The 43,518-nt window shown below is 69.3% G+C and carries 39 protein-coding genes (1 of these 39 running past the window's edge); 20 read left to right on the top strand and 19 right to left on the bottom strand.

Annotated elements, in window-relative coordinates; all coding sequences use genetic code 11:
* Positions 1-31: 31 nt before the first annotated feature.
* The 4 genes from ACWDUD_RS17105 to ACWDUD_RS17090 form a co-directional block, all read right to left on the bottom strand.
* Positions 32-628 carry a TetR/AcrR family transcriptional regulator gene (locus tag ACWDUD_RS17105; RefSeq protein WP_450110067.1) on the bottom strand — a complete coding sequence of 199 codons (597 nt, stop codon included), beginning with the start codon at positions 626-628 and terminating at the stop codon, positions 32-34.
* Positions 625-1,380 (bottom strand): ABC transporter permease, encoded by a 756-nt coding sequence (locus tag ACWDUD_RS17100; RefSeq protein WP_197256087.1) that lies wholly within the window; start codon positions 1,378-1,380, stop codon positions 625-627. The genes ACWDUD_RS17105 and ACWDUD_RS17100 overlap by 4 nt, the downstream gene beginning before the upstream one ends.
* On the bottom strand, positions 1,377-2,108 hold the full coding sequence (locus tag ACWDUD_RS17095) for an ABC transporter ATP-binding protein (RefSeq protein ID WP_450110066.1): 732 nt from the start codon (positions 2,106-2,108) through the stop codon (positions 1,377-1,379). The genes ACWDUD_RS17100 and ACWDUD_RS17095 overlap by 4 nt, the downstream gene beginning before the upstream one ends.
* 87 nt (positions 2,109-2,195) lie before the next feature.
* Complete coding sequence (locus ACWDUD_RS17090; RefSeq protein ID WP_450110065.1) at positions 2,196-3,125, bottom strand: NADP-dependent oxidoreductase; 930 nt, start codon at positions 3,123-3,125, stop codon at positions 2,196-2,198.
* A 125-nt stretch (positions 3,126-3,250) separates the two neighbouring features.
* Between ACWDUD_RS17090 and ACWDUD_RS17085 the strand changes: the two genes are divergently transcribed.
* Both ACWDUD_RS17085 and ACWDUD_RS17080 read left to right on the top strand, forming a co-directional pair.
* Positions 3,251-3,703, top strand: coding sequence for a winged helix-turn-helix transcriptional regulator (locus ACWDUD_RS17085; protein WP_450110064.1), 453 nt, complete (start codon positions 3,251-3,253; stop codon positions 3,701-3,703).
* 10 nt (positions 3,704-3,713) lie between these two features.
* The gene (locus ACWDUD_RS17080) at positions 3,714-4,301 is read left to right on the top strand and encodes an AMIN-like domain-containing (lipo)protein (RefSeq protein WP_450110063.1); all 588 of its coding nucleotides are present in this window, start codon (positions 3,714-3,716) and stop codon (positions 4,299-4,301) included.
* 43 nt (positions 4,302-4,344) lie between these two features.
* Here ACWDUD_RS17080 and ACWDUD_RS17075 read toward each other — a convergent pair whose 3' ends face one another.
* The 4 genes from ACWDUD_RS17075 to ACWDUD_RS17060 are packed head-to-tail and all read right to left on the bottom strand — an operon-like array spanning position 4,345 to position 6,690.
* Positions 4,345-4,632 carry a hypothetical protein gene (locus tag ACWDUD_RS17075; protein WP_450110062.1) on the bottom strand — a complete coding sequence of 96 codons (288 nt, stop codon included), beginning with the start codon at positions 4,630-4,632 and terminating at the stop codon, positions 4,345-4,347.
* Complete coding sequence (locus tag ACWDUD_RS17070) at positions 4,632-4,958, bottom strand: hypothetical protein (RefSeq protein ID WP_450110061.1); 327 nt, start codon at positions 4,956-4,958, stop codon at positions 4,632-4,634. Before ACWDUD_RS17070 ends, ACWDUD_RS17075 begins: the two co-directional genes overlap by 1 nt.
* Positions 4,955-6,274: a hypothetical protein gene (locus ACWDUD_RS17065; protein ID WP_450110060.1), complete on the bottom strand. Its 1,320-nt coding sequence runs from the start codon at positions 6,272-6,274 to the stop codon at positions 4,955-4,957. Before ACWDUD_RS17065 ends, ACWDUD_RS17070 begins: the two co-directional genes overlap by 4 nt.
* Complete coding sequence (locus ACWDUD_RS17060) at positions 6,271-6,690, bottom strand: hypothetical protein (protein WP_450110059.1); 420 nt, start codon at positions 6,688-6,690, stop codon at positions 6,271-6,273. Before ACWDUD_RS17060 ends, ACWDUD_RS17065 begins: the two co-directional genes overlap by 4 nt.
* A gap of 193 nt (positions 6,691-6,883) precedes the next feature.
* On the opposite strand from ACWDUD_RS17060, the gene ACWDUD_RS17055 reads away from it, so the two are divergent.
* From ACWDUD_RS17055 to ACWDUD_RS17045, 3 genes are read left to right on the top strand one after another with little or no spacing between them, the layout of a single operon-like run.
* Positions 6,884-8,785: an ABC transporter ATP-binding protein gene (locus tag ACWDUD_RS17055; RefSeq protein WP_450110058.1), complete on the top strand. Its 1,902-nt coding sequence runs from the start codon at positions 6,884-6,886 to the stop codon at positions 8,783-8,785.
* Positions 8,782-9,300 (top strand): mycothiol transferase, encoded by a 519-nt coding sequence (locus ACWDUD_RS17050; protein ID WP_248674299.1) that lies wholly within the window; start codon positions 8,782-8,784, stop codon positions 9,298-9,300. Before ACWDUD_RS17055 ends, ACWDUD_RS17050 begins: the two co-directional genes overlap by 4 nt.
* A 4-nt stretch (positions 9,301-9,304) precedes the next feature.
* Complete coding sequence (locus tag ACWDUD_RS17045) at positions 9,305-10,090, top strand: DUF1206 domain-containing protein (RefSeq protein ID WP_450110057.1); 786 nt, start codon at positions 9,305-9,307, stop codon at positions 10,088-10,090.
* A gap of 33 nt (positions 10,091-10,123) precedes the next feature.
* On the opposite strand, the gene ACWDUD_RS17040 is transcribed toward ACWDUD_RS17045, so the two are convergent.
* Positions 10,124-12,082 (bottom strand): DEAD/DEAH box helicase, encoded by a 1,959-nt coding sequence (locus tag ACWDUD_RS17040; protein WP_450110056.1) that lies wholly within the window; start codon positions 12,080-12,082, stop codon positions 10,124-10,126.
* A gap of 151 nt (positions 12,083-12,233) precedes the next feature.
* On the opposite strand from ACWDUD_RS17040, the gene ACWDUD_RS17035 reads away from it, so the two are divergent.
* The 3 genes from ACWDUD_RS17035 to ACWDUD_RS17025 all read left to right on the top strand — a co-directional run bounded on the left by ACWDUD_RS17035 (position 12,234) and on the right by ACWDUD_RS17025 (position 16,229).
* Positions 12,234-13,508, top strand: coding sequence for a TrpB-like pyridoxal phosphate-dependent enzyme (locus ACWDUD_RS17035; protein ID WP_197256062.1), 1,275 nt, complete (start codon positions 12,234-12,236; stop codon positions 13,506-13,508).
* A 123-nt stretch (positions 13,509-13,631) separates the two neighbouring features.
* The gene (locus ACWDUD_RS17030) at positions 13,632-14,261 is read left to right on the top strand and encodes a phosphoribosyltransferase (protein WP_450110055.1); all 630 of its coding nucleotides are present in this window, start codon (positions 13,632-13,634) and stop codon (positions 14,259-14,261) included.
* Between the two features lie 165 nt (positions 14,262-14,426).
* Positions 14,427-16,229, top strand: coding sequence for an AMP-dependent synthetase/ligase (locus tag ACWDUD_RS17025; RefSeq protein ID WP_450110054.1), 1,803 nt, complete (start codon positions 14,427-14,429; stop codon positions 16,227-16,229).
* Positions 16,230-16,286: 57 nt separating this feature from the next.
* Here the strand turns inward: ACWDUD_RS17025 and ACWDUD_RS17020 are convergent, their stop codons facing one another.
* The 3 genes from ACWDUD_RS17020 to ACWDUD_RS17010 all read right to left on the bottom strand — a co-directional run bounded on the left by ACWDUD_RS17020 (position 16,287) and on the right by ACWDUD_RS17010 (position 18,937).
* The gene (locus ACWDUD_RS17020) at positions 16,287-16,916 is read right to left on the bottom strand and encodes an alpha/beta hydrolase (RefSeq protein WP_450110053.1); all 630 of its coding nucleotides are present in this window, start codon (positions 16,914-16,916) and stop codon (positions 16,287-16,289) included.
* Between the two features lie 77 nt (positions 16,917-16,993).
* Positions 16,994-18,172 carry an amino acid deaminase/aldolase gene (locus ACWDUD_RS17015; RefSeq protein WP_450110052.1) on the bottom strand — a complete coding sequence of 393 codons (1,179 nt, stop codon included), beginning with the start codon at positions 18,170-18,172 and terminating at the stop codon, positions 16,994-16,996.
* A 120-nt stretch (positions 18,173-18,292) separates the two neighbouring features.
* Complete coding sequence (locus ACWDUD_RS17010; RefSeq protein ID WP_450110051.1) at positions 18,293-18,937, bottom strand: TetR/AcrR family transcriptional regulator; 645 nt, start codon at positions 18,935-18,937, stop codon at positions 18,293-18,295.
* Between the two features lie 95 nt (positions 18,938-19,032).
* Between ACWDUD_RS17010 and ACWDUD_RS17005 the strand changes: the two genes are divergently transcribed.
* Positions 19,033-20,358 carry a D-arabinono-1,4-lactone oxidase gene (locus ACWDUD_RS17005; RefSeq protein ID WP_450110050.1) on the top strand — a complete coding sequence of 442 codons (1,326 nt, stop codon included), beginning with the start codon at positions 19,033-19,035 and terminating at the stop codon, positions 20,356-20,358.
* Here ACWDUD_RS17005 and ACWDUD_RS17000 read toward each other — a convergent pair.
* From ACWDUD_RS17000 to ACWDUD_RS16985, 4 genes are all read right to left on the bottom strand, one after another.
* Positions 20,351-21,274, bottom strand: coding sequence for an adenosine deaminase (locus ACWDUD_RS17000; RefSeq protein WP_197256048.1), 924 nt, complete (start codon positions 21,272-21,274; stop codon positions 20,351-20,353). The genes ACWDUD_RS17005 and ACWDUD_RS17000 overlap by 8 nt on opposite strands.
* A gap of 69 nt (positions 21,275-21,343) precedes the next feature.
* Positions 21,344-22,105 (bottom strand): crotonase/enoyl-CoA hydratase family protein, encoded by a 762-nt coding sequence (locus ACWDUD_RS16995; protein ID WP_197256047.1) that lies wholly within the window; start codon positions 22,103-22,105, stop codon positions 21,344-21,346.
* An 87-nt stretch (positions 22,106-22,192) separates the two neighbouring features.
* On the bottom strand, positions 22,193-23,245 hold the full coding sequence (locus ACWDUD_RS16990) for a class I adenylate-forming enzyme family protein (RefSeq protein ID WP_450110049.1): 1,053 nt from the start codon (positions 23,243-23,245) through the stop codon (positions 22,193-22,195).
* Positions 23,246-23,316: 71 nt separating this feature from the next.
* Entirely contained in the window at positions 23,317-24,792 is a 1,476-nt protein-coding gene (locus ACWDUD_RS16985; protein ID WP_450110048.1) for an MFS transporter, read from the bottom strand.
* Between the two features lie 37 nt (positions 24,793-24,829).
* Here ACWDUD_RS16985 and ACWDUD_RS16980 point away from each other — a divergent pair, with 37 nt between their 5' ends.
* Both ACWDUD_RS16980 and ACWDUD_RS16975 read left to right on the top strand, forming a co-directional pair.
* Positions 24,830-25,510 carry a GNAT family N-acetyltransferase gene (locus ACWDUD_RS16980; RefSeq protein ID WP_197256041.1) on the top strand — a complete coding sequence of 227 codons (681 nt, stop codon included), beginning with the start codon at positions 24,830-24,832 and terminating at the stop codon, positions 25,508-25,510.
* Between the two features lie 32 nt (positions 25,511-25,542).
* Positions 25,543-26,586: a glutathione S-transferase family protein gene (locus ACWDUD_RS16975; RefSeq protein ID WP_450110047.1), complete on the top strand. Its 1,044-nt coding sequence runs from the start codon at positions 25,543-25,545 to the stop codon at positions 26,584-26,586.
* Here ACWDUD_RS16975 and ACWDUD_RS16970 read toward each other — a convergent pair.
* Both ACWDUD_RS16970 and ACWDUD_RS16965 read right to left on the bottom strand, forming a co-directional pair.
* Positions 26,556-26,975 carry a VOC family protein gene (locus ACWDUD_RS16970; protein ID WP_450110069.1) on the bottom strand — a complete coding sequence of 140 codons (420 nt, stop codon included), beginning with the start codon at positions 26,973-26,975 and terminating at the stop codon, positions 26,556-26,558. The two genes, ACWDUD_RS16975 and ACWDUD_RS16970, sit on opposite strands and share 31 nt — an antisense overlap.
* Positions 26,976-26,986: 11 nt before the next feature.
* Positions 26,987-27,844, bottom strand: a complete 858-nt coding sequence (locus ACWDUD_RS16965) for a helix-turn-helix domain-containing protein (protein ID WP_450110046.1) — start codon at positions 27,842-27,844, stop codon at positions 26,987-26,989.
* Between the two features lie 139 nt (positions 27,845-27,983).
* Here ACWDUD_RS16965 and ACWDUD_RS16960 point away from each other — a divergent pair, with 139 nt between their 5' ends.
* The 6 genes from ACWDUD_RS16960 (at position 27,984) to ACWDUD_RS16935 (ending at position 39,371) form a co-directional block, all read left to right on the top strand.
* Positions 27,984-28,712 (top strand): hypothetical protein, encoded by a 729-nt coding sequence (locus ACWDUD_RS16960; protein WP_450110045.1) that lies wholly within the window; start codon positions 27,984-27,986, stop codon positions 28,710-28,712.
* A 1-nt stretch (position 28,713) separates the two neighbouring features.
* The gene (locus tag ACWDUD_RS16955; protein WP_197256035.1) at positions 28,714-29,553 is read left to right on the top strand and encodes an alpha/beta fold hydrolase; all 840 of its coding nucleotides are present in this window, start codon (positions 28,714-28,716) and stop codon (positions 29,551-29,553) included.
* 42 nt (positions 29,554-29,595) lie between these two features.
* A complete protein-coding gene (locus tag ACWDUD_RS16950) occupies positions 29,596-30,813 on the top strand; it encodes an ATP-binding cassette domain-containing protein (protein WP_197256033.1) in 1,218 nt (405 codons plus the stop codon).
* Positions 30,810-31,601 carry an ABC transporter permease gene (locus tag ACWDUD_RS16945; RefSeq protein ID WP_197256031.1) on the top strand — a complete coding sequence of 264 codons (792 nt, stop codon included), beginning with the start codon at positions 30,810-30,812 and terminating at the stop codon, positions 31,599-31,601. Before ACWDUD_RS16950 ends, ACWDUD_RS16945 begins: the two co-directional genes overlap by 4 nt.
* A 93-nt stretch (positions 31,602-31,694) precedes the next feature.
* Entirely contained in the window at positions 31,695-35,552 is a 3,858-nt protein-coding gene (locus ACWDUD_RS16940; protein ID WP_450110044.1) for an ABC transporter ATP-binding protein, read from the top strand.
* A 108-nt stretch (positions 35,553-35,660) separates the two neighbouring features.
* Positions 35,661-39,371, top strand: coding sequence for a multifunctional oxoglutarate decarboxylase/oxoglutarate dehydrogenase thiamine pyrophosphate-binding subunit/dihydrolipoyllysine-residue succinyltransferase subunit (locus ACWDUD_RS16935; protein WP_197257876.1), 3,711 nt, complete (start codon positions 35,661-35,663; stop codon positions 39,369-39,371).
* Between the two features lie 226 nt (positions 39,372-39,597).
* On the opposite strand, the gene ACWDUD_RS16930 is transcribed toward ACWDUD_RS16935, so the two are convergent.
* The gene (locus ACWDUD_RS16930) at positions 39,598-40,224 is read right to left on the bottom strand and encodes a TetR/AcrR family transcriptional regulator (protein ID WP_450110043.1); all 627 of its coding nucleotides are present in this window, start codon (positions 40,222-40,224) and stop codon (positions 39,598-39,600) included.
* 72 nt (positions 40,225-40,296) lie between these two features.
* On the opposite strand from ACWDUD_RS16930, the gene ACWDUD_RS16925 reads away from it, so the two are divergent.
* The 3 genes in view from ACWDUD_RS16925 to ACWDUD_RS16915 are tightly spaced (at most 8 nt apart) and all read left to right on the top strand, a layout consistent with a single transcriptional unit that may run on beyond the window.
* Positions 40,297-41,886, top strand: a complete 1,590-nt coding sequence (locus ACWDUD_RS16925) for a flavin-containing monooxygenase (protein WP_450110042.1) — start codon at positions 40,297-40,299, stop codon at positions 41,884-41,886.
* The gene (locus tag ACWDUD_RS16920) at positions 41,883-42,710 is read left to right on the top strand and encodes an SDR family NAD(P)-dependent oxidoreductase (protein ID WP_450110041.1); all 828 of its coding nucleotides are present in this window, start codon (positions 41,883-41,885) and stop codon (positions 42,708-42,710) included. Before ACWDUD_RS16925 ends, ACWDUD_RS16920 begins: the two co-directional genes overlap by 4 nt.
* An 8-nt stretch (positions 42,711-42,718) precedes the next feature.
* A protein-coding gene (locus tag ACWDUD_RS16915) for an alpha/beta hydrolase fold domain-containing protein (RefSeq protein ID WP_450110040.1) crosses the window boundary here: on the top strand, positions 42,719-43,518 show its 5' portion. 118 nt of this gene lie beyond the right edge of the window; only the first 800 of its 918 coding nucleotides appear in the window; the start codon lies at positions 42,719-42,721; its stop codon lies beyond the right edge, outside the window.

Genomic DNA, 43,518 nt, shown 5'->3' with positions numbered 1-43,518 from the left:
GTGGTAGGCGCCACAAAGGCACACGGGGGCGTCAGCCCACGTCGCCGGTGAGATAGCGCTGCAGGGTCGGCCCGACGATCTCGACGACACGGTCGGCGGGCAGTGACGCGAGCGGTTCGATCCGCAGGATGTACCGCATCACCATGAGCCCGGCCATCTGCGAGGCGACCAGTTCGACGCGCAGCGGACCGGTGCCCGCCGGGTGGTCCACGCGGGGCACGATCTCGTCGAAGACGATGTCCAGCAGGAAGGTTCGCAGCAGACCCACATCGCCACCACCACCGATCACGGTGCGGAAGACGGCGATGATCGCGTCACGGTGCGGGGAGTCCCACACGCCGAGCAGCGCCGTCGCCAACCGCGGGCCGATCTCGTCGACAGGCGCCGCGCGCACGGGCGCGAGGACGTCGTCGGGGTCGACGGGCAGCGCGATCGCCGCGACGAACAGCGCGTGCTTGTTGCCGAAGTAGTGGTGCACCAGCGCGGCGTCCACTTCGGCGCGGGCCGCGATCGCCCGGATGGTCGTCTTTCCGAAACCGTTGTCCGCAAACAACTCTCGCGCAGATTCGAGGATGCGGTCCCGGCTGCCGGAGTTACCGGGACGTCGGCCCGGCCGCGTTGCGGTCACGGCGTCCGGCGGCGCAGGGTGGCCGCGGCCAGCCACAATCCGACAAAGACGAATCCTGCGACCACGATCAGATCGCGCGCCATCACCGCGGTCACCCCGGGATGAGCGGCGACCTGCTGCAGGGCCTCGACGGCGTAGCTCAACGGAAGCACGTTGCTGATCCACTGCAGCACCACGGGCAGTTGATCCCGCGGCACCAGCAGCCCGCACAGCAGCAACTGGGGAATGACGAGCACCGGCATGAACTGCACGGCCTGGAATTCGGTGCGGGCGAACGCACTGCACAGCAACCCCAGGGAGACCCCGAGCACGGCGTCGAGCACCGCGATGAAGATGACCCACGCGACGCTGCCCGCCGCGGTCAGGCCGAGAAACCCGAACGTGATCAGGCACGCGAGCCCGGCCTGCACGGCGGCCGCGAGGGAGAACGCGCTGCCGTACCCGGCGAGCAGGTCGAATTTCGCGAGCGGCGTGGTGAGCAACCGCTCGAGGGTGCCCGACGAGCGCTCGCGTTGCATCGCGATGGACGTGACGAGGAACATCACCACGAACGGTAGGATCCCGAGCATCGTGATCGCGATCCGGTCGAACAGGGAGGGACCCACCGGCGGGGCGGGCACGTTCCGGTAAATGAAGTACAGCAGCGTCATCAGCAGGCTCGGAACGAGCACGAGCATCGCGACGGTGCGATGGTCGGCCCGCAACTGCCGCAGGATCCGCGTCGTCGTGGCGGCATAGATGGTGACATTCACGACTGCGCTCCTTCCCGAGTCCTGATCAGCCGCAGAAAGGCGTCCTCGAGCCGCGATTCGCCGGTCTGCTCTCGGAGATCACCGGGAGTGAGCTTGCCGAGCAACCGCCCCTCGCGCAGCAGCAACAACTGCGCGCAGCGGTCGGCCTCGTCCATCACGTGGCTCGAAATCAGCAGGGTCACACCGCGATCGGCGAGCATGTGGAAGTGGTCCCACAGCTCGACGCGCAGCACCGGATCGAGCCCGACCGTCGGTTCGTCGAGCACGAGCAGTTCCGGGTCCCCGACCAACGCGCACGCCAGCGACACTCTGCCGAGCTGTCCGCCGGACAGATTTCCGGCGAGCTGCTTGGAATGGCTGCTCAGCCCGACGGCCGCGATCGTCTCGTCGACCACTGCGCCGGACCGTCCGTAGAGGGCGGCGAAGTAGGCGACGTTCTTGGCGACGGTCAGATCGGGGTAGACGCTGGGGTCCTGGGTCACGTATCCGACACGCCGGCGCAGGCTCGCCTCCCCCGCGGGCCGGTCCAGCACGGTGACCGTGCCGGACTCGATGATCTGGGTGCCCACGATGCACCTCATCAGGGTGGTCTTGCCGCACCCGGAGGGACCGAGAAGTCCGGTGACCGAGCCGCGGGGAATCGTGACGGTCACGTCCTCGAGTGCCCGGTGCGGGCCGCGGCGGACGTTCAGATTGCGGATGTCGACGGCAGGACTCGAGGTATCCATGGGATTCTCAATTCATCGATCGATGAAATCATCGTCTGTTGAATTGTCCGCCCGCTCACCCCGCACAGTCAACCCCCGCCGCTCCGGTCAGGGCGTCAGCACCCAGCGACCGCGCACCCCGCTCTCGCCCGCCGCCTGGTAGGCATCGGCGGCCCGGTCGAGCGGCACGACGGCGTGCACGCGGGCGGGCAGTTCGCCGGTCGCCGTCCGGGCGAGCAGCTCGGCGAGACGAGCACCCTCGGCCTGCACCGATACGGCGGCGACGGAGATTCCGCGTTCGGCGGCAGGCTCCCCTCCCGGCCGCACGCCGACGTAGCGCCCGCCGTCCCGAACCAGGCCGAGACCTTCGTCCTGCAGTCCCGCGCAGTCGGCCAGCGCGTCCCAGCCGGGTTCGGCGGCGGTCGTGAATTCGGCGCCGAGGCCGCGGACGTACTCCTCGTCCGACGTTCTGGCCAGGCCGGTCACGTGCCAGCCACGATCCCGGGCGAGCGACGTGACGTATCCGCCGACCGCGCCGGCCGCACCGGTCACCAGCAGCCTCCCAGCGGCCGGCGCATCGCCGAGCAGATCGACGATCTGTGCGGCGGCGAGGCCGTTGAGCGGCACTGTCGATGCCTCGACGAGGCCCAGGCCGTCGGGCACCACGGCGAGGTCCGCTGCGGGCACGTGGACGTACTCGGCGTGCGTCCCGACGGCCCGGTCGAAACCGGTCACCAATCCGGCAACCCGGGTGCCGACGGCCAGGTCGACATCGGGGCCGGTGGCGGCGACGGTCCCGGAGAAATCCCAGCCGATGCCGGTGTGCTCGGGTTGATCGATCAGTCCCCGTTGGTGGAACCATCCGGACGCGGTCGTGAGGTCGACGGGGTTGACGGAGGCCGCGGCGACCCGGACGCGGGCCTCGCCGGGGCCGGGTTCGGGGAGCGGGACCTCGACGACCTCGACGGCGTCGGGCGCGCCGGGCGTGCGGACGACGGCGGCGCGGTACGTGGTGGTGCGGAGTTCGGTGGCGCTCATGGCTACCTCCTCGTCGGAGAGTTCGCTTTCGTCTTGGCACACACCACTTTCGTAGAGCTACTCTCTATCGGTAAGTAGGCACCCGAGAGTGCGTAACTTCCTTCGCTTACGGTGAGGAGCCGGCGATGGCGACGACGACCGCGGCCGACAAACGGGCACAGGCCAAGCTCGAATACGACGCATTCCTGGCTGCGTGCCCCAGCCACCGACTGCTCGATCGGATCTCCGACAAGTGGGTCGCCCTGGTGCTCGCGGCCCTCGGGGACGAGACCGGCGCACCCCGTTCGCTGCGGTATTCGGAACTGTCCCGGCACCTCGCGGGAGTCAGCCAGAAGATGCTCACGCAGACGTTGCGCAACCTCGAGCGCGACGGTCTGGTCACGCGCACCGTCACACCCACCGTGCCCGTGACCGTCACGTACGAACCGACCGACCTCGGCCTGTCGCTCCACGCGCTGATGAAGCAGGTCAAGGCGTGGGCCGAAGCGAACATGGACGAAGTGCTCGCCAATCGTGAGCAGTACGACGCACGGGCGGCGGCCTCGCCAATCACCGATTCCCATGGATCACAGCCGTAACATCGATCCCATGAACCACCGCCGCGTCGCCGTTGTCGCCCTTGCCGCTGTCGCGGCCCTGACCCTGGCCGGGTGCGCCGATTCGCAGAGCCCCGCGCCGCCGGCGTCGGCCGGCACGATCCCCACCACCACCGCACCCGCGGCGGCGAAGAACCTCCCCGTCGACGCGGCCGCCAAGTCGGCACCGGCAGCGCCCGGTTCGAAGCTGACGGTCACCGACATCCGCACCGGCACCCACGACGGCTTCGATCGCGTGGTGTACGAACTCGGCGGCACCGGCGCCCCGGGCTGGCGCGTCGGCTACGTCGACCGTGCCGTGCAGGACGGCAGCGGAAACGAGGTCGCGGTCGCGGGCGGAGCGATCCTGCAGGTTCTCATCGACGGTTCCGCCTACCCGTTCGACAGCGGCGTCGAGCAGTACGCCGGCCCTCAACCGGTGCTCGCGGCGCCCGGCGGCTCGGTCGTCGAGGTCAACGGCGCAGGTGTGTTCGAGGGCGTCACCCAATCGTTCATCGGGATCAAAGATCCCGACACGCCGTTCTCGGTGTACTCCCTGACCGGCCCGACCCGCCTCGTGATCGACGTGGCGCGCCCGTAGGGCACTCATCCCGAACGGGGCGTCCAGACAGCGTCGACCTCGGTTAATACCGCATCACGTGCAGGATCGCGCCGGCGGTCCACATCGCGAGAATCGCCAGCGGGAGCGTCGCCATCGACACGACCAGCCCTGCACCGAGATGGCGCACACGGCCAGAGAAGAGACAACAGACGAGGCCGGACACGAATGGCAACGCCAGGGCGGTCCAGCCGAATTCACGTGGGACCCAGAACGGTACGGTCGCCTGGACCACGATCCCGGCAACCACACCGATCAGACTCGCCGGGCCGAACACTCGTCCGGGCGCAATCCGGGTCTTGTCGGCTACCACTACCGCACCACCAGAATCACACCGCCGTAGATCGCAACCAGCGATCCCACCGCGACCCCCAGCGCGACCCCGGCGCGGATCCGCGACGCGGTCCGCAGCAGCACCGCCGAGGCGAGCGGTGTCAGAATCGCCGCGAGAACCACCAACGCCACAAGTAGTTGGGGCTCATTCGTGTCGTCCATCCCGAACGCCTCGAAAACGAATATGGCAATCGCAAACGTGAACGCGAGCGAGATCGGTACCATCACAGTCGCTGATCCCCAGAACAGCCCGTCGGTAGCCACGCGCGGCTTCAGTTCCTGTCCAGTCACATTCAGCTGCCTCACGACCCTCCTCCGTGCGCCCACGCGAGGTTCACTTCTTGGAGCGCCATGGGCTGCACGCCATCGAAACGTTCTGTGGCCGAGGAGTAGTCGCCCAGAGTGTGATCGAACGGTAGGTTGCCGAGCGGGCCCCACTTCGAGCCGCTGTCAGCCGGGTCGATATAGATCTGTTGCGTACTGCCGGATACTGAATCCTGATAGATCTCCAAAGACGGATAGTTCCCGATCTGCGCGGCAACACCGACCCTCTCCGGACCAGGAGCGAGAACTATGTCCCCTTTCACGGAATGAAATGTCGTCAGTGCCTCCGAATCGAGAGGCGGCAGTGCATTCGTCGCCTCGTACACAAGTCGTACCGACCCGTCCGAGAGCTGCTGTACGTTCACCGCAGGAGCACCGACTTCCACTTCGCCTGTCACCCCGACGGACGGATTCTGACGCGCAATCACGACGCCGTTCTCGTAGTCCACGTACAGCGAAACCCTCGTTCGTTCCGGATCGAACGTCGGATCCTCGTCTCGATCATCACCGAGATCGTTGTGAATGAAGTTGACAACTTCACCAGCCGGAATGAAGAGACCCATCCGGACGATCCCCTGCCCCGGGACCGGTTCGATACGGCCGACCACCACTTCGGCGCGCACGCCCTGGTTCTTGTCCAGATAACTTGTGGTGTCGAGAGCCATCGCGGTACGCCAGTCGACCGTACTCGCCGGGCGTCGTCCGAACATCGCCTCGAATGCGACCGAGGCAGCGGTCAATCGTCCCGGACTCGCAACAGCAGCCTCCCGCAACTCCGGGGGCACGCCCTGCGGGCTGTTCGACGACAGTTCACCGGCGAGCGCCTCCAACGCAGCCGCAAGACTTCCGTCGATCGCCCGGATCCCTTCGACGGCATTCCGAATCCGTTCTGCGAAGTAGTCTGCGAGTTCGTCCTGGCGAGCCCTGAGTTCATCGTCGGCCGCAGGCCTCGGGGTCAGCGCCCAATCTTCACCGACGATGAACAGTTCCTCCGCCTCAGCCACCACTGCTCGCAGGAACTCCAGCATCGATTCGAGTTCACGGGCACTTCCGTCGTAGGCGTCGACGATCGCCTGCACCGTTCCCGCAAGGCGCCGAACTTCGTCGTACTCATCGTCTGCTCGGTGCGCCGCCGCATCGAAGGCGATTCCGGTCCATTCCGGAGCCATTGCACGAACGTCGTTGCGCATGGTTCCGGCCACGTCGACGATCGATCGGCGAATCCCGTCCAGGTTCGACGCCGTCACGGTCAGGTCCGACGATTTCCACAGCTCTATCTCAGACCGGCTCGGGGTCACGGGAGGTCCCCCACGGCAGCGAGTTGCGCCGCGAATACGCCCTCGGCGACCTGGTAGTCCCCGGCGGACCCTCTCGCGAGACCCGACATGTACGCGATCCGGTCTGCCGCGGCAACGGTCGCGGCATTCAGCGCCTGAACTACCGCGACGCTGACCTGCGCGGTACGACTTCCGGGGAATCGCACAACCGAGTCCCCACGCCCGAGGCCCTCCGAAAGCTCCTCGATCGCTTCCGTCGCCGAATCGAGCAATCCGGACAATCGCCGGAGCTCTTCCGGATTCACCCGGAAGAGGTCGACTGCGCTCGGCGGCCCTGGGTCACCTGCGCCCGGAGACGAGCCGCCCGACTCGCCCAGCATCGCTTCCATGTAGTCGTCGACGAATACAGCAGACTCGCTCGGAACAGCACTGGTCACGTTTCGAAATTCCCCCCGCTCAGTGGACGACGCGCTCGCGTCCTTCCGGCTCCCCCTCCGGCCGGGTGAGGGTATCACCGCCACGAGACGCGCGAGCGACACGCTGTGGGGCAGGTGTGTCGCCGACTACCCTTGACCTCGAGCCTGCTCGAGGTTCTACGGTCGGGGCTACGAGAGAGGGAGGCTCCGCGAGATGAGCATGGAAATCACCGCGTGGAACGCGATGTACAACGCGATGCACGCACACAACGACCGTCGGCCGTTCTCACGTGAAAGCCTGCGCCGGATCGGCGCGTTCGCCCGTCCGCATCGCCGCAACATCCTGTTCTACCTGGTGCTCAGCGTCGTGATCGCGGCGCTCGGTGTTGCCACGCCGGTGCTGGCCGGCCGGGTCGTCAACGCCATCGTCGATCACGCCGCACTGTCCGTGGTCCTCGGGTTGGCGGTGCTCATCGCCGGCATCGCGATCGTCGAGGCCGGGCTCGCGATCGCCAATCGCTGGTTGTCGGCGAGCATCGGCGAGGACCTGATCCTGGATCTGCGCACCACCGTGTTCGATCACGTCCAGCGCATGCCCATCGCGTTCTTCACCCGCACCCGCACCGGTGCGCTGGTCAGTCGGCTGAACAACGACGTCATCGGCGCGCAGCGCGCCTTCAGCGACACCCTCTCCGGTGTCGTCGGCAACATCGTCACACTCGTCATCACGCTCGTCGTGATGATCGGAATCTCGTGGCAGATCACGCTTCTCGCACTGCTGTTGTTGCCGATCTTCGTGATTCCCGCGCGGCACATGGGGACTCGTCTCGCCCGATTGAGTCGTGAAGCCGCGAACCACAATTCGGTGATGAGCACCCAGATGACCGAACGGTTCTCCGCCCCTGGAGCCACGCTCGTCAAGCTGTTCGGCCGGCCGGACCACGAATCCGCCGAGTTCGCGATCCGGGCTCGACGCGTCCGCGACATCGGAGTCCGCACGGCGATGCTGCAGTCCGTCTTCGTCACCGCACTGACCCTCGTCTCGGCTCTGGCGCTCGCGCTCGTCTACGGCCTCGGCGGCGTCTACGCTCTGCGCGGCCAGCTGGACGCCGGCTCGGTGGTGGCGATGGCGATGCTGCTGACCCGCCTGTACTCGCCGCTCACGGCCCTGGCCAGCGCCCGGATGGATGTCATGAGCGCGATGGTCAGCTTCGAGCGGGTCTTCGAGGTTCTCGACCTGGAGCCGTTGATCGTCGAGGCCCCCGGCGCGCGCGACGTGCCGCCGGGACCGGTGTCGGTGGAACTGCGCAACGTGAGCTTCGCCTACCCCTCCGCCGACAAGGTGTCGCTGGCGTCGCTCGAGGAGGTCGCGGTCCTGGACACCCGCGGCGGCGAAACCGTGCTGCACGACATCGATTTCCGCGTCGAACCTGGACAGATGGTGGCGCTGGTCGGCTCGTCCGGTGCCGGAAAATCCACCGTGGCGCAGCTGATTCCGCGACTGTACGACGTGGATTCCGGACAGGTGCTACTGAACGGCATCGACGTGCGGGAGCTGACGGCCTCGTCGATCCGTGCCACGGTCGGCCTGGTCACCCAGGACGGGCACCTGTTCCACGAGTCGGTGCGGCAGAATCTGCTGCTGGCCCGGCCGACGGCCACCGAGGACGAGCTGTGGGACGCGCTGCGCCGAGCCCGCCTGCACGATCTGATCGCCTCGTTGCCGGACGGACTGGACACCGTCGTCGGCGAACGCGGCTACCGGCTCTCCGGCGGTGAACGCCAGCGGCTGACGATCGCGCGGCTGTTGCTCGCACACCCGCGCGTCGTGATCCTCGACGAGGCCACCGCGCACCTGGATTCGACCTCGGAGGCCGCGGTGCAGGAGGCGCTGACCGAAGCACTGGCCGGCCGGACCTCGGTGGTCATCGCGCACCGGCTGTCGACGATCCGGGCCGCCGATCAGATCCTGGTCGTGGAGGGCGGGCGCATCGTCGAACGGGGTACGCACACCGAGCTGCTCGCGGCCGGTGGCCGTTACGAGCAGCTGTATCGCACCCAGTTTGCTGATTCCGGAAAGTATTCGTCCGCGTTCGCCCCGATACTCGAAGCATGAGCATCCCCACCGAATCCGAGCTGCTGCTCGAGATCCTCGGCAACCAGCACGACGCGTTCCGCAACGCGGTCTCCGGGCTCACCGAGGAACAGGCACGCTCGGTGCCGAGCGCGTCGTCGATGAGCCTGGCGTCGCTGCTCGCGCACGTCGTCGACGGCGAGGTCGCCGCTGCCGACCGTATCGCCGGAACCAACAGCCGCCCCGACGACCCGGTCGAGGCATGGACGTCGGGCTGGCTCGTCGGCGACGACGAGACCGTCGCCGACCAGATCGCGAAGCTCGATGCGGCCGCAGCCCGGCTCGCCCAGCTGGTCCGCGACGAACCGGATCTCGACCGCGTCGTCGACATTCCCGACGACGTGGCCCGCTACCTGGACCAGGGGGTGCCGTTCACGGTGCGGTTCCTGCTGCTGCACCAGATCGAGGAGTGGGCGCGGCACGCCGGCCACGCCGACATCATCCGCGAGTCGATCGACGGTGCCACGGCCGACGTCCTCGCCGGTCACGCCTGGTAGGGACATGGAAATCGATGCGGCCGGCGCCGCGCAGAACACGCCTCTCGAACGAGTGGCCCGGGTGGGTCAGGCGACCAGCGGCGTCGTCCACGCGCTGATCGGATACATCGTCGTGCGGCTCGCCATGGGCGAGTCCGGTGCCGCCGACCAGTCCGGTGCGCTGGCCACGATGGCCGCGGCGCCCGGGGGCACCGCCGTCCTGTGGGTCACCGCGGTGACGCTCGCGGCCCTCGCATTGTGGCGGCTGACCGAAGCGTTGATGGGTAAACGGTCCGACCTCGAGGAACCGTCGACGCTGGACCGGTTCAAGTCCGCGGGAGTCGCGATCGCGTATGCGGCGCTCGCGTTCACCGCCCTGCAGTTCGCGCTGGGAAGCGGACGGTCCAGCAGCGAGCAGAGCGTCGGGCTGAGCGCCCGGCTGATGCAATCCGGCGCCGGCAAGACGGTGCTCGTCGTCGCCGGGCTCATTGCCGTGGGGATCGGCGGATACCACGTGTACAAGGGCGTGAGCCGGAACTTCCTCGACGACCTGCACCGTCCGGTGCCGGGCGTCGCGACGGTGCTCGGCGTCGTCGGTTACACCGCGAAGGGACTGGCGATCGCAGGCGCGGGAATCCTGGTCATCATCGCGACCTTCACGTCCGACCCGGCCAAGGCGACCGGGCTGGACGGTGCCCTGAAGACGCTGGGCACCGCCCCGTTCGGACAGGTCCTTCTGTGGGCGGCCGGACTGGGCATCGTCGTCTACGGTGCCTACTGCTTCGTCCTGGCGCGCTACGGAAGGATGTGACCGGACCGGACCGTCACAACTCGACCGGACCGGTCAGTCGCGACCGCGGAATCCGCCGCCGCGGCTGCCGTGGCCGTGACCGCCACGGTCGCCGCGGTGCGAGAAGCCGCCGCGATCCTTGTCGCGGTCCTTGAAGTCACGGTCCTTGAAGTCGCCGCGGTCCTTGTAGCCACGGGGCTTGTCGCCGTAGTCCTTGCGGCCGCCGCGCTCGCCCCAGTCCTTCTTGCCGCCGTACTCGCGGCGCTCACCGCCGCGACGCTCACCGCGGTCGTCACGGGCCCGGTACGAGCCCGGCCGTCCCGACGGGGCGCCGGTATCGGGCTGCAACTGGATGAGGACACCGGAGATCCGGGTCGCGCGCAGCGCCTCGAGGGTCTGCGCCGACAGGTCCTTGGGCAGCTCGACGAGGCTGTGATCGGCCCGGATGCTGATGTGCCCGAAGTCGCTGCGACGCAGGCCGCCCTCGTTGGCGATGGCACCGACGATCGCGCCGGGCTGCACCCGGTGCCGCTTGCCGACGGCGATCCGGTAGGTGATCAGTTCCTGGCCGTCACGGCCGACGCGGGAGGCTCCGTCGTCGTCGAACCGGCGCGGCGGACGCGGCTCGCGCTCGCGCTCGCGGCGCGGCGGGGCGATCGGCTCGGGCTCGGACTCCATGAGGAAGGACTCGCCGTCGCGCGAGAGCACGGCGAGCGCGGCCGCGATGTCGGCGAGCGGAACGTCGTGCTCCCGCTCGTAGTCCTCGATGAACGTGCGGAACAACTGCAGGTGATCCGACGCGAGCGCCTCGGTGATCCCGTCGTTGAACTTGGCGACCCGCTGCGCGTTCACGTCCTCGACGGTGGGCAGCTGGATCTCGGCGAGCGGCTGCCGCGTGGCCCGCTCGATGGACTTGAGCAGGTGCCGCTCGCGGGGAGCGACGAACAGCAGCGCGTCGCCGCTGCGGCCGGCGCGGCCGGTGCGGCCGATCCGGTGAACGTACGACTCGGTGTCGTGCGGGATGTCGTAGTTCACGACGTGGCTGATGCGGTCGACGTCGAGGCCGCGCGCGGCGACGTCGGTCGCGACGAGGATGTCGAGGGCACCGCTCTTGAGCTGGCCGATCGTGCGCTCACGCTGGGCCTGCACGATGTCGCCGTTGATCGCGGCGGCGGAGAAGCCGCGGGCACGCAGCCGCTCGGCGAGGTCCTCGGTGGCCTGCTTGGTGCGGACGAAGATGATCATCGCCTCGAACGACTCGACCTCGAGGATGCGGGTCAGTGCGTCGAGCTTGCGCTGGTGCGAGACCAGCACCCAGCGCTGGGAGATGTTGGAGGAGGTCGTGGTCTTCGACTTGACCGTGATCTCTTCGGGGTCGTTGAGGTACTGCTTCGACAGGCGGCGGATCGCGCCGGGCATGGTCGCCGAGAACAGGGCGACCTGCTTGGTGTCGGGGGTGTCGGCGAGGATGCGCTCGACGTCCTCCTGGAAGCCCATCGTGAGCATCTCGTCGGCCTCGTCGAGGACGAGGAATTCCAGCTCCGAGATGTCGAGGGTGCCCTTGGAAAGGTGATCGATCACACGTCCGGGGGTGCCGACGATGACCTGGGCGCCGCGACGCAGTCCGGACAGCTGCACGCCGTACGCCTGGCCACCGTAGATGGGCAGCACGTGCAGCCCGGGGATGTGCGCCGAATACTTGCCGAAAGCCTCTGCGACCTGCAGCGCAAGCTCACGGGTGGGCGCCAGGATCAGCGCCTGGGGCCGCTTCTTCGCGGTGTCGATGCGGGAGAGGATCGGCACCGCGAACGCGGCGGTCTTGCCGGTGCCGGTCTGAGCGAGACCGACGACGTCCCGTCCCTCCAGCAGTGGTGGGATGGTCGCCGCCTGGATCGGCGACGGGGACTCGTAGCCCACGTCCGAAAGCGCTTGCAGCACACGGGCATCGATGTCGAGATCGGCGAACGTGGGGGTGGCGTTTTCGGCGTCGGGGTCTTGCACAATATCACTCATTTGACCTGCAGTTTATCGGATGAGCGTGGGAGAGCCCGCATCGTCGGTGCCACAGCTGCCCCGGTGACCTGGGTCCCACCGCCTGCGTACTCCCGGTATGTGCGTTGGCACACTGGACGGGTTCTCGTTGCGTAACCGAAAGGACGACCCGGTGTCGGAGCCCGTCAACATCCCCACCCATTGGTACAACATCGTCGGTGACCTGCCCGTCGCTCCGCCGCCGCACCTGCACCCCGGCACCAAGGAACCGATCACCGCGGACGACCTCGCGCCGCTGTTCGCGAAGGGCCTGATCGAGCAGGAACTGTCCACCGAGACGGACATCGAGATCCCCGAGCCGGTCCGGGAGGTGTACCGCAACTACCGCACCACCCCGCTGATCAGGGCGCACGCGTTCGAGAAGGCTCTCGGCACCCCGGCCCACATCTACGTCAAGTACGAGGGCGTGAGCCCGGTCGGCAGCCACAAGGTCAACTCCGCGGTCGCGCAGGCGTACTACAACTCGATCGACGGCGTCACCCGGCTCACCACCGAGACCGGCGCCGGCCAGTGGGGGTCGGCCCTGTCCTTCGCGTGCGCGAAGTTCGGCATCGGACTCGAGGTCTGGCAGGTGCGCGCGTCGTACGACTCCAAGCCGTACCGCCGGTTCCTCATCGAGACGTACGGCGGCACCGTGCACGCGAGCCCGTCCGAGCTCACCGACGCCGGACGTCAGGTCCTGGCCGACCACCCGGACACCCCGGGATCCCTCGGCATCGCCGTGTCGGAGGCCGTCGAGGTCGCGGTGAAGGACCCGGCTGCCCGCTACACCCTCGGCAGCGTGCTCAACCACGTCGTGCTGCACCAGACGGTGATCGGCCTCGAGGCCGTCGCACAGCTCCGCGCGGCCGGTGAGGAGAACGCCGACGTCGTGTTCGGTTGCGCGGGCGGTGGCTCGAACCTCGCCGGTCTGGCGTTCCCGTTCATCCGCGAGGTGCTGCACGAGCGCGCCTCGACGCGGATCGTGGCCGTCGAACCGGCCGCGTGCCCGTCCATCACGCAGGGCGAGTACCGCTACGACCACGGCGACATCGCGGGCCTGACGCCGCTCCTGAAGATGCACACCCTCGGTCAGGACTTCATCCCCGACCCGATCCACGCCGGCGGCCTGCGCTACCACGGCATGGCGCCGCTGCTCAGCCACACCGTCGAGCTCGGGTACGTCGAGGGCAAGGCCGTCCCCCAGACCGAGGCGTTCGCCGCGGCAGTGCAGTTCGCGCGCACCGAGGGCATCGTGCCGGCACCCGAGTCGGCGCACGCGATCGCCGCGGCCGCCGAGTACGCGAAGGGCCTGACCGAACCCGAGGTCATCGTGATCGGACTGTCCGGGCACGGACAGCTCGACCTGCCCGCTTACCACTCGTACCTGTCGGGCGAGCTGGTCTAGAAGGCGGGTCGGCTACAGCCGCAGACGAGGGAGACGGCCGCGCGATGCCGCCGGTTGCGCGCGGCTGTCTTTCGGGTCCGCGGATGGGGACGACAGGGCTGTCGACCGGGTCATACTGGAGTCGTGCGCTATGCCGGCCGTGAGGAAGCCGGGCGGCGACTCGCCCGCTCGGTCGGGCACCTGCGCGACGCGAAACCGGTGATCCTGGCCCTGCCGCGCGGCGGGATCCCTGTCGCGCGGGAGGTGGCCCGGGAACTCGACGCTCCGCTCGACGTGCTCGTCGTCCGGAAACTCGGCGTGCCCTGGCAACCCGAACTCGCGATGGGCGCGATCGCCGAGGGCGGCGCCCGCATCCTCAACGAGGAAGTCCTGCGCCGCGGCCGGATCGGCGAGGACTCCCTGGCCCGGGTGGAATACCGCGAACGCGCCGAACTGGAGCGGCGGGCCCGCCTGCTGCGCGGCGACCGCGCCCGCATCCCGATCGCGGGCCGCACGGTCGTGCTCGTCGACGACGGCCTGGCCACCGGAGCAACGGCTGCAGCGGCATGCCTGGCCGCCCGCGCCGAAGGTGCCGAGCGGGTCGTCGTGGCGATTCCCGTCGCCTCTCCGGAGGCGGTTCGACGGATACGGACGGTCGCGGACGAGGTGGTCTGCCCGGAGCAGCCGACCGATCAGGACAGTGTCGGTGCGGCCTACGAAGATTTTCACCAATTGACCGATTCGGAAGCGACCGAGCTGCTGAAACCCCAGTGACCTGCATCATTGGCTACCGACGAGTAACCTGCGGTACCCGAAGTAACACAAATCACTCCTCCATGACCGGCGAAAACAGTGCATAACGGACAGCTCGACAGGTGCAAAACGCCCTAACCTGTGATGCAATGCACATCCCAAGGTAAAACGATGGAGGGGTCAGCAGTGAGTGAGATTTCCGTGCCGCAGTCGTTCTCGATTCCCGAGGACGCATCGATGGCGGATTCCGTCTTCCGGCACGAAAAGGAGTCGCCCGACTTCGTGCCGTTCGAGCGACTGGTCGACGGCGCGTGGACCAAGGTCACCGCGAAGGAGTTCGCCGCGCAGGTCCGCGCCGTCGCCAAGGGCCTGATCGCCTCCGGGATCGAGCTCGGCGACCGCGTCGCAATCCTGTCGTCGACCCGCTACGAGTGGGTTCTCCTCGACTACGCGATCTGGACGGCCGGGGGGGCCACCGTCGCGATCTACGAGACGTCGTCCGCCGACCAGTCCCAGTGGATCCTCGAGGACTCCGGTACGTCGCTGCTCATCGTCGAGAACGACGAGCTCGCCGCGGTCGTCAAGGAGGTCGCCGAGGGGGCGCCGACCGTCCGCGAGGTCCTGCGCATCGCCCCCGGCGACGGCGCCAAGGGTGCGGTCGAGGAACTGATCGCCCGCGGCACCGCGATCACCGACGAGCAGGTCGAGGAGCGCCGCAAGTCGGTCACCGCCGAGTCCGCGGCCACGCTCATCTACACCTCCGGCACCACGGGCCGCCCGAAGGGCGTGCAGCTCAAGCATCGCAACCTGTACGCCGAGTCCGCCGCCGCGGCGCTCCAGCTGCCGGACGCGATGGTCGCGGGCAACCGCACCCTCCTGTTCCTGCCGCTCGCGCACGTGTTCGCCCGGCTCATCTCGTTCGCGGCGTTCGACAGCAAGGTCACCGTCGCGCACACCTCGGACCTGACCACGCTGCTCGACCAGTTCGCCGTGTTCAAGCCGAACTTCATCCTCTCGGTGCCCCGCGTGTTCGAGAAGGTGTACAACTCCGCGAAGCAGAAGGCCTACGACGGCGGCAAGGGCAAGATCTTCGAGAAGGCCTCCGACACCGCCATCGAATACAGCCAGGCGCTCGAGACCGGCGGTCCGGGTCTCGGACTCAAGCTCAAGCACGCCCTGTTCGACAAGCTCGTCTACGGCAAGCTGCGCGCCGCGCTCGGCGGCCAGGCCACGTCCGCGGTGTCCGGCGGTGCCGCGCTCGGTGCCCGCCTCGGCCACTTCTTCCGCGGCGTCGGCATCAACGTCCTCGAAGGCTACGGCCTGACCGAGACCACCGGCGGCATCATCATGAACACGCCGGGCAACCAGAAGGTGGGCACTGTCGGCCGCCCGTTCAACGGCCACGCCGCGAAGATCGCCGAGGACGGCGAGCTGCTGCTCAAGGGCCCCGTCGTGTTCGAGGGCTACTGGCAGAACGAGCAGGCCACCAAGGACGCGATCGTCGACGGCTGGTTCCACACCGGCGACATCGGCACCATCGACGCCGACGGCTTCATCTCGATCACCGGCCGCAAGAAGGAACTCATCGTCACCGCGGGCGGCAAGAACGTCGCCCCGGCCGTCCTCGAGGACTCGCTGCGGGCACATCCGCTGATCAGCCAGGTCATAGTCGTCGGCGACGGCAAGCCGTTCATCGGTGCGCTCATCACCCTCGATCCCGAGTCGCTCCCCGGCTGGAAGGAACGCAACAACGTTCCGGCCGACGCCACCGTGGCCGACCTGATCAAGAACCCGGATCTGATCGCCGAGATCGATGCCGCGGTCGCCGAGACCAACAAGAAGGTCTCCAAGGCCGAGGCGATCAAGAAGTACCGCATCCTCGACGTGGACTTCAGCGTCGAATCCGGTGAGCTGACCCCGACGCTCAAGCTCAAGCGCAACATCATCCACGAGGTGCACGGCGCCGAGATCGCCGCGATCTACGGCTGATCGCCCTCGTCCGGTTGTGAGCGGATGTGCCTCCCCTCCGCGGGGAGGCACATCCGCTCATCGGCGTTCCGGACCCGTCACCGCGAGCACGAACTCCGCGACGTCGCGTGTCACCGTGCGGTGCACCGGCTCGTGCAGCAGATCGTGCCCGGCGTCCGGGTACTCGCGCAGCTCGAGCCCCGGCACGGTCGCGGCCCAGTCGCGGACCGGGTCGATCGGAGCGAGCCGGTCGTCGACGCCGTGCACAGCCAGCACCGGCAGACCCGCGGACCTCAGGACCTCCGCGGTCGCGGGAACGGTCGCGGTGCGCGGCGTCCCGCACAGCACCACACCGCGGAACCGGGACGCCTCGGTGCGCAGCAGCGCCAGGACCGTCGCGGCACCCAGCGAATGTCCCATCACCACCAGGGGCAGTTCGTCCTGCTCGGCGAGGCCGGTGATCTCGGCGAGATCGGCCGCGTGCGCGGCGACGTCTCCCGGCTCCCCCGGCTGTCCCTCCGACAGTCCGTGACCGGCCAGGTCGAGGCCCCACAGCCCGATGCGGTCGGCGGCCAGGCCGGCGGCGAACCGGTGGTAATGACCGCTGTGCTGACCCATCCCGTGCGCGAAGACGACGGCGGCGTCCGCCGCGTCGGTGTTCCAGGATCGGTAGTGGAGGCGGCCCGTGGCCCCGGCGATGAACGGCATTGCCTCATTCTCGGTCCTGCCCCTCGTGCGTGTTTTCGGTAGCCCCCGCTACCGGAAACGCGCACGGGCACGAGAGGTCACCAGCAGTGGCCCTCACCGCGGTAGGTCGGGACGGTGTGGCGTGAGCCGTCCTCGTCGACGAGGTGCAGGTGTGTGAACCGTTCGCACAGCTCGCCCGCCTTGGCGTGCCGGAGCCAGACGCGACCGCCGATCGGGATGTCCGACGCGGCGCGCCCGGTGACCGGCGTCTGCACCTCCCCCGCCCCCTCGTTGCGCAGCAGCCGCAAGCCCACCGGATGCACCGGCTTCGGCACGCGCGACGCCCCGGCGGGCCCGGACGCGATGTAGCCGCCGCCGAACAGGGTGGTGACGGCCGGGGCCGGCTTGCGCACCGCGGGGAGCGCGAAGAACAGCGCGGGATGCGGCGTGAAGGCGCGGTAGCGGTCGAACAGGGTCGGCACGTACAACCCGGATCCGGCGGTCACCTCGGTGACAACCGGATCCGCGGAACTCACTTCGAGCGAGCCGGTGCCGCCGCTGTTGACGATCTCGAGGTCGCCGACCGTGGCCCGGACGGCGTCGACGACGATGCGGCGGCGGGTCGCGAGTTCCTGCGCCGACGCCCGCTTGACCAGCCGCACGGGCAGCGACGAATCGGGCAGGCCGGCGATCTGCGCCTCGTAGAACATGACCCCGACCACGGAGAATCCGGCGGTGGTCGCGCACCGCGCGAGTTGCGCGGCGTCGTCCGGACCGCGCAGCGGGGAGCGGCGCACTCCCAGGTGCACGGGTCCGATGCGCAGCGACGCGTCGATGTCGAGGCACACCCGCGGGCGCACCCGGCCGCTGCCGAACGCGTCGCGCGCGAGCCCGAGCTGGGCGGTGGAGTCGATCATCAGGGTGATCGCGTCGAGCGCCTCGGGTCGCGAGGCCAGTTCGGCGAGCGCACCGCGATCGACCGTCGGATAGCCGAGCAGTACGTCGCGGGCACCGCGCTCGACCAGCCACAGCGCTTCGCGCAGCGAATAGGCCATGATGCCCCGGAAGGTGCCGTTCGAACCGGTCAGGTCGGCACCCAGGACCTCCTCGAGGATCGCGCGGCAGCGGACCGATTTGCTCGCAACCCGCACAGGCGTACCGCCTGCGCGCCGGATCAGGTCGGCTGCGTTGCGGCGCACGGTGGCCAGGTCGGCGGCGGCGAAGGGCGGATCGAGGTCGGCGGTCGCGGTGTCGAGCCGATCGAGGGGCGAAGTCACGGCGGGTCCAATCGTCGAGGCAGGGACGGGCAAGCGTCGGGGAACAAGTCGAACACCGGAATGGACGCTTGTCCAGTTCCTTGCTCGCCGGACGGGGCGATCACCCCGAGCGGTGTTCGTTCAGGACTTCTCGGCCGCACGGGAGGCGATGATCCCGGCCATGTCGTCGAGTTCGGCGACGATGAAGTCGCCGTTGCGATCGACGAGCCAGCGCAGCACCAGGCCGTCGATCATCGCCAGCGCCATCCGGGCGATGTCCTCGATCGGTTCGGTCCACGTCGTCCCGGTGCGTTCGGCGCAGTCGGAGAGGAACCGGCACGCCTCGACGTCCATGATCCGGTACTGCTCGGCGGCGATCCGGCCGCCGGGCTCGGAGTCCGAGGCCCGCTGCCGCAGCGAATAGGTGGTGATCTCGTAGGTGAGGATCTGCCGGTTCGCGGTCGCCTCGATCATCGGCCACATCGCGTTGAGCCCCGCATACAGGAGTTGCCGGAGCCCGCGTATTCCCTGCGGATCCGGGCCGTCGTGCGGCAGGTCGAACGCGACGTGGAGAGTCTCGCTGAGCTGGCGGATGAGGGTTTCGCCCATCGCGACGACGAGCGCTTCCTTGCTTTCGAAGCAGTAGTGCACCACGCCGAGGGACACACCGGCGTTCTCCGCGACCGCCCGCACCGTGACCGCGCCGACTCCCCCGCGCTCCGCGAGATCGAGTGCGGATTCGATCAGCTGGGCGCGACGCTCGTCCGCGGGCATCCGGTTCAGCATTCCCCGATCGTAGAGGCTCGGGGCCGGCTCCGTGGCGAACGCGGCCAGCCCGCAACCCTTGACCTGGACGGTCGTCCAAGAGGACGATGTGGGTCATGGCTACCTGGCGCAACTGGGCGCGCACCGAGCACGCGACACCTCGCGCATTCGAGACCCCTGCAGGCGCCGAGGAGGTCGCGGCCATCGTCACCCGCGCCGCCGAACGCGGCGAGCGGGTCAAGGCGGTCGGCGCCGGGCATTCGTTCACCGGCGCGGCGGTCACCGACGGCGTCCTCGTCTCGCTCGACCGGATCGCCGGGATCGAGCGGGTCGAACCGACCGCGGCCGGTGCGCTCGTCACCGTCGGCGCCGGCACCCGCCTGCACGATCTCAACCGCCTGCTGTGGTCGCACGGCCTGGCGCTGGCGAACCTCGGCGACATCGACGTGCAGTCGATCGCCGGTGCCCTCTCCACCGGAACCCACGGCACCGGAGCGGGATTCGGCGGCCTGGCCACCCAGGTGCGCGCGGCGACCATCGTGCTCGCGGACGGACGCATCGTGCACTGCTCCCCCACCACCGAGCCGGAACTGTTCGAGGCGGCGCGCCTCGGTGTCGGTTCCGTCGGCATCCTCACCTCCCTGACGCTCGACTGCGTGCCCGCGTACCGGTTGCACGCGGCGGAGGGGCCCGCGACCCTCACCGAGACGCTCGCGACCCTCGACGAGGACCGGCTCGGCGTGGACCATTTCGAGTTCTACTGGTTCCCGCACACCGACCGTGTCCTGACCAAGCGCAACATCCGGCTCGAGGGAACCGAACCGACCGCGCCGATCGGCCGGATCCGCGGTCTCGTGGACGACGAACTGCTCTCCAACGGCCTGTTCGGCGCGCTGCAGTACGTCGGGGCGCAGGCGCCGGGCCTGATTCCCCGCATCAACAACCTCGCCGGCCGGGCCCTGTCGCCCCGCGAGTTCACCGACCGCAGCTACGCGGTGTTCGCGTCCCCGCGGCGCGTGCGGTTCCGGGAGATGGAGTACGCGATCCCGGTGGACGCACTCCCCGGCGTGCTCGCCGACATCGCCCGCGGCCTCGAACGCACCGGCCGGCAGGTCGCATTTCCGATCGAGGTGCGCTTCGCCGCCGCCGACGATGTGTGGCTGTCCACCGCGTACGGTCGCGACACCGCCTACGTCGCGGTGCACGAGTTCCACCGGCGCGACCACCGCGACTACTTCGCGACCGTCGAGAAGATCGTGCGCGACGTCGACGGCCGGCCGCACTGGGGCAAGCTCCACGAGCGGACCGCCGACGATCTGCGGCCCGCGTACCCGAAGTTCGACGACTTCCTCGCCGTGCGGCAGCGCGTCGACCCGGACGGCAGGTTCGCCAACCCGTACCTCGAGCGGGTGTTCGGCATCGAGGCGAACGCACTCAGGTGAAGGCGGCCTCGAGCGAATTGCGCACCAGCGTGTCGTGTTCGGCGTAGGTCAGGCCCAGCCCGGTGTGCAGTGCCGCGAAGTTGTCGTCGACGTAGCCGCCGAAATAGGCGGGGTCGTCGGAGTTGACGGTGACCAGCAGGCCCGCGTCGAGCATGCGGCGCAACGGGTGCTCCTCGATCGAATCCACCACGCCCAGGCGCACATTCGACAGCGGGCAGACGGTGAGCGGCACCTGCTCGTCGACGAGCCGCGCCACCAGTTCGGGATCTTCGAGTGACCGGATGCCGTGGTCGATGCGTTCGGCGCCGAGCAGATCCAGCGCCTGACGGACGTAGTCCGGCGGTCCCTCCTCACCGGCGTGCGCGACGACGTGCAGACCTTCGGCGCGGGCACGGGCGAACACGTCCTCGAACAACGAGGGTGGATGGCCGACCTCGGCGGAGTCGAGACCGAGACCGATGATCGGGGCGTGCAGCCGCAGCAGCTCACCGAACACCTCACCGGCCTCCTGCACGGGACGGTCCCGCACGATCGACGCGATCATCGCGGCATCGACCCCGAACTCGCGGCCGCTGCCGGCGACGGCGTCGGCGAGCCCGTCGACGACCTCACGCAGCGGCACGCCGCGGCTGGTGTGGGCCTGCGGGTCGAAGAAGAACTCGGCGCGGGTCACGCCCGCGTCCGCCGCGCGCGCCAGGTACGCGCGGGTGAGATCGGCGAAGTCCTGCGCCGTGCGCAGCACCTGCATGTTGGCGTAGTACAACTCCAGGAACGAACCGAGATCGGTGAACTCGTACCGCGAACGTAGATCGGCGATATCGCGATACGGCAGGGACACCTCGTTGCGCTCGGCCAGCGCGAAGATCAGCTCGGGTTCGAGCGTGCCCTCGATGTGCACGTGCAGTTCGGCGCTCATGCGTTCGGCTCCTCCCGGACTCCCGGTACCGCGGTGCCCGCCCGTCACCGGACGGGCACCGCGGTGAGGTCAGCGCCCCTTCCAGACGGGGGCGCGCTTCTCGGCGAACGCCGTCGCACCCTCGCGGGCGTCCTCCGACACGAACACCGGACCGGCGATCTCCATCTGCTTCGCGAACGCCTCGTCGGACGACCAGTCCGCGGCGGCCGCGACGATCTGCTTGGTCACCGCGACCGCGAGCGGGCCGTTGGCGGTGATGCGCCCGGCGAGTGCGAGCGCACCGTCGAGCGCGCCACCCGGCTCGGTGAGCGTGTTGACGAACCCGAAACCGTACGCTTCCTCGGCGGTGAAGCTGTCGCCGGTCAGGGCGAGTTCGAGTGCCTTCTGGTACGGGATGCGCTTCGGCAGGCGCAGCAGACCGCCACCGGCGGCGACGAGTCCGCGCTTGACCTCGGGGATGCCGAACTTGGCGTCCCGGGCCGCGACGACCAGGTCGGTCGCCAGCACCAGTTCGGTGCCGCCCGCGAGCGCGTAGCCCTCGACCGCGGAGATCAGCGGCTTGCGCGGCGGCTGCTCGGTGAAACCCATTCCCCGGCCCGGGACCACGACGTTCTCGCCGGCCACGAACGCCTTGAGATCCATGCCGGCGCAGAAGTTTCCGCCGGCACCGGTGAGGACACCGACCGAGAGGTCGTCGTCGCCGTCGAGTTCGTCGATCGCTTCGGCCAGTCCGTGGCTCACGGCGGCGTTGACGGCGTTGCGGGCGTCGGGCCGGTTGATGGTGATGACCAGTACTCGACCACGACGCTCGGACAAGACCACATCGGACATGTGCGTATACCTCCACTGAGCGGATCGGATGCGCCGACCCGGGTGTGGGTCGCGGCACATCAGGTGTATACCCGAGTCCGCGTCACATCACGAGACCCGTACCGCTAGCTGGGTGACGAACCCGCCTTCGTCGATCTCGACCTGGTCGCCGGTGCGGAACCAGCCGTCGCCGAACGTCTCGGCGGTGCCCTGCGGATCGTTCCAGTACCGGCGGGCCACACTCGGGCCGCGGCACAGCAGTTCACCCACGCCGCGTTCGGCATCGGGGCCGAGCAACGCGACCTCCATTCCGCCGAACGGAATCCCGATGCTGCGGGGATGCCGCTGCCGAGCCTCGATCGGCAGCACCAGTCCGATCCCGCCGGTCTCCGCGACCCCCCAGCCGCGCACGCAGCGGGCCGTCGGGAACGAGGCGCGCAGGTGGCGCCACGGCACCCGGATGCCGCGCGCCCCGGCCGCGACGACGGTGCCACCGACCGACAGGGTGGGCAGCAGTTGCACACCGCATCCGACGGCGGTGGACAGCGGCGCGGTGATCACGGTCCGCACGCCACCGACGCCGAGATCCATCGCGTGGACGACCGCTTCGATGGTGGACAGGATGTTCTCGTTGGTCAATTCGACACCGTGCAGTCCCCCGCCGAACTTGCGCACGTAGTAGAGCAGGGCCAGTTCCTCGGGCGAGGCACCCCCGTCGAGGAAGGCGACCCCGTCGGGCAGCTTTCCGTCGAGCATGACGATCGCGCCGCTGTCGGCGACGATCCACTCGAGTTCGGCGTCGCTGCACGTCGGATCCGGCAGGACCGGGACACCACCGGCCAGGACGACGCCGAGAAACGCGTGGAGCCAGTCGAATCCGTTCCGGTAGTGCACGACGACGCGGTCCGCCGGGCCGACACCCTGGTCCAGCAGACCGCCGGCGACGCGAGCGGCGGCAGCCCACAGTTCGCGGTAGGTGATGCCGCGACCGGCCCGGTCGACGGCGGCGGTGCGCTGCGCGAACCGCAAGGCGCTGCGGTCGAGGAGTTCGGCCAGGCACGGCTCGAGCCCCTCGTATCGGAAGACCCCCGCGTGCCGGGTGACGCGATCGTCGCGCAGCCATTCGGCACCACCGGAAAATTTGACCAACGCCGGCGACATCGCCACCTCCGATCGTCTGCGTGCCTCGCACTATATGGCGTGCATCACATTTCGGGGTGGGTTCGGTCGCCTCAACCGTGTGTGGCGTCCACAGTGTCCGATTCGGGGACCACCGGCTGCTTCACCTGAGTGTGCGGCCGCGCGAAGAACAGCGACGCGCCGAGTCCGACGAGGAGCACCGCTGCCGGCAGCCACATCGACTGGGCCATGGCCGTCGAGAACGGCTCGTGCAACTGCTCGGGCATCACGCCCGTGTTCATCTCGGAGCTACCGCCTCCCCCGAGTCCCTCCGCGGCGAGCCGGGAGGTCATGAGCGCACCCATCGCGGCGCTGCCGAGCACCGCACCGATCTGCCGGTCGGTGTTGTACACACCGGAACCGGCACCGGCCTGCTGCGGCGCCAGGTGGTTCGTCGCGGTCGCCGACAGCGGCGACCAGATCCCGGTCATGGCGACACCCATCAGCGCCGACGGCAGCAGCAGCGACCACGTCGGCGAATTCGGTGTCATCACCGCCGACAGCCACACCAGCGAGATCGCCAGCAGCGCGAACCCGGTTCCCGCGATGTAGCGCGGATGCACCCGGTCGACGAGGCGGCCGACGAACGGCGCGAGGATGCCGGTGCACACCGCCATCGGCACCATCAGCAGCGCGGAACCGGTCGGGCTGAGGCCGCGCACCGCCTGTGCGTAGAACATCAGTGGCAGCGTCATCGCGGTGACGGTGAAACCGATCGCCACGATCCCGATGTTCGCGAGCGAGAAGTTGCGGTCGCGGAACAACTCGAGCGGCACGAGCGGCTCACCGCGCATCCGCCCCTGGTACAGAACGAACACCACGAGCAGGACCACACCGGCCGCGATGCAGCCCCACACCTTCGCGGACCAGTCGTAGGAATTGCCCTCCTGGATGCCGAACACCAGCAGGAACATGCCCGCGCCGCTGAGCGCGACACCGGGCAGATCGAAGGTGTGCGAGTGCGTCTCCAGGTTCGGCACCAGCCGCACCGCCATCACGAACGCGAGGACGCCGACGGGGACGTTGACGAAGAAGATCCACTCCCAGCCCAGAGCGTCGACCAGACCACCGCCGGCGAGCGGCCCGACGAGGCTCGCGACACCGGCCACGGCACCCCACATGCCCATCGCGGCGCCGCGCCGGTCCGGCGGGAAGATGCGGGTGATGATCGCCATCGTCTGCGGCGACATCAGGGCTGCACCCAGCCCCTGGAAGACCCGTGCCAGGATCAGGACCTCGATGGTTCCGGACAGCCCGCACCACAGCGACGCGGCGGTGAACAGCACCAGACCCGCCAGGTAGATGCGTTTGGGACCGAAGCGATCGCCGAGGCGGCCGGTGACGAGCAGCGGCACCGCGTACGCCAGCAGATACGCGCTCGTCACCCACACCACGGAGTTGATGTCCGCGTCGAGCTCTCGCATGATCACGGGGTTGGCGACGGCCACGATGGTGCCGTCGACCATGATCATGAAGAACCCGAGGCACAGCGCCCACAGCGCGGGCCATTCTCCGGATCTGGTGTTCACGAACGCTCCTTCCACTACGCGGGTCTACGGTAGCCGCGTGGAACGACATCTCCTGGACATCGTGCAGCTGGCGTGGTGCCGTGAACTCGCTCTCGACGACCACGCGCTCACCGCGGGTGGGCGTGTGGTGCGCGTGGACGATACCGCCGACCGGCTGCAGGTTCTGCGTCTGGGTGAGACGACGGCCGTCGTCGGTCCCGGTGACGCGGTCGCGGCCGTCGACCGCATTCCCGCCGAAGCGCTCGACGCGGCGACGGTCCGGGAGGCGACGGGCGGGCACGGCGCCCGGAGCCACGTGCTGCACTACTGCGCGGACTGGATCGATGCGAGCCGGGTGCGGGATCCGCTGATCTCGCACGACGCCCGCGACCTCGCCGAACTGCGGCGGCGCTGCCCGCCGGACGACACGATCGATGCCACCCCTGCCGACGGCGACCGCGTGTTCGTCCTTCTCGACGACGACCACCGGCCGCTGTCCGCGGCCGGATACGGCGAAGTCCACTCGATCCTTGCCGACGTGGTGGCGCTGACCGTCCCCGAACATCGGCGGCTGGGTCTGGCCTCGACCGTCGCGACCCTGGCGACACACGAGGCCCTGGACGCGGGACTGATTCCGCAGTGCCGGGTCCGCCGCGACAATCTCGCCGGGCGCGGTCTGGCGGCGGTACTGGGATACGAGGAGTGCGGAAGCCACCTGACGGTGCAGCTGCGGCGCTAGCGTGTAGTCAACTCCGCAGGGAAGGAAATCCCGTGACCGAACACTCCGATTCCCGCAGCAGCAGCTACGTCGAAGCCGGTGAGTTCAACCGCGACACCCGCTACGTGACGACGCGGATCACCGCGGACGGCCGGGACGGATATCCGGTCGAGGCCGGGCGCTATCGGCTGATCGCGGCGCGGGCCTGCCCGTGGGCGAACCGCGCGCTGATCGTGCGACGGCTGCTGGGACTCGAGGATGCGTTGTCGCTGGGACTGTGCGGTCCGACGCACGACCGGCGCAGCTGGACGTTCGATCTCGATCCCGGAGGGGTCGACCCGGTGCTCGGCATCGAGCGACTCCAGGAGGCGTACTTCGCGCGGGACCCCGAATATTCGCGCGGCATCACCGTCCCGGCGATCGTGGAGGTGAGCACCGGGCAGGTCGTCACCAACGACTACGCGCAGATCACCCTCGACCTGTCCACCGAGTGGACCCGGTTCCACCGGCCGGGCGCCCCCGACCTGTATCCGGAGGCACTTCGCGCCGAGATCGACGAGGTCGCCGAACTGGTGTACCGGGACGTGAACAACGGGGTCTACCGGTGCGGTTTCGCCGGATCACAGCACGCCTACGAGGAGGCGTTCGACGCCCTGTTCGCGCGGCTCGACTGGCTCGAGGACCGGCTCACCACGCGCCGGTACCTGGTGGGCGACACCATCACCGAGGCGGACGTGCGGCTGTTCACCACCCTCGCCCGGTTCGACGCGGTCTATCACGGGCACTTCAAGTGCAACCGCAACCCGCTCACCGCGCTCCCCGCGCTGTGGGCGTATGCGCGGGACCTGTTCACCACACCCGGGTTCGGCGACACGATCGACTTCGTGCAGATCAAGCAGCACTACTACCTCGTGCACACCGATATCAACCCCACCGGGATCGTGCCGAAGGGGCCGGACCTGTCCGGCTGGCTCACCCCGCACGGGCGCGAAGCGCTCGGTGGCCGGCCGTTCGGGGACGGCACACCGCCGCTCCCTCCCCAGCCGGCCGAACAGGTCCCGAGCGGTCACTCGCCGCTGGCGGCCTCACCCCTGTAGGTGCCGAAACTCCAGTGGACGCCCTGCGGGTCGCGGCATGTGAATCCGTGCGATCCGAAGTCCTCGTCGCGGATGCCGCGCGTGACGGTCGCGCCGTGCGCGACGGCCCGGTCGTACAGAGCGTCGACCTTCGCGTCGTCGGGCACGACGAGATAAGCCGCGCCGACGCCGGCGGGCAGCTCGATCGCACTGTCGTCGCGGCCGGCCGAGCCGAGCATGATGCCGCCGCCGTACGGCCAGGTCAGTTCCGCGTGGTCGACGCGGTCGCCCTCGCCGTACACGGCCGTCTCGACGAACCCGAACGCGTCGACGAGGAAGCGGATGGCGCCGCGTGCGTCGTCGTAGGTGAAGCAGGGAAACACTGCTGTCGTGGTGGTTGTCGTGGTCATGTCTTCGGTGGTCATGTCACAGATCCTCCGTCCGTCGACGGTTCCCCGTCTTGGACGATTGGGAACACCTCGTCGTCCATCCACTGCGACGGGGGTACCCCGGCGAGGTCGCGCCAGTCGCGGGCCAGGTGCGCCTGGTCGTAGAAGCCCGCGCGCACCGCGACGTCCGCGAGGCGGTGCCGGCCGGGGGTGCGCAGCAGCATGCGGGAGCGGTCGAACCGCGCCAGCCGCGCCGCGTCCTTGGGCCCGACCCCGTATTCGGCGGTGAATCGGCCGGTCAGGTGGCGGCGGCTCCACCCGATGTCGCCGGCGACCGCCCCCACCCCGGCGCTTCCGGGGGAGGTCAGCTGCTGCCACGCCCGCGCGAGGCGGGTGTCGACGCCGCCGGCGCGACGGTCGCGGCGTGCGAGGCGGCCGAGCACGTCGTCGAGCACCGCGAACCGCTCCGGCCATTCGTCGGCCGCGGCGATGCGGTCCTGCAACTCCCGCGCGTCGGCGCCGAGCACGTCCTCCAGGTCGACGACCCACGCGCCGAGTGCCCCGGCCGGGACGCCGAGCAGGGCGCGGGCACCGGCCGGGGTGAGCGCCAGCTGGATGCCGTGCTGGTTGCCGTCGTGCGCGATCGTCACCGGTGACGTCGTGAGGCCGCCGGCGAGTGCCCGGAACCGGCCCGGCTGCTGTCCGGGAGCGGCGGCGCGGGCGAGGTCGAGGGGTTCGCCGATCGTCAGCACGACCGTCAGGTCCTGCGACGGCAGTCCCAGATGCTCGCCTGCGGGGAAACCGGTGAGGCGGTAGCCGTCGTACCAGCGCACGTACGGCCGCAACGGCGGCGCCGGCCGCCGTCGCGCTCCGTCGGAGACCCCCGGCACAATCGCCAGCGTAGGCGCGGTCCGGTCGCAATCCCACCGGCTTGTCGCCGGAAATATCTATAGTCGGCCGTGCACCCCCGGATGTGCCTCCGCGACACGAAGACGGCGACACACAGGGGGCGACACGAAAGGCGAACCGATGAGCGAAAAATCCGGGCCGATCGAGAAGTTCCTCGTCACGCTGCTCGACAACGGCAGCAGGCTGCAGGGCCCCGCGGTGGCGAAGTACGTCGACCGGGTCCGCCGGGCGCATCCCGACGAGTCGCCCGCGCAGATCATCGAACGTCTCGAGAAGATGTTCCTGACCGGCGTCACGGGCAGCGGATCCGCGGTCGGGGCGACCGCCGCGTTCCCCGGAGTCGGAACCCTCACCGCGGTCGGGGCGGTCGGCGCCGAGACGATGTTCTTCCTCGAGGCGTCGGCGCTGCTGACCCTCGCCGTCGCGTCGGTGCACGGCGTCCACCCGCAGGATCACGAGCAGCGTCGCGCGCTCGTCCTGGCCGTGGCCCTCGGTGAGACCGGCATGGAGGTGGTGAGCAAGGCGACCGGCACGACGATGAAGAACTGGACGTCGGCGCTCACCGGGAAGATCCCCAGCTCCCAGCTGAGGATGCTCAACAATTCGCTGGTCAAGAAGTTCATCCGCAAGTACTTCGCCAAGCGCAGCGCGCTGATCCTCGGCAAGCTGGTGCCCGCCGGGATCGGGGCGGTCATCGGTGGCGCCGGTAACCGCGCGCTCGGCAAGCGCACCATCAGCAACGCCCGTACCGCGTTCGGTCCGCCACCCGCGCAGTGGCCGGATGCCCCCGCCGCGCTCGAACCCGGCACGGTGGGTGCCCTGCCGAGCGCCGCATCGACCGGTCCCTGACATGTCCGCGCCGTCGGTGTACGTCCGCGAGTCGGGTACCGGCTCACGGACCGTCGTGCTGTTGCACGGCTACTCCGATCACGGCGGCACATGGTGCAAGGTGGAACCGGAACTCGCCGAGCGGTACCGGGTGCTCACCGTGGATCTACCGGGGTTCGGTCGCAGCTACGCGCAGTGGCGGGCACCGGTGTTCGACCACTACGTCGACACCGTCGCGGATCTCGTCGCGGACCGCACCGAACCGGTCGCGCTGATCGGCAACTCGCTCGGTGCGGTCACGGCGCTGGCGTTCGCGTCGGTGCATCCGAAACGAACCGACCGGGTGGTGCTGTCGGACATGCCGGGCCTGGCCGGAATTCCGCGGGTCTGGACGGAGAGCGCGCGGCTTCCCCTGGACCTGATGTCCCGGATGATGTCCCGGCCGGTTCCGATGCCGGTGATGCAGCGGATGATCGGCGAGCTGTACACGCGGGCGGCGCTGCACCGGCCGGAACGGATGGATGCGGCCACGCTGTCCGCGTTCACCGCGAACTTCGCCGACCGGCGGCGGATGGACACAATGCTGAGGGTCGGCCGGACCGCGGTGCGTGAACTCGGGAGACTCCCGATACCGGAGATGGTGCACGCGCTGACGATGCCGACGCTGTTGCTGTGGGGTGCGCACGATCGGCTCACGCCGGCGCGGGCGGCTCGCCGCGTCGTCGGCGGACCGGACCGGCGGGTGGTGATCATCCCCGACGCCGGGCATTGCCCCCAGCTCGAGGCACCCACCGAGTTCCTCGGCGCGGTGCTGCCGTTCCTCGAGCACCGGCGTCTCGCCGCCGGGGAGGCGGGCACGTAGGCTCGCGACGACCACGTGGACCGGCAGAGACGGGGGAAGTTCTTGACCGCACAGTTCGCGCAGGCGCCCGATGCGTTCCCCGGTTCCGGGCCGCCGCCGGGCATCGCCGTGCAGGGGCTGACCAAGACGTACAGGAACATTCCGGCCGTCTCCAACCTGTCGTTCACGGTGCCGCCCGGATCGATCACCGGTTTCCTCGGGCCCAACGGATCCGGGAAGACCACCACGCTGCGGATGCTGCTGGGCCTGGTGCGCCCGACTGCGGGAATCGCGCTGATCGACGGCGTCCCGTACTCGTCGTTGCCGCAGCCGGGGCGGGTCGTCGGTGCCGTCCTCGACGCGCAGGGCGCGCACCCGAAGCACACGGCGCTCACCCATCTCGAGGTGTACTGCACGGCGATGCGGGTGCCGCTCTCGCAAGCGCGGGCGTCCCTCGACCTGGTCGGCCTGGGTTCGGTCGCGACCCGGCGCACCGGCGAGTTCTCCCTCGGGATGCGCCAACGGCTGGCGCTGGCGACCGCGCTGCTGGGGCAACCCCGCTACCTGGTCCTCGACGAACCGGCGAACGGCCTCGATCCGGAGGGCATGGCCTGGCTGCGCGAATTCCTGCAGTCGTATGCCCGATCCGGCGGCACGGTGCTGGTGTCGAGCCACATCCTGCGGGAGGTCGAGCAGATGGCCGACCACCTGGTGATCGTCTCCAACGGCACGCTCGTGCATCAGAGCAGCACCGCGGATCTGCGCAACGCCTACCGTTCGCGTGTCCTGGTGGCCTGTTCCGACCCGGCCCGTCTCGCGGCGGCCCTGGCGGCCGCCGGCATCACGGACGCGCAGATCCAGGGCGACGGGCGGCTCGCGGTCGTCGGGGCCGATCCCGAACGGATCGCGGCGCTCGCGGCCGAGCAGAAGGTCACGATCTTCGGCACGCACGTCGAACACGTCGATCTCGAGCAGGTGTTCCTGTCCATGACCAGCGGTCGCTACGCCGCGACGCACGGCTACCACCAGCCGGGACCGCCTGCGTCGGGCCATGTCCCGCCCGGATATGCGCCGCCGATCCCCCAGTCGCCGCAGCAGCACCCGCAGGACCGATACCCACCGCAGCACTACCCTCCGCAGCACTACCAGCAGGCCGGCCAGGCGGCCCCGCCGTATCCCGCCCAGCCGTACCCCGTCCAGCAGCCTCCGGCCCAGCAGTACCCGCCGGGCGTGCCCGCACCTCACCAACCGCCCTTCGGACCGGGAGGATTCCAACGTTGACCGCGCTTCTGAACGCCGAGGTCCGCAAGGTCCTCGGGTTGCGCTACTGGTGGATCCTCGGGATCGCGCCGGTCGTGGTGGGGCTGTTCACCGGTGCCCTGACCCTGCCGCTCGCCCGTCAGGTCGAGGACATCGTCGGTGAGGGTTTCGCGTCGACCGTGTCGGCAGCGATCGGCATCGCGCTGGCGTTGGCGCTGGTGTTCCTGTTCGCGGCCGTGTTCGGCGCGGTGAACGGCGGCACCGAATTCCAGCATCGGACGATGGCGACGACGTTCCTGACCACCCGTGGTCGCGACGGGGTGGTCGCCGCCAAGTACGTCACCGCCGCGGCGTTCGGGCTGCTGTACTGCGTGGTCGTGGAGATCGCGGCCGTTCTGACCGTCCTGATGTTCGCCGGCGGCGACAGCGGCCCCTCCAGCGGATCCGATTTCGGCCAGCTCGCGGCAGTCCTCACCACCGGCATGCTCTGCGCCGCGCTGTGGGCCCTCATGGGGTCCGGGCTCGGTCTGCTGACCGGTTCGACGGTCGGCAGCGTGCTCGCGATCTCCGCGTGGGTGCCGTTCGGTGAGCTGATCGTGTCGCTGATCCTGCACGGCCTCGGGCTGGGCGCGGTCGCGGACCTGCTTCCCGTCCAGCTCACCTGGTACACGATCGTCGGGGTCATCGACATTCCGGAAACCGGCGACATGGCCGTTCGCTGGCCGGGGGCTCCGCTGGCGCTGATCGGCTGGACGCTGCTCGTCTGCGCGCTCGGCTGGTGGCGGGTCCGCAGCCGCGACGTGGGCTGACCGGGCGCTTCGCGCCGGTGTGCCTTTGTGGCGGTCCCCACCGCCACAAAGGCACACCGGCGCCGTCGGCGCCTGGCGCTAATGTCGGCAGCGATGCAACACGACTCGCAGTCCCCCGGCTGGATCCGCCGACTGAGCACCGAATCCTTCCGTCACCGTGCCGTCGCCATCGGCGCACTGCTGGCGACGGTCGTCGCCGCGCTCATCGACATCGGCTTCCCGCTCCTGACGAAACTCGCACTCGACAGCGCCACCCACCCGCAGGGCGCCGACCTGCACCTGATCGGGGTCGCCGCCGCGGGAATCGCCGGTGGTGCACTGGTCCGGTTCGGCTGCCAGTACGGGCGCCGGATGCTCGCCGGACAGCTGTCGCTGAACGTCCAGCACGACCTGCGGCTGCGGCTGCTCGGGTCGCTGCAGCGGCTCGACGGACGCGGCCAGGACCAGATCCGCACCGGACAGGTCGTGTCCCGCTCGATCACCGATCTGCAGCTCGTCCAGGGACTGCTCGCGATGGTGCCGATGTCGGCGGGCGCCCTGCTGCAGTTCGTATTGGCGCTGGTCATCATGGCGGTACTGTCGCCGCTGCTGACCCTCATCGCCGTCGTTACCGTGCCGGTCATCGCGCTGATCGTCCGGACCGTGCGGCCGAAACTGTTCGCCGCGACCTGGTCCGCGCAGCAACGCGCCGCCGACCTGGCCCAGCACGTCGAGGAAACCGTCACCGGTGTGCGCGTCGTCAAGGGCTTCGGCCAGGAGGACCGCGCGGTCGACCAGCTCGAACGGCACGGCTTGGCGCTGTACGCCGAACGGATGCGCGCGGCCCGCGTCAATGCCCGGTTCACCGCCCCGATGGGCGCGATCCCGCAGCTCGGCCTGGTCGCGACCATCGCGCTCGGCGGGTGGCTGGCCCTGCACGGCACCGTGACGGTCGGCACGTTCCTCGCGTTCACCGCGTACCTGGCGACGATGAGCGCGACGACCCGCACGCTGTCGTCGGTGATCATCATGGCGCAGCTCTCGCGCGCCGCCGTCGAACGCGTCTACGAAGTGATCGACGCCGAACCCGACGTCGCGGACCCGCCGCACCCGGTGCCGCTGCCCGCCGGTCCGCTCGGGCTGGCGCTGCGCGACGTCACCTTCGGATTCGAACCCGGTCGCGACGTGCTGCGCGGCGTGGATCTCGAGGTGACTCCCGGCGAAACCGTCGCCGTGGTCGGCCCGGCCGGGTCCGGCAAGACCGCCCTGTCGCTGCTGCTGCCGCGCTTCTACGCGCCGGACGCCGGGTCGGTGAGCCTGACCGGCGACGACTTCGAGCTGGACGTGCGCTCGCTGCGCAGCGACGAGCTGCGTGAAGCCGTCGGCCTCGTGTTCGACGAACCGTTCCTGTTCTCCGACACGATCGCCGCGAACATCGCGCTGGGCCGGCCCGACGCCACCCCCGACGAGATCCGGGCCGCCGCGGTCGCGGCCCGCGCGGACGAATTCGTCGAGAACCTGCCCGACGGATACGACACCGTCGTCGGGGAACGCGGCCTGACCCTCTCCGGCGGGCAGCGGCAGCGGGTCGCGCTGGCCCGGGCACTGCTGCTGGATCCGCGGGTGCTGATCCTCGACGACGCGACCTCCGCCGTCGACGCCGAAACCGAGGCCGCGATCTTCGCGGCGCTGCGCGCACAGCGCGGGCGCACCACCCTCGTGCTCGCGCACCGCCGCTCGACCCTGTCGCTCGCGGATCGGGTGGCGGTCCTCGACGAGGGTCGCATTGTCGACGTCGGGACCGTCGAGGAACTCGAGGAACGCAATGCGCTGTTCCGGGCGCTGCTCACCGGCACCGGCGACGACGACCCCGACACCGCTCCCCTCGCCTCCGGGCCCGAACCGTCGGCCGAGCAGCTGTGGCCGGAGGTGACGGCCGACCCGGACGAGGCCGGCAGGTCCCCCGCCTCTCCTGCCCTGGCAGGTCCCGGCGGTGGTCCGGGCGGCGGCGGCCCCGGCGGTGGCGGACGCGGTGGCGGCGGCCCGATGAGCGGGGCGCTCGGTTCCGTCGCACCCACCCCGGAACTCCGGGCCGCGGTGGCGGCGCTGCCCCCGGCCACCGAAACCCCGGGCCGGCATCGCGACCTGCAGTCCCGGGCGCTGCGCCGCCCCGATCCGAGGTTCCGGCTGTGGACGACGCTGCGGCCCGTCCGGTTGCTGCTCGGCGCGGTCGTGCTGTGCCTGATCGTCGAATCCCTCACCTCGATCGGGTTCCCCTCGATCGTGCAGTACGCCGTCGACCAGGGCGTCACGCCCGGCGATCCCTCCCGGTTGTGGGCCGCGGTCGGCGCCGGGGTGCTGCTCGCGCTGCTCGGCTGGGCGGTGGTGGCGGTGCTGACGGTGCTCACCGCCCGGGCCGGGGAACGGGTGCTGTTCGGGTTGCGGGTGCGCAGCTACGCGCATCTGCAGCGGCTCGGACTCGACTACTACGAGCGGGAACTGTCCGGGCGGATCATGACCCGGATGACGACGGACGTCGACGCACTGTCGTCGTTCATCCAGACCGGTCTGTCGACCGCGGTGGTCAGCGTGCTCACCGTCACCGGCATCTCCGTGGCGCTGCTGGTCACCGACGTCTCGCTCGGGCTGGTGGCGCTGGCGGTGGTGCCGCCGCTGCTGATCGCGACCTTCTGGTTCCGGAAGGTGTCGTCGTCGGCGTACGCGATCTCGCGCGAGCGGATCTCGATCGTCAACGCGGATTTCCAGGAGAACGTCACCGGTCTGCGTGCCGCGCAGGCCTATCGGCGGGAGGCGTTCGCCGCGCAGCGGTTCGCCGAACGCGCCGACGCCTACCGTCGCAGCCGCATGCGCTCGCAGCGGGCGATCTCCCTGTACTTCCCGTTCATCACGATGCTGTCGGACCTGGCGCTGGCTGCGGTCGTGTACGTCGGTGCCCGGGAGGTCGCGGCGGGTGAGGCGACGCCGGGTGTGCTGGTGGCGTTCGTGCTGTACCTGAGCCTGCTGTTCGGCCCGATCCAGCAGCTGTCGCAGGTGTTCGACGGCTATCAGCAGGCCCGCGTCGGGCTGCGCCGCATCGGCGACCTGCTGCGCACCGAGAGTTCGCTGGAGGCCGGTCCGCCCGGCTCGGTGCCGGTGACCGGGCACCTGCGCGGCGACGTGCATCTCGACGACGTCGGTTTCCGGTACGCCGGCGCCGAGACCGACGCGCTCACCGACGTCGAACTGCACATCCCGGCGGGTACGACGGTCGCGCTCGTCGGCCGCACCGGCGCCGGCAAGTCCACCGTGGTCAAGCTCCTCGCCCGCTTCTATGATCCGACCTCCGGTTCGGTGCGCGTCGACGGGGTCGACCTGCGCGACTATCGGCTCGCCGACTACCGCGGCCGGCTCGGTGTCGTGCCGCAGGAGGCCCACCTGTTCACGGGCACCGTCGCGAGCAACATCGCGTACGGCCGTCCCGACGCGGACCGCGCCGACATCGAGGCCGCGGCCCGCGCGGTCGGTGCGCTGGGCATGATCGCGACCCTGTCGGGCGGAATGCACCATCCGGTCGGCGAACGCGGCCAGGGTCTGTCCGCGGGCCAGCGGCAGCTGGTCGCGCTGGCCCGCGCCGAACTCGTCGATCCCGACCTGCTGCTTCTCGACGAGGCGACCGCGACCCTCGATCCGGGCACCGAACGGGCCGTTCTCGAGGCCGGCGAGAAGGTCGCGCGTTCCCGGACCGCCGTGGTGGTCGCGCATCGGCTGGGAACCGCGGCCCGCGCCGACCGCGTCGTGGTGGTCGACGGGGGGCGGATCGTCGAAACCGGGCCGCACGCGGAGCTGCGTTACGCGGGCGGCGTATACCAGACCCTCTGTGATGCGGCCGAAACCCGCGCAGGGAATAATCGGTCGTCGAGAACCGTCATCGATGGAGACCCCGTCGAAGTCGAAGCACAAATTGTGAGGTAGATCTCGCCGCATGTTCGATCAATTACGATCGCCGCACGCACGGGATAGCCTCATGAATACAGGCGCTCCGATCGGGTACCGAAGAAAGAAACGAGGCGAACAACTGCCGTGAGCAGCAGCTCTACATCACAGTTCGGTCAGAACCAGTGGTTGGTTGACGAGATGTACCAGCGCTTTCAGGACGATCCTTCGTCCGTGGACGCGAGTTGGCACGAATTCCTGACAGATTATTCCCCCGAAACAGCGGTCGCAGGTGGTGCAAACGGCATCGAGACCGCCACCGCTACCGCTCCGACCGCCACTGCGACGGCTCCCGCCCCGACGCCCGCACCGGCTCCCGCACCGAAGGCAGCACCCGCTCCGAAGGCCGCGGCTCCGGCCGCCGCGCCGGCGAAGCCCGCAGCTGCTGCCCCGAAGCCGGCTGCACCCTCTTCCGACAAGGCCGCCGCCGAGGAGAAGAAGGTTCTCCGCGGTGCCGCTGCCGCTGTCGCGAAGAACATGAACGCCTCGCTCTCGATCCCCACCGCCACCAGCGTTCGCGCCATCCCTGCGAAGCTGATGTTCGACAACCGGATCGTCATCAACAACCACCTCGCCCGTACCCGGGGCGGTAAGGTCTCGTTCACGCATCTGCTCGGTTACGCCCTGGTCCAGGCGGTCAAGGCGTTCCCGAACATGAACAACCACTACGCCGAGATCGACGGCAAGCCGAACCTGGTGACGCCGGCGCACACCAACCTCGGTCTCGCGATCGACCTGCCGGGCAAGAACGGACAACGTTCGCTCGTGGTCGCCGCGATCAAGAACTGCGAAACCATGAATTTCGCACAGTTCTACTCGGCGTACGAGGACATCGTCCGCCGCGCCCGCGACGGCAAGCTCACCGGTGACGACTTCTCCGGTGTGACGATCTCGCTGACCAACCCCGGCGGCATCGGCACCGTGCACTCGGTGCCGCGCCTGATGGCCGGTCAGGGCGCCATCATCGGCGCCGGCGCGATGGAGTACCCGGCCGAGTTCCAGGGTGCTTCCGACGAGCGCATCGCGGAACTGGGCGTCGGCAAGCTGCTGACCCTCACCTCGACCTACGACCACCGGGTCATCCAGGGCGCCGAGTCCGGCGAGTTCCTCAAGACCGTTCACGAGCTGCTGATCTCCGACGATTTCTACGACGAGATCTTCCACACCCTCCACATCCCTTACGAGCCGGTCCGCTGGCGCAAGGACGTGCCGGAGGGCGCGGTCGACAAGAGCACCCGCGTGCTCGAGCTGATCGCGGCGTACCGCAGCCGCGGCCACCTCATGGCCGACACCGACCCGCTGCAGTTCGTCAAGGACAAGTTCCGCTCGCACCCGGACCTCGACGTCACCACGCACGACCTGACCCTGTGGGACCTCGACCGCGAGTTCAACGTCGGCGGCTTCCACGGCCAGCAGCGCATGAAGCTGCGCGACGTGCTGTCGGTGCTGCGTGACGCGTACTGCCGCCACGTCGGCATCGAGTACACGCACATCCTCGAGCCGGAGCAGCAGCAGTGGCTGCAGGAGCGGGTCGAGGCGCATCACGTCAAGCCGACGGTCGCGCAGCAGAAGTACATCCTGAGCCGCCTCAACGCCGCCGAGGCGTTCGAGACGTTCCTCCAGACCAAGTACGTCGGCCAGAAGCGGTTCTCGCTCGAGGGCGCCGAGTCGGTCATCCCGATGATGGACTCGATCATCGACCAGGCCGCCGAGCACCAGCTCGACGAGGTCGCCATCGCCATGCCGCACCGCGGTCGCCTCAACGTGCTCGCCAACATCGTCGGCAAGCCGTACTCGAAGATCTTCACCGAGTTCGAGGGCAACCTGAACCCGGCCGCCGCGCACGGCTCCGGCGACGTGAAGTACCACCTCGGCGCCGAGGGCACCTACATCCAGATGTTCGGCGAGAACGACATCAAGGTCTCGCTGACCGCGAACCCGTCGCACCTCGAAGCCGTGAACCCGGTCCTCGAGGGCCTGGTCCGCGCCAAGCAGGACATCCTCGACAAGGGTGAGGACGGCTTCACCGTCCTGCCGCTGCTGCTGCACGGCGACGCCGCGTTCGCCGGTCAGGGTGTCGTCGCCGAGACGCTGAACCTGGCGCTGCTGCGCGGGTACCGCACCGGCGGCACCGTGCACATCGTCGTCAACAACCAGGTCGGCTTCACGACCGCGCCGGAACACTCGCGGTCGTCGGAGTACTGCACCGACGTCGCGAAGATGATCGGCGCGCCGATCTTCCACGTCAACGGCGACGATCCGGAGGCGTGCGTCTGGGTTGCGCAGCTCGCCGTGGACTTCCGCGAGAAGTTCCACAAGGACGTCGTGATCGACATGATCTGCTACCGCCGCCGCGGCCACAACGAGGGCGACGACCCGTCGATGACGCAGCCGGCCATGTACGACGTGATCGACACCAAGCGCAGCGTCCGCAAGAGCTACACCGAGGCCCTCATCGGCCGCGGCGACATCTCGCTCAAGGAAGCGGAAGACGCCCTGCGGGACTACCAGGGCCAGCTGGAACGCGTGTTCAACGAGGTCCGCGAGCTCGAGAAGTACAAGCCGGAACCGTCGGAGTCGGTCGAGCTGGACCAGACGCCGGCGCCGCGCCTGACCACCGCCGTGGACAAGTCGGTGCTCGAGCGCATCGGCGACCAGTTCGCGAACGTTCCCGAGGGCTTCAACGTGCACCCGCGCGTCAAGCCGGTCATCGAGAAGCGCCGCGAGATGGCGCGCGAGGGCAACATCGACTGGGCCTTCGCGGAACTGCTCGCGTTCGGTTCGCTCGCCGAGCAGGGCGCGCTGGTGCGCCTGGCCGGTCAGGACTCGCGCCGCGGCACGTTCACGCAGCGTCACTCGGTGCTCATCGACCGCAAGACGGGCGACGAGTACAACCCGCTCGCCACGCTGGCCGCGCAGGCCGGCAACGGTGGTCGCTTCATGGTGTACGACTCGGCGCTGACCGAGTTCGCGGGCCTGGGCTTCGAGTACGGCTACTCGGTGGGCAACCCCGACGCGCTGGTGCTGTGGGAGGCGCAGTTCGGTGACTTCGTCAACGGTGCGCAGTCGATCATCGACGAGTTCATCTCGTCCGGTGAGGCCAAGTGGGGCCAGCTCTCCGACGTCGTGATGCTGCTGCCGCACGGCCACGAGGGTCAGGGCCCGGACCACACGTCCGGCCGTATCGAGCGCTGGCTGCAGCTGTGCGCCGAGGGTTCGATGACCGTGGCGGTTCCGTCGACTCCGGCCAGCTACTTCCACCTGCTGCGTCGTCACCACCTCGACGGCATCCGCCGCCCGCTCGTGGTGTTCACGCCGAAGTCGATGCTCCGCAACAAGGCCGCGGTCAGCAACGTCGAGGACTTCACCCAGGGCAAGTTCCGCTCGCTGCTGGAAGAGGTCCCCTACGAGAACGGCACCGCCGACCGCACCAAGGCGACCCGCATCCTGCTGACCTCCGGCAAGCTCTACTGGGAGCTGCTCGCGAAGAAGCAGAAGGAGAACCGCGAGGACATCGCGATCGTCCGCATCGAGCAGCTGTACCCGGTGCCGCGTCGTCGCATCGCCGAGACCCTCGACCAGTACCCGAACGCCACCGAGTTCTTCTGGGTGCAGGAAGAGCCGGCGAACCAGGGTGCGTGGCCGTTCCTGGGCCTGGCGCTGCCGGAACTGCTGCCGGAGAAGCTCACCGGCATCAAGCGGGTGTCGCGTCGTTCGATGTCCGCGCCGTCGTCGGGCTCGAGCAAGGTCCACGCGGTCGAGCAGCAGGAGATCATCGAGAAGGCGTTCGCGCGGTAACCCGCACCTTCTCGGCACACCCCGCCTTTCTACGAAAGACGGTTCTCATGCGAGCCGGGTCGTGCCTGCCCTTCGGGGCGGGCCGGCCCGGTTCGCGCCGTTCTGCGGCCTGCCCTCTGCGGCCTGCGCTCCCCCTCCGACCCCCTCCCCTGGCGAGCGAATGTATCGTTCGGTCGATCCAAGGAGACGAGGGATACATTCGCTCGGAACAACCGGGGTGGGGCGGCTACGACGGGGAGGCACCCGCCGGCGCCCCGGCGACCATGACCACCGCGGGCAGGGCGCCGACCGCGAGCTCGATGAACTCCTCGCGGGTGATCTGCGGATCGCGCAGCCATTCGATGGTGGTGTCCTCGACGAACGCGATCCATCCGCGCACCGCGAGATGCACGGCGGGGGTCACCTCGATCCCCAGCATCGGCAGGTGCGCGGCGGTGCGCTCGACCATCGCGGTCCGGGTCCGTTCGAAGACCTCGGTCATGTCGGGGTCGCTGCTGGCGGCCCCGCGCAGCATGGACACGTAGGTGTCGCGGCGTTCGGTGACGTAGTCGACGTAGGCGACCAGGGTGCCGCGCAGCATCGCGATCGGGTCGAGACTCTCGTCCGGCGCGGTGCGTTCGAGCATGTCACGGCTGATGTGCCGGACGATCTCGACGTGGAACTCGTGTTTGCTCGAGAAGTAATGGAACAGCAGGCCCCGGGACACCCCGGCCTGATCGGCGATGTCGTCGACGGAGATGTGTTCGAGCGGCCGCTCCGACAGCATCTGCACACCCAGATCGATCAACTGCGCACGGCGCTGGTCCGGGCTGAGCCGGGTGCGTTTGGGGCCGGAGTTCTTCACAAGTGCCATGCAAGCACCTCTGTTGAATTAGAGTCAACAATGCTATTGACCATCCCTCAATAGGAACCTACGCTCGGATACATGAGTCTTCCGGTTACAGATATCTCCGCTGCCGGCGCCGCCGTACGGCAGGTCGAGACCCTGATCATCGGCAGCGGGTTCGCCGGACTCGGGGCCGCGATCCGCCTCACCCGCGCCGGTAAGGACTTCCTCGTCCTCGAACGCGGCACCGAGGTCGGCGGCACGTGGCGCGACAACACCTATCCGGGTGCCGCGTGCGACGTGCCCTCGAATCTCTACTCGTACTCCTTCGCCCTCAACCCGGACTGGACCCGCTCGTTCTCGCCGCAGTCGGAGATCCAGCGCTACATCACCGGGGTCGCCGACAAGTACGACGTGCGGCGCCGCACGATGTTCGGGTGCGACGTGCTCGGCGCGCGCTGGAACCCCGCGACCTTCCGCTGGGACGTGCACACCACCACCGGTGACTACAGCGCGAAGGTGCTCGTCTCCGCCGTGGGTGCGCTGTGCGAGCCGTCGCTGCCGGACATCCCCGGCATCGACAGCTTCGACGGCGAGATCTTCCATTCGGCACGCTGGAACCACGACGCCGACCTGACCGGCAAACGGGTCGCGGTGATCGGCACCGGCGCCTCCGCGATCCAGATCGTGCCCGCGATCGCCGGCCGCGTCGAACACCTGGACGTGTACCAGCGCACCGCGCCGTGGATCCTGCCCCGCGCGGATCGCGAGTACACGACCGTCGAACACCTCGCGTTCAAGTACGTGCCGGGCGCCCAGCGACTGTCGCGCGCCCTGCAGTACCTCACGCGCGAGACGCAGGTGGTGGGCCTGGCCAAGGCCCCGATCTTCATGAAACCGCTGGAGTTCGCGGCCCGCCGGCACCTGCGCCGGCAGATCCCCGATCCGGAACTGCGCCGCAAGGTCACCCCGAATTTCCGGATCGGCTGCAAGCGCATGCTGATCTCCAACAACTACTACCCCGCGCTGACCCGCCCGAACGTGGACCTCGTCACCGACGGCATCGCCGAGGTGCGTCCCGACGCCGTCGTCACCCGCGACGGCACGGTCCGGAAGGTCGACGCGATCGTCGTCGCGACCGGCTTCCACGTCACCGACTCCCCCACCTTCGCAGGCATCGTCGGCAAGGACGGCCGCTCGCTGGCGGAGGTGTTCGACGAGACCGGCATGCAGGGTTACAAGGGCAGCGCGGTCGCCGGCTTCCCCAACCTGTTCTTCCTCGTCGGCCCGAACACCGGCCTGGGCCACACCTCGATGGTGTACATGATCGAATCGCAGCTCAACTACGTCGTCGACGCGATCGAAACCCTCGACCGGCACCGCATCGGGACGATCGAGGTCCGGCAGGAAGCCCAGGACGAGTACAACCGCAAGCTGCAGGCCGCGTTGAAGAACAGCGTGTGGAACAACGGCGGCTGCGCGAGCTGGTACCTCGACAAGCACGGCAACAACACCACGCTGTGGCCCGGCTTCACGTTCGAATTCCGGCGCCTGACCAAGAAATTCGATCTCGACGCGTATCGTGGCGTCGCGGCCGCGGACCTCGTCCCGCCGGCCGCAGCGATCGACCCCGCGGTGACCACCACCGAGCAGACCGAGCGCAGCAGCGGAAAGGCGGCAGTCCGATGAGCGAATTCGCAGGCAGGGTCGCGGTCGTCACCGGCGCCGGCTCGGGTATCGGCCGGGCACTGGCCGTGGCGCTCGCCGCGAAGGGCGCGCGGCTCGCCCTGTCCGACGTGGACACCGTGGGCCTGGCCGAAACCGTCCGGCGGGCAGAGGATCTCGGCGCCCAGGTACACTCCACCCATCTCGACGTCACCCAGCGCGAGGCGGTCTTCGCGTACGCCGACGCGGTGCTCGAACGGTTCGGCACGGTGAACCAGGTCTACAACAACGCGGGCATCGCATACCACGGCGAGTTCGAACGCACCGAGTTCAAGGACATCGAACGCATCATGGACGTCGACTTCTGGGGCGTCGTCAACGTCAGCAAGGCGTTCCTGCCGCACCTGATCGCGTCCGGCGACGGCCATCTGATCAACGTCTCGTCGCTCTTCGGCCTGCTCTCGATCCCCGGCCAAAGCGCTTACAACGCAGCGAAATTCGCGGTCCGCGGATTCACCGAGTCGCTGCGGCAGGAGATGCTGATCGCCGGCCACCCGGTGCGGGTCACGTGCGTGCATCCGGGCGGCATCAAGACCGCGATCGCCCGCAACGCGACCGTGCCCGACGGTGTCGACCAGGCGAGCTTCGCCCAGTTCTTCGACAGCAAGCTCGCCCGCACCTCCCCGGAGGACGCCGCGAAGACCATCGTCGACGGCGTACGGAAGAACCGCGCCCGGGTGCTCATCGGCGGCGACGCGAAACTGCTCGACGCGTGGGTGCGGCTGCTCGGACCGTCCTACCAACGAGTGGTCGCGAACATCGCCGGCCGCGTGCTGCCGAAGGGGTAGATACCGACATGCCACAGTTCCCGCTGCCGCTCGTGCGCGCGGCCCTGCGTCCGATGTACCGGCTCGTGCTGAGCCCGCGGCTGTCGTATCCGATGCAACGACGGCTGCTCGGGCTGGCGGCACCGATCCAGACGTTGCCGAAGGGCACGGTGGTCCGGAAGATCACCCTCGCCGGCCGTCCCGCCGAACGGATCACGGTCGGTGCGACCGAGCGGCGCACCGCGGTGCTGTATCTGCACGGCGGTGCGTTCACGACCTGCTCCCCGGCCACGCACCGGTCGCTCGCCGCGCACCTGGCCGCGGCGACCGCGTCGGCCGTGTACGTCCTGGACTACCGTCTCGCCCCGGAGCATCCGTATCCGGCGGCGCTCGACGACGCGGTCGCCGCGTATCTCGAGCTCGTCACCGCACACGGTGTGGACGCCGCGAGCACACCGATCGCCGGGGACTCCGCGGGTGGCGGGTTGGCGGTCGCGGCCGCCCTGCGGCTCACGGACCGGCACGGGGTGACGCCCGCCGCGCTGGGCCTGCTGTCGCCGTGGGTGGATCCGGGCTCCCGCGCGGTGCCGTTCGACCGCGACACCGTGCTCTCGACCGGATGGCTGTTCCCGTCCGCCGAGGCGTATCTCGGCGACGGCGACCCGGCCGATCCGGGATACGCGCCGATGCACGCCGACCTGCGCCCGCTGCCGCCGACGCTGATCCACGTCGGCACGACCGAGGTCTTCTACCCGCAGGTCACCGAGTTCGCGCGCCGGTTGCGGGCGGCCGGTGTCGACGTGCAGGTCACCGAACAGCCGCGGCTGTG

Source organism: Rhodococcus sp. NPDC003382 (assembly GCF_053589135.1).
The sequence above is the reverse complement of the archived record's forward strand: the minus strand, read 5'-3'. Positions and strand labels throughout refer to the sequence as shown.

What these genes read in the sequence shown, in the direction of transcription:
- ACWDUD_RS17095 (WP_450110066.1), bottom strand. Translation starts at nt 2,108, where the DNA reads ATGGATACCTCGAGTCCTGCCGTCGACATCCGCAATCTGAACGTCCGC.
- ACWDUD_RS17090 (WP_450110065.1), bottom strand. Translation starts at nt 3,125, where the DNA reads ATGAGCGCCACCGAACTCCGCACCACCACGTACCGCGCCGCCGTCGTC.
- ACWDUD_RS17085 (WP_450110064.1), top strand. Translation starts at nt 3,251, where the DNA reads ATGGCGACGACGACCGCGGCCGACAAACGGGCACAGGCCAAGCTCGAA.
- ACWDUD_RS17080 (WP_450110063.1), top strand. Translation starts at nt 3,714, where the DNA reads ATGAACCACCGCCGCGTCGCCGTTGTCGCCCTTGCCGCTGTCGCGGCC.
- ACWDUD_RS17055 (WP_450110058.1), top strand. Translation starts at nt 6,884, where the DNA reads ATGAGCATGGAAATCACCGCGTGGAACGCGATGTACAACGCGATGCAC.
- ACWDUD_RS17050 (WP_248674299.1), top strand. Translation starts at nt 8,782, where the DNA reads ATGAGCATCCCCACCGAATCCGAGCTGCTGCTCGAGATCCTCGGCAAC.
- ACWDUD_RS17045 (WP_450110057.1), top strand. Translation starts at nt 9,305, where the DNA reads ATGGAAATCGATGCGGCCGGCGCCGCGCAGAACACGCCTCTCGAACGA.
- ACWDUD_RS17040 (WP_450110056.1), bottom strand. Translation starts at nt 12,082, where the DNA reads ATGAGTGATATTGTGCAAGACCCCGACGCCGAAAACGCCACCCCCACG.
- ACWDUD_RS17020 (WP_450110053.1), bottom strand. Translation starts at nt 16,916, where the DNA reads ATGCCGTTCATCGCCGGGGCCACGGGCCGCCTCCACTACCGATCCTGG.
- ACWDUD_RS17010 (WP_450110051.1), bottom strand. Translation starts at nt 18,937, where the DNA reads ATGCTGAACCGGATGCCCGCGGACGAGCGTCGCGCCCAGCTGATCGAA.
- ACWDUD_RS17005 (WP_450110050.1), top strand. Translation starts at nt 19,033, where the DNA reads ATGGCTACCTGGCGCAACTGGGCGCGCACCGAGCACGCGACACCTCGC.
- ACWDUD_RS17000 (WP_197256048.1), bottom strand. Translation starts at nt 21,274, where the DNA reads ATGAGCGCCGAACTGCACGTGCACATCGAGGGCACGCTCGAACCCGAG.
- ACWDUD_RS16995 (WP_197256047.1), bottom strand. Translation starts at nt 22,105, where the DNA reads ATGTCCGATGTGGTCTTGTCCGAGCGTCGTGGTCGAGTACTGGTCATC.
- ACWDUD_RS16990 (WP_450110049.1), bottom strand. Translation starts at nt 23,245, where the DNA reads ATGTCGCCGGCGTTGGTCAAATTTTCCGGTGGTGCCGAATGGCTGCGC.
- ACWDUD_RS16970 (WP_450110069.1), bottom strand. Translation starts at nt 26,975, where the DNA reads ATGACCACGACAACCACCACGACAGCAGTGTTTCCCTGCTTCACCTAC.
- ACWDUD_RS16960 (WP_450110045.1), top strand. Translation starts at nt 27,984, where the DNA reads ATGAGCGAAAAATCCGGGCCGATCGAGAAGTTCCTCGTCACGCTGCTC.
- ACWDUD_RS16955 (WP_197256035.1), top strand. Translation starts at nt 28,714, where the DNA reads ATGTCCGCGCCGTCGGTGTACGTCCGCGAGTCGGGTACCGGCTCACGG.
- ACWDUD_RS16940 (WP_450110044.1), top strand. Translation starts at nt 31,695, where the DNA reads ATGCAACACGACTCGCAGTCCCCCGGCTGGATCCGCCGACTGAGCACC.
- ACWDUD_RS16930 (WP_450110043.1), bottom strand. Translation starts at nt 40,224, where the DNA reads ATGGCACTTGTGAAGAACTCCGGCCCCAAACGCACCCGGCTCAGCCCG.
- ACWDUD_RS16925 (WP_450110042.1), top strand. Translation starts at nt 40,297, where the DNA reads ATGAGTCTTCCGGTTACAGATATCTCCGCTGCCGGCGCCGCCGTACGG.
- ACWDUD_RS16920 (WP_450110041.1), top strand. Translation starts at nt 41,883, where the DNA reads ATGAGCGAATTCGCAGGCAGGGTCGCGGTCGTCACCGGCGCCGGCTCG.